57 protein-coding genes and 1 tRNA gene (1 of these 58 cut by a window edge) are annotated in these 55696 nt (G+C 61.2%); 25 read left to right on the top strand and 33 right to left on the bottom strand.

Going from position 1 to position 55696, the window contains the following annotated elements; translation table 11 throughout:
* From acnD to HX803_RS26195, 4 genes are all read right to left on the bottom strand, one after another.
* Nucleotides 1-1414 carry the 5' portion of a Fe/S-dependent 2-methylisocitrate dehydratase AcnD gene (acnD, locus tag HX803_RS26210; RefSeq protein WP_178924700.1) on the bottom strand. It extends 1181 nt beyond the left edge of the window, so 1414 of the gene's 2595 nt are visible here — the first part of the coding sequence; its start codon is at nucleotides 1412-1414; its stop codon lies beyond the left edge, outside the window.
* A gap of 197 nt (nucleotides 1415-1611) precedes the next feature.
* Nucleotides 1612-2739 carry a 2-methylcitrate synthase gene (gene prpC / locus HX803_RS26205; RefSeq protein WP_178924698.1) on the bottom strand — a complete coding sequence of 376 codons (1128 nt, stop codon included), beginning with the start codon at nucleotides 2737-2739 and terminating at the stop codon, nucleotides 1612-1614.
* A 158-nt stretch (nucleotides 2740-2897) separates the two neighbouring features.
* Entirely contained in the window at nucleotides 2898-3791 is an 894-nt protein-coding gene (gene prpB, locus HX803_RS26200) for a methylisocitrate lyase (protein WP_025854214.1), read from the bottom strand.
* Complete coding sequence (locus HX803_RS26195; protein WP_176996354.1) at nucleotides 3788-4498, bottom strand: GntR family transcriptional regulator; 711 nt, start codon at nucleotides 4496-4498, stop codon at nucleotides 3788-3790. The genes prpB and HX803_RS26195 overlap by 4 nt, the downstream gene beginning before the upstream one ends.
* Nucleotides 4499-4768: 270 nt before the next feature.
* Between HX803_RS26195 and HX803_RS26190 the strand changes: the two genes are divergently transcribed.
* The 6 genes from HX803_RS26190 (at nucleotide 4769) to HX803_RS26165 (ending at nucleotide 10300) form a co-directional block, all read left to right on the top strand.
* Entirely contained in the window at nucleotides 4769-5305 is a 537-nt protein-coding gene (locus HX803_RS26190) for an ATP-dependent zinc protease (protein ID WP_178924696.1), read from the top strand.
* Between the two features lie 5 nt (nucleotides 5306-5310).
* Complete coding sequence (locus tag HX803_RS26185) at nucleotides 5311-6843, top strand: inactive transglutaminase family protein (protein WP_178924694.1); 1533 nt, start codon at nucleotides 5311-5313, stop codon at nucleotides 6841-6843.
* On the top strand, nucleotides 6843-7829 hold the full coding sequence (locus HX803_RS26180) for an alpha-L-glutamate ligase-like protein (RefSeq protein WP_178924692.1): 987 nt from the start codon (nucleotides 6843-6845) through the stop codon (nucleotides 7827-7829). The genes HX803_RS26185 and HX803_RS26180 overlap by 1 nt, the downstream gene beginning before the upstream one ends.
* A 239-nt stretch (nucleotides 7830-8068) precedes the next feature.
* Nucleotides 8069-9412 carry an aminodeoxychorismate synthase component I gene (pabB, locus tag HX803_RS26175; RefSeq protein ID WP_178924690.1) on the top strand — a complete coding sequence of 448 codons (1344 nt, stop codon included), beginning with the start codon at nucleotides 8069-8071 and terminating at the stop codon, nucleotides 9410-9412.
* A gap of 229 nt (nucleotides 9413-9641) precedes the next feature.
* The gene (locus HX803_RS26170; protein WP_178924688.1) at nucleotides 9642-9944 is read left to right on the top strand and encodes a type II toxin-antitoxin system HigB family toxin; all 303 of its coding nucleotides are present in this window, start codon (nucleotides 9642-9644) and stop codon (nucleotides 9942-9944) included.
* The gene (locus HX803_RS26165) at nucleotides 9944-10300 is read left to right on the top strand and encodes a type II toxin-antitoxin system HigA family antitoxin (protein ID WP_178924686.1); all 357 of its coding nucleotides are present in this window, start codon (nucleotides 9944-9946) and stop codon (nucleotides 10298-10300) included. The genes HX803_RS26170 and HX803_RS26165 overlap by 1 nt, the downstream gene beginning before the upstream one ends.
* A 127-nt stretch (nucleotides 10301-10427) precedes the next feature.
* Here the strand turns inward: HX803_RS26165 and thrH are convergent, their stop codons facing one another.
* Nucleotides 10428-11045: a bifunctional phosphoserine phosphatase/homoserine phosphotransferase ThrH gene (gene thrH, locus HX803_RS26160; RefSeq protein ID WP_065929901.1), complete on the bottom strand. Its 618-nt coding sequence runs from the start codon at nucleotides 11043-11045 to the stop codon at nucleotides 10428-10430.
* 151 nt (nucleotides 11046-11196) lie between these two features.
* Here thrH and HX803_RS26155 point away from each other — a divergent pair, with 151 nt between their 5' ends.
* The 3 genes from HX803_RS26155 to HX803_RS26145 all read left to right on the top strand — a co-directional run bounded on the left by HX803_RS26155 (nucleotide 11197) and on the right by HX803_RS26145 (nucleotide 14683).
* Nucleotides 11197-11931, top strand: a complete 735-nt coding sequence (locus HX803_RS26155) for a phosphoadenylyl-sulfate reductase (protein ID WP_178924684.1) — start codon at nucleotides 11197-11199, stop codon at nucleotides 11929-11931.
* Between the two features lie 483 nt (nucleotides 11932-12414).
* Nucleotides 12415-13941 carry an NCS1 family nucleobase:cation symporter-1 gene (locus tag HX803_RS26150; protein ID WP_178924682.1) on the top strand — a complete coding sequence of 509 codons (1527 nt, stop codon included), beginning with the start codon at nucleotides 12415-12417 and terminating at the stop codon, nucleotides 13939-13941.
* A 13-nt stretch (nucleotides 13942-13954) separates the two neighbouring features.
* Nucleotides 13955-14683: an aspartate/glutamate racemase family protein gene (locus HX803_RS26145; protein ID WP_178924680.1), complete on the top strand. Its 729-nt coding sequence runs from the start codon at nucleotides 13955-13957 to the stop codon at nucleotides 14681-14683.
* A 105-nt stretch (nucleotides 14684-14788) separates the two neighbouring features.
* Here HX803_RS26145 and HX803_RS26140 read toward each other — a convergent pair whose 3' ends face one another.
* Nucleotides 14789-15712, bottom strand: coding sequence for a LysR family transcriptional regulator (locus HX803_RS26140; protein ID WP_178924678.1), 924 nt, complete (start codon nucleotides 15710-15712; stop codon nucleotides 14789-14791).
* A gap of 126 nt (nucleotides 15713-15838) precedes the next feature.
* Here HX803_RS26140 and HX803_RS26135 point away from each other — a divergent pair, with 126 nt between their 5' ends.
* Entirely contained in the window at nucleotides 15839-16585 is a 747-nt protein-coding gene (locus tag HX803_RS26135) for a 3-oxoacyl-ACP reductase family protein (RefSeq protein WP_178924675.1), read from the top strand.
* 134 nt (nucleotides 16586-16719) lie between these two features.
* On the opposite strand, the gene HX803_RS26130 is transcribed toward HX803_RS26135, so the two are convergent.
* Both HX803_RS26130 and HX803_RS26125 read right to left on the bottom strand, forming a co-directional pair.
* Nucleotides 16720-17406, bottom strand: coding sequence for an HAD-IA family hydrolase (locus HX803_RS26130; RefSeq protein WP_178924674.1), 687 nt, complete (start codon nucleotides 17404-17406; stop codon nucleotides 16720-16722).
* 105 nt (nucleotides 17407-17511) lie between these two features.
* Nucleotides 17512-18360, bottom strand: a complete 849-nt coding sequence (locus tag HX803_RS26125; protein WP_178924672.1) for an oxidoreductase — start codon at nucleotides 18358-18360, stop codon at nucleotides 17512-17514.
* A gap of 98 nt (nucleotides 18361-18458) precedes the next feature.
* Here HX803_RS26125 and HX803_RS26120 point away from each other — a divergent pair, with 98 nt between their 5' ends.
* Nucleotides 18459-19355: a LysR family transcriptional regulator gene (locus HX803_RS26120; protein ID WP_178924669.1), complete on the top strand. Its 897-nt coding sequence runs from the start codon at nucleotides 18459-18461 to the stop codon at nucleotides 19353-19355.
* 31 nt (nucleotides 19356-19386) lie between these two features.
* Nucleotides 19387-19743: a DUF2784 domain-containing protein gene (locus HX803_RS26115; RefSeq protein WP_178924668.1), complete on the top strand. Its 357-nt coding sequence runs from the start codon at nucleotides 19387-19389 to the stop codon at nucleotides 19741-19743.
* Here HX803_RS26115 and HX803_RS26110 read toward each other — a convergent pair.
* Nucleotides 19730-20698, bottom strand: coding sequence for an NAD-dependent epimerase/dehydratase family protein (locus tag HX803_RS26110; RefSeq protein WP_178924665.1), 969 nt, complete (start codon nucleotides 20696-20698; stop codon nucleotides 19730-19732). The genes HX803_RS26115 and HX803_RS26110 overlap by 14 nt on opposite strands.
* Before the next feature lie 97 nt (nucleotides 20699-20795).
* On the opposite strand from HX803_RS26110, the gene HX803_RS26105 reads away from it, so the two are divergent.
* From HX803_RS26105 to HX803_RS26075, 7 genes are all read left to right on the top strand, one after another.
* Nucleotides 20796-21680 carry a LysR family transcriptional regulator gene (locus tag HX803_RS26105; RefSeq protein WP_178924663.1) on the top strand — a complete coding sequence of 295 codons (885 nt, stop codon included), beginning with the start codon at nucleotides 20796-20798 and terminating at the stop codon, nucleotides 21678-21680.
* A gap of 54 nt (nucleotides 21681-21734) precedes the next feature.
* A complete protein-coding gene (locus HX803_RS26100; protein ID WP_178924661.1) occupies nucleotides 21735-22313 on the top strand; it encodes a DUF4337 domain-containing protein in 579 nt (192 codons plus the stop codon).
* A gap of 214 nt (nucleotides 22314-22527) precedes the next feature.
* Nucleotides 22528-23187 (top strand): M24 family metallopeptidase, encoded by a 660-nt coding sequence (locus tag HX803_RS26095; RefSeq protein WP_178924659.1) that lies wholly within the window; start codon nucleotides 22528-22530, stop codon nucleotides 23185-23187.
* Between the two features lie 9 nt (nucleotides 23188-23196).
* On the top strand, nucleotides 23197-23550 hold the full coding sequence (locus HX803_RS26090; RefSeq protein ID WP_178924657.1) for a gamma-glutamylcyclotransferase family protein: 354 nt from the start codon (nucleotides 23197-23199) through the stop codon (nucleotides 23548-23550).
* 101 nt (nucleotides 23551-23651) lie between these two features.
* Nucleotides 23652-23987: a hypothetical protein gene (locus tag HX803_RS26085; protein WP_178924655.1), complete on the top strand. Its 336-nt coding sequence runs from the start codon at nucleotides 23652-23654 to the stop codon at nucleotides 23985-23987.
* Between the two features lie 69 nt (nucleotides 23988-24056).
* Complete coding sequence (locus HX803_RS26080; protein ID WP_178924653.1) at nucleotides 24057-25097, top strand: EamA family transporter; 1041 nt, start codon at nucleotides 24057-24059, stop codon at nucleotides 25095-25097.
* 49 nt (nucleotides 25098-25146) lie between these two features.
* Nucleotides 25147-25524, top strand: a complete 378-nt coding sequence (locus HX803_RS26075; RefSeq protein WP_178924723.1) for a cytochrome c — start codon at nucleotides 25147-25149, stop codon at nucleotides 25522-25524.
* A gap of 109 nt (nucleotides 25525-25633) precedes the next feature.
* Here the strand turns inward: HX803_RS26075 and HX803_RS26070 are convergent.
* Nucleotides 25634-25723, bottom strand: a tRNA-Ser gene (locus HX803_RS26070).
* 321 nt (nucleotides 25724-26044) lie between these two features.
* Here HX803_RS26070 and HX803_RS26065 point away from each other — a divergent pair.
* From HX803_RS26065 to HX803_RS26055, 3 genes are all read left to right on the top strand, one after another.
* Nucleotides 26045-26737: a crotonase/enoyl-CoA hydratase family protein gene (locus HX803_RS26065; protein WP_178924651.1), complete on the top strand. Its 693-nt coding sequence runs from the start codon at nucleotides 26045-26047 to the stop codon at nucleotides 26735-26737.
* Nucleotides 26738-26951: 214 nt separating this feature from the next.
* Nucleotides 26952-27695 (top strand): 1-acyl-sn-glycerol-3-phosphate acyltransferase, encoded by a 744-nt coding sequence (locus HX803_RS26060; protein ID WP_178924649.1) that lies wholly within the window; start codon nucleotides 26952-26954, stop codon nucleotides 27693-27695.
* A 136-nt stretch (nucleotides 27696-27831) separates the two neighbouring features.
* Nucleotides 27832-28803, top strand: coding sequence for a magnesium and cobalt transport protein CorA (locus HX803_RS26055; protein ID WP_176997882.1), 972 nt, complete (start codon nucleotides 27832-27834; stop codon nucleotides 28801-28803).
* 30 nt (nucleotides 28804-28833) lie between these two features.
* Here the strand turns inward: HX803_RS26055 and HX803_RS26050 are convergent, their stop codons facing one another.
* From HX803_RS26050 to HX803_RS26040, 3 genes are all read right to left on the bottom strand, one after another.
* Nucleotides 28834-29559, bottom strand: coding sequence for an amidotransferase (locus HX803_RS26050; protein ID WP_178924647.1), 726 nt, complete (start codon nucleotides 29557-29559; stop codon nucleotides 28834-28836).
* A 191-nt stretch (nucleotides 29560-29750) separates the two neighbouring features.
* Entirely contained in the window at nucleotides 29751-31898 is a 2148-nt protein-coding gene (locus HX803_RS26045) for a 3-hydroxyacyl-CoA dehydrogenase NAD-binding domain-containing protein (protein WP_178924645.1), read from the bottom strand.
* A 16-nt stretch (nucleotides 31899-31914) separates the two neighbouring features.
* Entirely contained in the window at nucleotides 31915-33120 is a 1206-nt protein-coding gene (locus tag HX803_RS26040; RefSeq protein WP_178924643.1) for an acetyl-CoA C-acetyltransferase, read from the bottom strand.
* A 648-nt stretch (nucleotides 33121-33768) separates the two neighbouring features.
* On the opposite strand from HX803_RS26040, the gene HX803_RS26035 reads away from it, so the two are divergent.
* Entirely contained in the window at nucleotides 33769-34575 is an 807-nt protein-coding gene (locus HX803_RS26035; protein ID WP_178924641.1) for a cytochrome c, read from the top strand.
* Nucleotides 34576-34728: 153 nt separating this feature from the next.
* Here the strand turns inward: HX803_RS26035 and HX803_RS26030 are convergent, their stop codons facing one another.
* From HX803_RS26030 to HX803_RS25965, 14 genes are all read right to left on the bottom strand, one after another.
* Complete coding sequence (locus HX803_RS26030; RefSeq protein WP_178924639.1) at nucleotides 34729-35532, bottom strand: transglutaminase family protein; 804 nt, start codon at nucleotides 35530-35532, stop codon at nucleotides 34729-34731.
* Nucleotides 35529-36479 carry an alpha-E domain-containing protein gene (locus HX803_RS26025; RefSeq protein WP_178924637.1) on the bottom strand — a complete coding sequence of 317 codons (951 nt, stop codon included), beginning with the start codon at nucleotides 36477-36479 and terminating at the stop codon, nucleotides 35529-35531. The genes HX803_RS26030 and HX803_RS26025 overlap by 4 nt, the downstream gene beginning before the upstream one ends.
* A 4-nt stretch (nucleotides 36480-36483) precedes the next feature.
* A complete protein-coding gene (locus HX803_RS26020) occupies nucleotides 36484-37893 on the bottom strand; it encodes a circularly permuted type 2 ATP-grasp protein (RefSeq protein ID WP_176997889.1) in 1410 nt (469 codons plus the stop codon).
* A gap of 472 nt (nucleotides 37894-38365) precedes the next feature.
* Nucleotides 38366-38707 carry a ribonuclease E inhibitor RraB gene (locus HX803_RS26015; RefSeq protein WP_003193463.1) on the bottom strand — a complete coding sequence of 114 codons (342 nt, stop codon included), beginning with the start codon at nucleotides 38705-38707 and terminating at the stop codon, nucleotides 38366-38368.
* 214 nt (nucleotides 38708-38921) lie between these two features.
* Nucleotides 38922-39158, bottom strand: a complete 237-nt coding sequence (locus HX803_RS26010; RefSeq protein WP_176997890.1) for a hypothetical protein — start codon at nucleotides 39156-39158, stop codon at nucleotides 38922-38924.
* A 103-nt stretch (nucleotides 39159-39261) separates the two neighbouring features.
* Nucleotides 39262-39867 carry an START domain-containing protein gene (locus HX803_RS26005; RefSeq protein WP_178924635.1) on the bottom strand — a complete coding sequence of 202 codons (606 nt, stop codon included), beginning with the start codon at nucleotides 39865-39867 and terminating at the stop codon, nucleotides 39262-39264.
* Nucleotides 39868-39908: 41 nt separating this feature from the next.
* On the bottom strand, nucleotides 39909-40163 hold the full coding sequence (locus HX803_RS26000) for a YkgJ family cysteine cluster protein (protein WP_176997892.1): 255 nt from the start codon (nucleotides 40161-40163) through the stop codon (nucleotides 39909-39911).
* Nucleotides 40164-40325: 162 nt separating this feature from the next.
* Nucleotides 40326-40817, bottom strand: coding sequence for a translation initiation factor 2 (locus HX803_RS25995; protein WP_178924633.1), 492 nt, complete (start codon nucleotides 40815-40817; stop codon nucleotides 40326-40328).
* A 104-nt stretch (nucleotides 40818-40921) separates the two neighbouring features.
* Nucleotides 40922-42361, bottom strand: a complete 1440-nt coding sequence (locus HX803_RS25990; protein WP_017138335.1) for a PLP-dependent aminotransferase family protein — start codon at nucleotides 42359-42361, stop codon at nucleotides 40922-40924.
* Between the two features lie 278 nt (nucleotides 42362-42639).
* Nucleotides 42640-43455 carry an OmpA family protein gene (locus HX803_RS25985; RefSeq protein WP_178924631.1) on the bottom strand — a complete coding sequence of 272 codons (816 nt, stop codon included), beginning with the start codon at nucleotides 43453-43455 and terminating at the stop codon, nucleotides 42640-42642.
* Entirely contained in the window at nucleotides 43452-43814 is a 363-nt protein-coding gene (locus tag HX803_RS25980; RefSeq protein ID WP_178924629.1) for a DUF4398 domain-containing protein, read from the bottom strand. The genes HX803_RS25985 and HX803_RS25980 overlap by 4 nt, the downstream gene beginning before the upstream one ends.
* Nucleotides 43815-43823: 9 nt before the next feature.
* Complete coding sequence (locus HX803_RS25975) at nucleotides 43824-44639, bottom strand: ABC transporter substrate-binding protein (RefSeq protein WP_178924627.1); 816 nt, start codon at nucleotides 44637-44639, stop codon at nucleotides 43824-43826.
* Nucleotides 44640-44808: 169 nt separating this feature from the next.
* On the bottom strand, nucleotides 44809-45738 hold the full coding sequence (locus tag HX803_RS25970) for an electron transfer flavoprotein subunit alpha/FixB family protein (RefSeq protein ID WP_178924625.1): 930 nt from the start codon (nucleotides 45736-45738) through the stop codon (nucleotides 44809-44811).
* Nucleotides 45739-45740: 2 nt separating this feature from the next.
* Nucleotides 45741-46490 (bottom strand): electron transfer flavoprotein subunit beta/FixA family protein, encoded by a 750-nt coding sequence (locus tag HX803_RS25965; protein ID WP_178924623.1) that lies wholly within the window; start codon nucleotides 46488-46490, stop codon nucleotides 45741-45743.
* A gap of 507 nt (nucleotides 46491-46997) precedes the next feature.
* Here HX803_RS25965 and HX803_RS25960 point away from each other — a divergent pair.
* The gene (locus tag HX803_RS25960; RefSeq protein WP_178924621.1) at nucleotides 46998-48662 is read left to right on the top strand and encodes an electron transfer flavoprotein-ubiquinone oxidoreductase; all 1665 of its coding nucleotides are present in this window, start codon (nucleotides 46998-47000) and stop codon (nucleotides 48660-48662) included.
* 169 nt (nucleotides 48663-48831) lie between these two features.
* On the opposite strand, the gene HX803_RS25955 is transcribed toward HX803_RS25960, so the two are convergent.
* On the bottom strand, nucleotides 48832-49725 hold the full coding sequence (locus tag HX803_RS25955) for an AraC family transcriptional regulator (RefSeq protein WP_176997900.1): 894 nt from the start codon (nucleotides 49723-49725) through the stop codon (nucleotides 48832-48834).
* Nucleotides 49726-49907: 182 nt separating this feature from the next.
* On the opposite strand from HX803_RS25955, the gene HX803_RS25950 reads away from it, so the two are divergent.
* Nucleotides 49908-50960 (top strand): NAD(P)-dependent alcohol dehydrogenase, encoded by a 1053-nt coding sequence (locus HX803_RS25950; RefSeq protein WP_178924619.1) that lies wholly within the window; start codon nucleotides 49908-49910, stop codon nucleotides 50958-50960.
* On the opposite strand, the gene HX803_RS25945 is transcribed toward HX803_RS25950, so the two are convergent.
* The 5 genes from HX803_RS25945 to HX803_RS25925 form a co-directional block, all read right to left on the bottom strand.
* Nucleotides 50961-51764 carry an IclR family transcriptional regulator gene (locus HX803_RS25945; RefSeq protein ID WP_178924617.1) on the bottom strand — a complete coding sequence of 268 codons (804 nt, stop codon included), beginning with the start codon at nucleotides 51762-51764 and terminating at the stop codon, nucleotides 50961-50963.
* A gap of 196 nt (nucleotides 51765-51960) precedes the next feature.
* Entirely contained in the window at nucleotides 51961-52926 is a 966-nt protein-coding gene (araH, locus tag HX803_RS25940) for an L-arabinose ABC transporter permease AraH (protein ID WP_176997903.1), read from the bottom strand.
* 19 nt (nucleotides 52927-52945) lie between these two features.
* A complete protein-coding gene (araG, locus tag HX803_RS25935; RefSeq protein ID WP_178924721.1) occupies nucleotides 52946-54445 on the bottom strand; it encodes an L-arabinose ABC transporter ATP-binding protein AraG in 1500 nt (499 codons plus the stop codon).
* A complete protein-coding gene (locus HX803_RS25930; protein WP_176997904.1) occupies nucleotides 54442-55422 on the bottom strand; it encodes a substrate-binding domain-containing protein in 981 nt (326 codons plus the stop codon). The genes araG and HX803_RS25930 overlap by 4 nt, the downstream gene beginning before the upstream one ends.
* 36 nt (nucleotides 55423-55458) lie before the next feature.
* The coding region (locus HX803_RS25925; RefSeq protein WP_178924615.1) for an SDR family oxidoreductase at nucleotides 55459-55696 on the bottom strand (238 nt) is incomplete at its 5' end.

Here is a 55696-nt window from a genome sequence, read left to right as displayed (position 1 = left end):
AGGCAAACGCCACCACGCCGAAGCCGAGTTTTTCCAGTTCGTGGCCCAGGCCCGCTTCTTCGAGGTACATGGCCACGGTTTTCGAACCCGGGGCCAGGGACGATTTGACCCAAGGCTTGCGGGTCAACCCGAGCTTGTTGGCATTGCGCGCCAACAGGCCTGCGGCGATCACGTTGCGCGGATTGCTGGTGTTGGTGCAGCTGGTGATGGCCGCGATGATCACCGCGCCGTCAGGCATCTGGCCGGGCACTTCGTCCCACTGGCCGCTGATGCCCTTGGAGGCCAGGTCGCTGGTGGCGACGCGGGCGTGCGGGTTGCTCGGGCCTGCCATGTTGCGCACGACGCTGGACAGGTCGAAGGTGAGGCCTCGCTCGTATCGCGCACCTTTGAGGTCATCGGCCCACAGGCCGGTGTGGCGGGCGTATTGCTCCACCAGGGTGACTTGTTCGTCTTCGCGACCGGTGAGTTTCAGGTAGGCGATGGTCTGCTGGTCGATATAGAACATCGCCGCCGTGGCGCCGTATTCCGGAGCCATGTTGGAGATGGTTGCGCGGTCGCCCAAGGTGAGTGCCGAGGCACCTTCACCGAAAAATTCCAGCCAGGCGCCGACCACTTTCTGCTTGCGCAGGAACTCGGTCAGCGCCAGCACCATGTCGGTGGCGGTGATGCCCGGCAGCAGCTTGCCGGTGAGTTCCACGCCAACGCTTTCCGGCAGGCGCATCCATGAAGCGCGGCCGAGCATCACGCTCTCGGCCTCAAGGCCACCGACACCGATGGCGATCACGCCCAGCGCGTCGACGTGCGGGGTATGGCTGTCGGTGCCGACACAGGTGTCCGGGAAGGCCACGCCGTCGCGCACCTGGATCACCGGCGACATTTTCTCCAGGTTGATCTGGTGCATGATGCCGTTGCCCGGCGGGATCACGTCGACGTTCTTGAAGGCCTTTTTGGTCCACTCGATAAAGTGAAAACGGTCTTCGTTGCGGCGGTCTTCGATGGCGCGGTTTTTCTCGAACGCGTCCGGGTCGAAACCACCGGCTTCAACAGCCAGGGAGTGGTCGACGATCAGCTGAGTCGGCACCACCGGGTTGACCTGCGCCGGGTCACCACCTTGTTGGGCGATGGCATCGCGCAGGCCGGCAAGGTCCACCAGGGCGGTCTGGCCGAGGATGTCGTGGCACACCACGCGCGCCGGGAACCATGGGAAGTCGAGGTCGCGCTTGCGCTCGATCAGTTGGCTCAGGGACGCGTTGAGGGTGGCCGGGTCGCAGCGACGCACCAGGTTTTCGGCGAGCACGCGGGAGGTGTAGGGCAAGGTGGCGTAGGCACCGGGGGTGATGGCCTCGACCGCCGCACGGGCGTCGAAGAAATCCAGGCGGCTGCCGGGGAGCGGTTTGCGAAATTCAGTGTTCATCGTCAGGACTCGGTCACGGTGATTGCAAAAGGAGCCGACTGATTTCGAACTGGAATGCGATCAAACTGTGGGAGCGGGCTTGCTCGCGAAAGCGGTGCAGCAGTCGCCAGATGTGTTGAATGACGCACCGCATTCGCGAGCAAGCCCGCTCCCACATTTTGATTCGGTTACCACTTCAAACCTGTCGACCTCCCCACTCAGCGACGTTCGATTGGCACGAACTTGCGCTGTTCTACGCCGGTGTATTCGGCGCTTGGACGGATGATGCGGTTGTTCGCGCGCTGCTCGAACACGTGCGCGGCCCAGCCGGTCAGGCGCGAGCACACGAAGATCGGCGTGAACAGCTTGGTCGGGATGCCCATGAAGTGGTACGCCGAGGCATGGTAGAAGTCGGCGTTGGGGAACAACTTCTTCTGTTCCCACATGGTCTTGTCGATGGCTTCGGAGACCGGGAACAGCACCGTGTCACCCACCTCGTCAGCGAGTTTTTTCGACCAGCCCTTGATCACTTCATTGCGCGGGTCGCTGTCTTTGTAGATCGCGTGGCCAAAGCCCATGATCTTGTCTTTGCGCGCCAGCATGCCGAGGGTGCCTTCGACGGCCTCTTCAGCCGAACCGAAACGCTCGATCATCTCCATCGCCGCTTCGTTGGCACCGCCGTGCAGCGGGCCGCGCAGGGAGCCGATGGCGGCGGTCACGCAGGAATACAGGTCGGACAGGGTCGACGCACACACGCGGGCGGTGAAGGTGGAGGCGTTGAATTCGTGCTCGGCGTAGAGGATCAGCGACACGTTCATTACCTTCACGTGCAGCTCGCTTGGTTTCTTGCCGTGCAGCAGGTGCAGGAAATGGCCGCCAATGCTGGGCTCGTCGGTCACGCAGTCGATGCGCTTGCCGTCGTGGCTGAAGCGGTACCAGTAGCACATGATCGCCGGGAAGGCGGCGAGCAGGCGGTCGGTGACATCGCGCTGCACGCTGAAGTCTTTCTCGGGCTCGATATTGCCCAGGAACGAGCAACCGGTGCGCATCACGTCCATCGGGTGGGCGTCGGCAGGGATGCGTTCCAGCACTTCCTTCAGCGCTTGGGGCAGGTCGCGCAGTTTGCTCAACTTGGCGCTGTAGGCGGCCAATTCGGCCTGGGTCGGCAGTTCGCCGTACAAGAGCAGGTAGGCGACTTCTTCAAATTGCGCATCGGCGGCCAGTTCGCGCACGTCGTAGCCGCGATAGGTCAAACCGGCACCGGCCTGGCCCACGGTGGACAGTGCGGTCTGCCCGGCCACCTGGCCACGCAGGCCAGCGCCACTCAGTACTTTTGCTTCAGCCATGGTTCTTCTCCAATTTTGAATTTATTAGGGAGCATGTGGGAGCGGCTTTGTGTGGGAGCGGGCTTGCTCGCGAAGACGGAGTGTCAGTCACAAATACTTAAACTGAACCACCGCATTCGCGAGCAAGCCCGCTCCCACACAAGCCGGTTCCCACAAAGTCATTTCTTGGCGGCAAACAACGCGTCGAGCTTCTGCTCGAAGGTGTGGTAGTCGATGCGATCGTAAAGCTCCATGCGGGTCTGCATGGTGTCGATCACGTTCTGTTGGGTGCCATCGCGACGGATCGCGGTGTAGACATTCTCGGCCGCCTTGTTCATGGCACGGAACGCCGAGAGCGGGTACAGCACGATGGAAACATCGGCAGATTTCAACTGTTCGGTGGTGTACAGCGGCGTCGCGCCGAACTCGGTGATGTTGGCCAGGATCGGCGCTTTCACACGGGAGGCGAACAGCTTGTACATCTCCAGTTCAGTAATGGCTTCCGGGAAAACCATGTCGGCACCGGCCTCGATGCAGGCGGCGGCACGTTCCAGGGCCGACTCCAGGCCTTCGACCGCCAGGGCGTCGGTGCGGGCCATGATCACAAAGCTGTCATCGGTGCGCGCATCCACGGCGGCCTTGATGCGGTCGACCATTTCTTGCTGGGACACGATTTCTTTATTAGGGCGGTGGCCGCAACGCTTGGCGCCTACCTGGTCTTCGATATGGATGGCGGCCGCGCCGAACTTGATCATCGACTTGACGGTGCGTGCCACGTTGAAGGCCGAGGAACCGAAACCGGTGTCCACGTCCACCAGCAGCGGCAGGTCGCACACATCGGTGATGCGGCGTACATCGGTCAGCACGTCATCCAGGCCGGTGATGCCAAGGTCCGGCACACCGAGGGAACCCGCCGCCACTCCGCCACCCGACAGGTAGATCGCCTTGAACCCTGCGCGCTTGGCCAGCAGCGCGTGGTTGGCGTTGATGGCGCCGACCACTTGCAGCGGGTGCTCGCTGGCGACAGCGTCACGGAAACGCTGGCCGGGTGTGCTTTTATTGTTCGAACTCATGACTCACCTCTTTCAGGGGCGCCGCCGGGGAAATGACGGGCAATGTTGCGTTTGGACGCGCCGATATGACGGCGCATCAGCAGTTCGGCCAGTTCACCGTCGCGATCGGCGATCGCGTCCAGAATGCGGTGGTGCTCGGCAAAGGCTTGACGTGGACGATTGGGGGTGGCGGAGAACTGGATGCGGTACATGCGCACCAACTGGTACAGCTCGCCGCAGAGCATTTGGGTGAGGGTGCGGTTACCCGCGCCCTGGATGATCCTGTAATGGAAGTCGAAATCGCCTTCCTGCTGGTAATAACCGAGGCCGGCCTGGAACGCTTCGTCGCGCTCATGGGTGTGCAATACCTGGCGCAGCTCTTCGATTTCGGCGTCGGTCATGCGCTCGGCCGCCAGGCGACAGGCCATGCCTTCGAGGGATTCGCGAATTTCGTAAAGTTCGATCAGTTCGGCATGGCTGAGTGACACCACCCGTGCGCCCACGTGGGGCACGCGCACCAGCAGGCGCTGGCCTTCAAGGCGGTGGATCGCCTCGCGCAACGGGCCACGGCTGATGCCGTAGGTGCGCGCCAGTTCCGGCTCGGAGATCTTGCTGCCGGGGGCGATCTCGCCTTTGACGATGGCGGCCTGGATACGGCGGAAGACGTTCTCGGACATGGTCTGGGATTCGTCTGTCGTCGCCACCAAGGCTTCCGATTGATCCAGCATATTGTCGACACCTTCAAAAGCAATGCCGCAAAAACTAGCCAATAAGCGGTTACGAGTCAAAGAATAAATCAACATTGTCGACAATCGTCTAATAACCCCTTCTGCACTTTATCGGGGCATGGCCGCCTGCCAGCGCTGGCGCCAAAAAAGCATCATGTTAGAATGCCCGCCGCTTTTGCCTGACATCATTGGATGAAACGGCGCACCCGAGATTGCGCAGCAATGCCAGTCGCCATGAATTGAACATTGCACTGCACTGCCTCAGGATTTATGACACTCAAGCCCTTCCTTCTATCGTTTTGCCTGCTAGCCCTACCGAGCCTTGGCCTTGCCGCCGAGAAGACTGTGTACGGCCTGAACGAATACGCCCAACTGGCGGGCATCGACCTGGAAGTGGCGGCCAAACTCGATACCGGTGCCAAGACCGCCTCCCTGAGCGCCCGCGACATCAAGCGCTTCAAGCGCAACGGCGAATCCTGGGTGCGCTTTTACCTGGCCATCGACACCGCCCATTCCCATCCCATCGAACGCCCCCTGGCCCGCGTCAGCAAGATCAAGCGCCGCGCCGGTGACTACGACCCCGATGAGGACAAGAACTACACCGCCCGCCCGGTGATCGCGCTGGATATCTGCATGGGCACCGCTTTACGCAGCATCGAAGTGAACTTGACTGACCGTAGCGCATTCCAATATCCGCTGCTGATCGGCTCCGAAGCGCTCAAACGCTTTGATGCGCTGGTCGACCCCAGTCTTAAATACGCAGCAGGCAAACCTGCCTGCGCCACCGACGCTCATACCGCCGAGTAAACCGAATGCGCTCTCTGACCCTGCACCTGAAAATCCTCATCACCATCCTGGTGGTGCTGGGTATTTCGGTCACCGCCTATCAGATCTTCGTGCTGGGGATCCCCGTCACCGAGGACGCCACCGACGACTTGTGGAACATCGACGCCAAGGTCGAGTTCGTCGCCAACCCGAAAGACCCGGTGAAGATCCAGATGTTCGTGCCGCCCCTGAGCCGCGACTTCGTCAGCCTCAACGAGAGCTTCATCTCCAACAACTACGGCGTGAGCGTCAACCGCACCGACGGCAACCGCAAGGTCACCTGGTCGGCACGCCGCGCCAAGGGCAACCAGACCCTGTATTACCGCCTGGTGCTGACCAAGCGCTACAGCGGTGAAAAGATCAAGGTCAAGGGCCCGACCTTCCGCGACAGCATCGCCGTGGAAGGCCCCGAGAAGATCGCCGCCGAGGCCCTGCTGGCGCCGATTCGCCAGCACTCGGCCGACGTCGAGACCTTTATCAGCGAAGCCATCAAGCGCACCAACAACCTCAACGACGACAACGTGAAGCTGCTGCTGGCGGGCGACCCGTCCACGCCGCACAAGGCCAAGATCGTCGAATTGCTGCTGTCCATCGCCCACGTACCGGTGGAAAAAGTCCACACCATCCGCCTGGTCGCCGACCAGCCGCAAACCCCGGAACTGTGGTTGCGCAGCTTCAACGGCAACGATTGGCTGTACTTCAACCCGGAAACCGGCGAGCAAGGCCTGCCGGCCGACCGCCTGCTGTGGTGGACCGGCGATGAAAACCTGATCACGGTGGATGGCGGCAAAAAGGCCATGGTGACCTTCAGCCTGAACAACAGCGAGATGAACGCCATCCGCCTGGCCAAGCTGACGGATGAGAACACTGACGCCAACTTCCTCGAATACTCGCTGTACGGCCTGCCGCTGCAGACCCAGCAGACCTTCATGATCATGGTGATGATCCCGATTGGCGTGCTGGTGATCCTGATCCTGCGCAACCTGATCGGCCTGCAGACACTGGGTACGTTTACCCCGGTGCTGATCGCCCTGGCGTTCCGCGAGACGCAACTGGGCTTCGGGATAGTACTGTTCACGATCATCACGGCGCTGGGGCTGTCGCTGCGCTCGTACCTGGAACACTTGAAGCTGCAGATGCTGCCGAGGTTGTCGGTGGTGCTGACCTTCGTGGTGGTGCTGATCGCGGCCATCAGCCTGTTCAGCCACAAGCTGGGCCTGGAGCGCGGGCTGTCGGTGGCGCTGTTCCCGATGGTGATCCTGACCATGACCATCGAACGCCTGTCGATCACCTGGGAAGAACGCGGCGCCAACCACGCACTGAAAGTGGCGATTGGTACGCTGTTCGCGGCGTCGCTGGCGCACATCATCATGAGCGTGCCGGAGCTGATCTACTTCGTGTTCACTTTCCCGGCGATCCTGCTGATCCTGGTGGGCTTCATGCTGGCCATGGGGCGTTATCGCGGCTACCGCCTGACCGAGCTGGTGCGTTTCAAGGCCTTCTTGAAGGCTGACCAGTAATGTTCGGCTTCTGGAAGACCTGGAAGGCCCTGGAAGCGCGGGGGATCATGGGCATCAACCGGCGTAACGCCGACTACGTGCTCAAGTACAACAAGCGCAGCCTGTACCCGATCGTGGATGACAAGATCATCACCAAGGAACGGGCCCTGGCCGCCGGCATCCATGTGCCTGAGATGTACGGGGTGATCAGCACCGAGAAGGAAATCGACAAGCTCGACGACATCATTGGCGGGCGCAGCGACTTTGTGATCAAGCCGGCCCAGGGCGCTGGCGGTGACGGCATCCTGGTGGTGGCCGACCGCTTTGAAGGGCGCTATCGCACGGTGTCGGGCAAGATCATCAGCCACGAAGAGATCGAGCATCAGATCTCCAGCATCCTCACCGGCCTGTATTCCCTGGGCGGCCACCGTGACCGTGCCCTGATCGAATACCGCGTGGTGCCCGACCAGATCTTCAAGAGCATCAGCTATGAAGGCGTGCCGGACATCCGCATCATCGTGTTGATGGGCTACCCGGTGATGGCCATGCTGCGCTTGCCGACGCGCCAGTCGGGCGGCAAGGCCAACCTGCACCAGGGCGCGATTGGCGTGGGCGTAGACCTGGCCACCGGCCTGACCCTGCGCGGTACCTGGCTGAACAACATCATCACCAAACACCCCGACACCACCAATGCGGTGGATGGCGTGCAACTGCCCAACTGGGACGGTTTCATGAAACTCGCGGCCGGCTGCTATGAGCTGTGCGGGTTGGGGTACATCGGCGTGGACATGGTGCTGGACCAGGAAAAAGGCCCGCTGATCCTCGAGCTCAACGCTCGCCCGGGGCTGAATATCCAGATTGCCAACGATTGCGGCCTGACCTTGCGCACCCACGCGGTGGAAGCGCGATTGGAAGAATTGAAGGCTGCGGGCGTGACGGAAACCCCGGAAGACCGGGTGAAGTTTGTGCAGGAGATGTTTGGGCATATTCCAGCGGTAGAAGGCTGACGGCCTCATCGCAGGCAAGCCAGCTCCCACAGGTTGATCGCATTCCAATGGATTGGCCGCATTCCAATGGATTTATCGCATTCCATTGTAGGAGCCGGCTTGCCGGCGATAGCGTCCTGACAGGCAACCCTATACTCAGGATAAGGCCTCAATCTGCTTATCCCCGACATCCCCCCTAGGACCAGAACCGACAGGGGACTACAATCCCCTCCCCCGCGCCATTAGCTGATCCACCCCGCATGTCGACCTGTTCCGTACACCCGCTGCCCTACCGGGCCAACCCCGCCGAGTATTTCACGGCAATTCGTCACGCCCCTGGCGCGGTGCTGCTCGACAGCGGCCGCCCGGCCGCCGAACGCGGGCGTTATGACGTGCTCAGCGCCTGGCCGAACGCAACCTTGACGGTGGCGCCTGACGAAAGCGGCAGTGGCTTTTTGCAACGCTTGCGGGAAAACCTCAGGTTGTTGGGCGAAGCGGCCTTGCCTGCCGGTTATGAATTGCCGTTTGCCGGCGGCTTGATTGGCTACCTCAGCTACGACTTTGGCCGCCACCTGGAACACATGCCGAACCTGGCCGCCGATGACCTGCACCTGCCGGACGCACGCTTCGGGCTGTATGCCTGGGCCCTGATCAGTGATCACCAGGCCCAGACCAGCCAATTGGTGTTTCACCCCACCCTGGCCGACGGCGAACGGCAACGCCTGATTGCACTGTTCAGCACGCCGGCCGCTGAATTGAGCGCCAGCTTCCAGTTGCAGGGCCCCATGGCCCCGGACCTCAGCGCCGAGGCCTACCGCCAGGCCATCGTGCGTATCCAGGACTATATCCAGGCCGGCGACTGCTACCAGGTCAACTTTGCCCAGCGTTTTCGCGCGCCGTGTGCCGGTGACCCCTGGGCGGCCTATTGCGCCCTGCGTGAAGCCTGCCCCACCCCGTTTTCCGGGTTCCAGAGCCTGCCCGATGACGGCGCGGTGCTGAGCCTGTCCCCTGAGCGCTTCGTGCATATCAGCGAGCGTCGCGTCGAAACCCGCCCCATCAAAGGCACCCGCCCGCGCGGCCTGACGCCCGAAGAAGACGCCGCGAATGCCGCCGAACTGCTGGCCAGCCCCAAGGACCGCGCCGAAAACCTGATGATCGTCGACCTGCTACGCAACGACCTCGGCCGCACCTGCCGCACCGGCTCTGTCAGCGTGCCGGAACTGTTCAGCCTGGAAAGCTACCCCAACGTGCACCACTTGGTGAGCAGCGTCGTCGGCACGCTGGCCGACGACAAGGACGCCCTCGACCTGATCGCCGGCAGCTTCCCCGGCGGCTCCATCACCGGCGCGCCGAAGATCCGCGCCATGCAGATCATCGACGAACTGGAACCCACCCGACGCGGCCTGTACTGCGGCTCACTGGTGTACCTGGACGTGCGCGGCGAAATGGACAGCTCCATCGCCATCCGCAGCTTGCTGGTCAAGGATGGCCAGGTGTGCTGCTGGGGCGGCGGCGGGATCGTGGCGGACTCGGAGTGGGAGGCGGAGTATCAGGAGTCGCTGACGAAGGTGCGGGTGTTGTTACAAACACTGGAAAACCTATAGCCCGCCGGCCCCTCCGGGCTCTGCTGCATTTGACCAAGCAGCAAGAAAGATCCAGATTCAGAACGCGTGTGGACGATGGGAAAACTGGAAGATAGCGTCCAGATCCGACCGTCCACCCGCCGTTTGTGAGGGATCACATGAAGCGTCTGCTTACTCGTCAGAAATTGTTTCCGAGATTGCATACCAACCAGACCGCATCTATTATCTCCCAAATTGGGAGATTTAAGCGATGCGCATAATCGCTCTCTCCACCTTACGAATTTTCTGGGAAAGCCACTCAACTTATTCCGACGCCAAACCACCACTGATTGAGCTGTACCGCCACATGGAAAAAGCGACTTACCCGACGCCGCAAGTGCTCAAGGCAGAGCTTAGAACGGCAAGCATCCTTAAAAGTGGCAGGGTTGTCTTCAACGTGGGCGGCAACAAATATCGAGTGATCATGGCAATCGATTATCAGCGACAACTGGGGTTCATACGTGTCGTAGGCACTCATGCGCAGTACGATCAGATCAACGCGGAGACCGTGTGATGAACATCAAACCCATACATTCACAGGGCGATCTGACCGCTGCGCTCGCGCGCGTGGAGCAGCTATGGGGAGCAGCCATTGGCTCGCCCGAAGGTGATGAGCTGGAAATCCTCGCCATACTCATCGAGAAATACGAGGCCGAGCATTATCCAATGCCCCCTTCCGATCCGGTGGAGGCCATCAAGTTTCGGATGGAACAGATGGGCATGACCGCGCGCGATCTGGAGCCCTTTATCGGCACCAGCGGGCGGGTGTCAGAAGTGTTGAACCACAAGCGCAAGTTGAGCCTGGCGATGATCAAGCGGTTGCATGAAGGCCTGCGTATTCCTTATGAGAGTTTGCTGGCGGGGAGTTAGCAGGTAGGTTTGTAGTGACTGGGCTGGCCTCTTCGCGGGCAAGCCCGCTCCCACATTTTGATGTGTGAACCCTTTCAAGTGTGGGAGCTGGCTTGCCTGCGATGAGGCCACCAGCCCCACCAAAAAATTACAGGCTCAACTGCCGGTTCGAGGCCTTGATGAATTCTTTCTTCAAGTCCTCAAACGTGTGCACCGCCGGGAACTGCGGGAATTCGCGGATCACGTTCTCAGGCGCGTGGAACAGGATCCCGCGGTCGGCCTCGCCGAGCATGGTGGTGTCGTTGTAGGAGTCACCGGCCGCGATCACACGGTAGTAGAGGGTCTTGAACGCCAATACCGACTGACGTTTGGGATCTTTCTGGCGCAGTTGGTAGCTCACCACCCTGTCGTTTTCATCCGTGATCAAGCGATGGCACAGCAAGGTTGGGAAGCCCAGCTGGCGCATCAGCGGCTGGGAGAACTCGTAGAAGGTGTCGGACAGGATCACCACCTGGAAGCGCTCGCGCAGCCAGTTGACGAACTCGATGGCGCCGTCCAGCGGCTTGAGGGTGGCGATCACTTCCTGGATATCGGCGAGCTTCAGGCCGTGCTCGTCGAGGATGCGCAGGCGCTGCTTCATCAGCACGTCGTAGTCGGGAATGTCACGGGTGGTGGCCCGCAGGGATTCAATACCGGTTTTTTCGGCGAAGGCGATCCAGATTTCCGGAACCAGCACCCCTTCCAGGTCGAGACAGGCAATTTCCACAAGACACTCCCATTGGATGTTGTTAGTTGAGCGAGCAAAAGGACTGCCGAACTCTAGCGATTCAAGCTCGCCGCCGCAACGCAGGGCGGATTTTGATACCATCGCTCCCCTATAGAGCGCTCAGCGCCACTGACCTGTAGGAACCGTCCTGATGAACCAAGCCTTCGACGTCGCTGAACTCGCCGCGACCTATGCCAACAAATCTGCCCAGGACATTCTCAAACTGGCGTTCAGCCAGTTCGGCGATGACCTGTGGATTTCCTTCAGCGGTGCCGAGGACGTGGTGCTGGTCGACATGGCCTGGAAGCTGAACAAGAACGTCAAAGTGTTCAGCCTCGACACCGGCCGCCTGCACCCGGAAACCTACCGGTTCATCGAGCAGGTGCGCGACTTCTACAAGATCGACATCGAGTTGATCTCGCCGGACCAGAGCAAGCTGGAGCCCTTCGTCAAAGAGAAAGGCCTGTTCAGCTTCTACAAGGACGGCCATGGCGAATGCTGCGGCGTGCGCAAGATCGAGCCACTGCGCCGCAAGCTCTCGGGCGTCAGCGCCTGGGCCACCGGCCAGCGCCGCGACCAGAGCCCCGGTACCCGCAGCCAGGTCGCGGCGCTGGAAATCGACACGGCCTTCTCGACTCCGGAGCGCACCCTGTACAAGTTCAACCCGCTGGCGCAGATGACCAGCGAGGAGATCTGGGGTTACATCCGCATGCTGGAGCTGCCCTACAACAGCCTGCACGAGCGAGGGTTCATCAGCATCGGCTGCGAGCCGTGCACCCGCCCGGTACTGCCCAACCAGCACGAGCGCGAAGGCCGCTGGTGGTGGGAAGAAGACACGCAGAAAGAGTGTGGGTTGCATGCGGGGAATATCATCAGCAAGGCTTGAAGCTGATGCGGTAAACAATGTGGCGTCGGCTTTTGTGGGAGCGGGTTTGCTCGCGAATGCGGTGTATCAGTGAAGAATGTTTCAACTGATGCACCGCATTCGCGAGCAAGCCCGCTCCCGCATTTGTTTTGCAGTGGTTATTAGAGGTGTACACACAAATGTAACCATCGGTGCCATTTATGTGTGCAATTTTTATTCGACCGCACCATTACGTAACACCTCCCACCTTCTATTCTTTCTCATCTCGAATCGCCCTCTTCCCGTTGAAAAATAAATACCTGTTCAATCGGTCAATTTATATTTCTTCTAATTCAGCAAGTTATTAAAAACACCTACAAAAACGAAATTAGCCGATGTTTTCATAGATCGAAAACTGGCACGCATGTGGCTTAAGGTGAAATGCGCTTTGTATACAATAAATACAAAACATACATACACTTTGCCATCCGCGGCTTGTCTGCAGATGCGCTGGAGCTTGCCGGAATGCGTACAAGCCTATCGAACCTCGCACTGGATCTGCCCTCCTCCGCCCTGAACCCCGAGGCCATCAGCCCCGGCCCGCTGGTGCTCAGCCCGCGCCTGCACAACAAGGACCTGGCGCCCACCAAAGTGGAAGGCCGGCGTTGGGGGCGCTACAGCATTTTCGCGTTGTGGACCAATGACGTGCACAACATTGCCAACTACTCCTTCGCCATCGGCTTATATGCGCTAGGCCTGGGCGGCTGGCAAATTCTGTTGTCCTTGGGCATCGGCGCGGCATTGGTGTACTTCTTCATGAACTTGTCGGGGTATATGGGGCAAAAGACCGGCGTGCCGTTTCCGGTGATCAGCCGGATCAGTTTTGGTATTCACGGCGCGCAAATTCCGGCGTTGATTCGTGCGGTGATCGCGATTGCCTGGTTCGGTATCCAAACCTACCTGGCTTCGGTGGTTTTCCGCGTGCTGCTGTCGGCGATTCACCCCGGGTTTGCCGACTATGACCACAACTCGATCCTGGGCCTGTCGACCTTGGGTTGGGCGTGTTTCGTGACGATCTGGTTCGTGCAGCTGGCGATTCTGGCCTACGGCATGGAAATGGTGCGCCGTTATGAAGCTTTCGCCGGGCCGGTGATTCTGGTGACGGTGGCTTCACTGGCCGGTTGGATGTACTTCCAGGTGGGTGGGAACATTGCCTGGTCGGTTCGCGAACCGCTGAGCGGCGGCGAGATGTGGCGCAACATCTTCGCCGGTGGCGCGCTGTGGCTGACCATCTACGGCACGCTGATCCTAAATTTCTGCGATTTCGCCCGCTCCTCGCCGTGTCGCAAGACCATCCAGGTCGGCAACTTCTGGGGCCTGCCGGTGAATATCCTGGTGTTTGCCGCCATCACCGTGCTGCTGTGCGGTGGGCAATTCCAGCTCAATGGCCGGGTGATCGAAAGCCCGACCGAAATCATCGCGGCTATCCCCAATACCTTCTTCCTCGTGCTGGGCTGCCTGGCCTTTTTGATCGTCACCGTGGCGGTGAACATCATGGCCAACTTCGTCGCCCCCGCCTTTGTGCTGAGCAACCTGGCGCCCAAGTACCTGAACTTCCGCCGCGCTGGGTTGATCAGCGCGACCCTGGCAGTGCTGATCCTGCCGTGGAACCTCTACAACAGCCCGCTGGTGATCGTGTATTTCCTCTCCGGCCTGGGCGCACTGCTGGGGCCGTTGTACGGGGTGATCATGGTCGATTACTGGCTGATCCGTAAAAGCCGGGTAAACGTGCTGCAGCTGTATAGCGAAGACCCCCATGGCGCCTATTACTACAGCCGTGGGGTCAACCTGCGTGCGGTGGCGGCCTTCATTCCAGCGGCGGTGATCGCCATCCTGCTGGCGCTGTTGCCGGGCTTTGCCAGCGTCGCACCGTTCTCCTGGATGTTTGGCGCCGGTATTGCAGGGCTGTTGTACCTGCTGATCGCCAAGCGCCAGCCGTACTACGCCGATGTCAGCGGCGAGAGCATTGCAGTCGATAACGTCAGTCACTAATCAAGGATTTTCCATGCGTATCCTCGTGGTCAACGTCAACACCACCGAATCCATCACCGACACCATCGCCCAGCAAGCGCGGGCCGTGGCTGCGCCGGGAACCGAGATCGTCGGGCTTACCCCCTACTTCGGCGCGGAATCGGTGGAGGGCAATTTTGAAAGTTACCTGGCAGCCATCGCGGTGATGGACCGGGTGATGGCCTACGACCAGCCGTTTGATGCGGTGATCCAGGCCGGGTATGGCGAGCACGGCCGCGAAGGCTTGCAGGAGCTGCTGAACGTGCCGGTGGTGGACATCACGGAAGCCGCCGCCAGCACCGCGATGTTCCTGGGACACGCCTACTCGGTGGTCACCACCCTGGACCGTACCGTGCCGCTGATCGAAGACCGCCTGAAACTGGCCGGGCTTTACCAGCGCTGCGCCTCGGTACGGGCCAGCGGCATGGCGGTGCTGGAGCTGGAAGAAGACCCGCTGGCCGCCATGCAAGCCATCGTGCGCCAGGCGGAGCTGGCCATCAGCGAAGACAAGGCTGAGGTGATCTGCCTGGGTTGCGGCGGCATGGCCGGGCTGGATGAACAGATCCGCCAGCGCACCGGCGTGCCGGTGGTGGACGGGGTGACGGCGGCGGTGACCATTGCCGAATCGTTGGTGCGGCTGGGGTTGTCGACGTCGAAGGTCCGCACCTATGCGACACCGAGGCCGAAGAAAGTCATTGGCTGGCCGGGTCAGTTCGGGCGGTAGACCGAGTCGCCTGCATCGCGGGCAAGCCCGGCTCCCACAGGGAATCGCATTTCCCTGTGGGAGCTGGCTTGCCTGCGATGGCCGCACCGCGGTCTACGGCCATGCTCAAACCGCGCTGAATCGCTGGCCCAACCGCCGCTCGGCAAATTGCTCGATGATGAAGTCCACAAACGCCCGGGTCTTGCCGGGCAGCAGTTTATGTTCGGCGTAGTAAATGGAAATATTGCCATCGTCGACATACCAACCGGGCAGCACCCGCACCACCGCGCCGCTGTCGAGAAACGGCACCGCCATCGGCATGCTCACCAGCGCAATGCCTAAACCCTGGGCGCTGGCGCAGCAGGCGGCTTCGGAGTCGCTCATGGTCATGCCGGGCTTGAGCGCCAGCGGGCGCTGTTCGCGGTCGCGGCCGGTCAGTTGCCAGGTGCGGATGCGCCCGGTCTGCGGTGAACGGATCAGGATGCCCGCGCAGCGCGCCAGGTCTTCCGGCACCTTGACCGACGGGCGTTGCGCCAGGTAGCTCGGCGCCGCCACCAACACCCGATGCGCCGGGGTGAGCTTGCGCGCCACCACGCCCTGGGGCAACTCAAAGCCCCCGCCAATGGCGGCATCGAAGCCCTGGCCGATCAGGTCGACCTGGCGGTTATCGAAATGCCAGTCCGGGCTGATGTCCGGAAACCGCCTCATGAACTCCCCCAGCAGCGGCACCACGTAACGGTTGCCGAACACCGTGCCCATGCTGACCTTGAGCGTCCCCACCGGCCGGCCTTCGGCGCTGGCCAGGTTAGCCACGGCATTCTGGATGGTGGTGAGGCTGCCGCTGACTTCTTCGAGAAACAGTTTGCCAGCTTCGGTCAGGGTCAGGCGCCGTGTACTACGCTGGAACAGCCGCACACCCAGGCGCGCCTCAAGCTTGGCGACACTCTTGCCCACCGCTGCCGGGGTGAGGCTCAGGTGCCGGGCAGCTTCGGCGAAGCTGCCACCTTCGGCACTGCGCACAAAGCATTCGATACTGCCAAAGCTCTCCATAACGCCCCACTCTAAACTTTTGGTTTACACAGACTATAGCAATCGCGGTCTACCGGTGTACCGGGGTGAGGTTGATACTCGGCGCCATCAACAAGGCATTCCGCCTTGAACAGCTAGGAGATCGACATGACCACACACAACCTCAGCGGCAAAGTCGCCTTGATTCAAGGCGGTTCCCGCGGCATCGGCGCCGCCATCGTCAAACGTCTCGCCGCCCAAGGTGCAGCGGTTGCCTTTACCTACGTGAGCTCGGCTGCCAAGGCCGAAGAGTTGCAGAACAGCGTGATCAGCGAAGGCGGCAAAGCCCTGGCGATTCGTGCCGACAGCGCCGACGCCGAGGCGATCCGCAACGCGGTCAACAAAACCGTCGAAGCCTTTGGCCGCCTGGACATCCTGGTGAACAACGCGGGTGTGCTGGCCATCGCGCCACTGCAAGACTTCAAACTGGAAGACTTCGACCAGACCCTGGCAATCAACGTGCGCAGCGTGTTCATCGCCACCCAGGAAGCGGCCAAGCACATGGGGGATGGAGGCCGGGTGATCAACATCGGCAGCACCAACGCCGAGCGCATGCCCTTTGGCGGTGGTGGCCCGTACGCGATGAGCAAGGCGGCACTGGTGGGGTTGACCAAGGGCCTGGCGCGGGACCTGGGGCCACGGGGCATTACCATCAACAACGTGCAACCTGGGCCGGTGGACACGGACATGAACCCGGCTGACAGTGATTTTGCCGAGAGTCTGATTGGGTTGATGGCGGTGGGTCGGTATGGGCATGTTGAAGAAATTGCCAGCTTCGTTGCCTACCTGGCAGGCCCGGAGGCCGGCTACATCACCGGTGCCAGCCTGACCATTGATGGCGGCTTCAGCGCCTAAGACTTCAGGAACACTGCACAACACAATGTGGGAGCGGGCTTGCCCGCGAATACGGTGGGTCAGTTGACATTTTTATCGACTGACACCCCGTATTCGCGAGCAAGCCCGCTCCCACATTTTTTGACTGCGTTCAATCAATCCCGTGGTGGCAATCCGTAGGCCGCCAGGTCGAAGTCCGCAAGTTTGCGGATGATCTGGTCAGCGTGGTGGTACTTGCTGTCGGCCATGGCTTCGTCCGGCACGGCGATGGCGGTCATGTGGGCGGCCTTGGCGGCGGTGACGCCGAACGGCGAGTCTTCGAACACCAGGCAATCCTCGGGTGCAACGCCCAGACGGCGGGCGGCGGTAAGGAAGATGTCCGGCGCGGGTTTGGCCGCGCCGACTTCCGGGTCATCGGCGGTGACGATGGTGTCGAACAGGCCAAACCACTCGCGGTGCAAGGTGGTCTTGTGGCCGAACGAATGGCGCGACGAACTGGTGCCCACGGCAATCGGAATGTTGTGCGCTTTCAAATGCCGCACCAGCGCTTCTGCGCCGGGCATGCCCAGGGCCTTGGGGAAACGCTCGCTCATCAGCGGTTCGCGGATGGTCAGGAACTCAGCCGGGGTGATCGGCAGGTCCAAGGCCTTGACCACGTAGTCGGCCAGGTCCTGGGCGCCACGCCCGATGATGTGCTGCTTGATCCCCCAGTCATAGGTACGGCCGTAGCGTTCGGCGATGATCTGCGTGACTTCGGTGTAGATGCCTTCTGTATCCAGCAACAAACCGTCCATATCGAAAATCACGGCCTTGATCGGGCCGGCGGTACGCGGTGCGTTCATCACAACAGATCCTTGGGGGGAAGGACTAAAAGGATTCAGCACAATAACGGCCCGGCTCTCTTGCAAGCAACCGTTGTGACCATCGATGTGCTGTTTCCCAAGGCCTTACTCGGGGAAATCCGCCCCCTCAGTCACCTCAGCCCACGCGTCGAAGTCAGCGCTCAATGCCTCGACCTTGGTGCGTGCGAACCCCAGCGCGGCCTTGCCCAACAGCAAGCGCAAGGGGGGCTGCTCAGCCTCCACCGCCTGGACAATGGCAAGGGCCGCGCGCACCGGGTCACCCGGTTGTTTGCCGCTGTAGCTGCGCACCCGGCCGGCGCGTGCCGCCGCCGTCTCGCGGTAGTCGTCGATGGCATGCGGGGCCTCATTGGCCGAGCGCCCGGCCCAGTCGGTGCGGAATGGGCCCGGTTCCACCAGCAGCACCTTGATCCCCAGCGGGGCGACTTCTCCTGCCAATGCTTCAGACAATCCTTCCACCGCGAACTTGGTGGCATTGTAGAAACTCAGGGACGGGAACGCCGCAATCCCGCCCACCGAAGAGATGTTCACCACGGTGCCCGAGCGCCGAGCGCGCATGCCGGGCAACACCGCACGGGTCATGGCGCTGAGGCCCCAGAAGTTGATGTCGAACATGCGGCGTACTTCAGCCAGGTCACTTTCTTCCAGCGCGCCGAAGTAGCCAATACCGGCGTTGTTGACCAGCACATCGATGCGTCCGAAGTGCGCTTGTGCCGCTTGCACCGCCGCTTCGACCTGGGCCTGGTCGGTCACGTCCAGTGCCACTACCAACGCGTTGTGCTCGTGACCGGCGACGATGTCCTGCACCTGTTGCGGGTTGCGTGCGGTGACCACCGTCGGGTAGCCGAGGCTGAGGGTGTGCAGGGCCAATTGGCGCCCGAAACCGGTGGAACAACCGGTGATAAACCAGACAGATTTTGCGGTGGAATGGGTCATGAAGGGGCTTTCCTCGTGGGGTGTGAAAAAAGTATGCGCGTGGGTGTTATTGTGAAAAAGATGCATAATCCAAAAGCCCCTTTCGGAAAAACCACACAATGGACACGCCGGATTTCCAGCAATTGCGACTGTTCCTGCAGGTCGCGCGCGCCAAGAGTTTCACCCAGGCGGCCGATGCCGTGAGCCTGTCGGTTTCCACCGTGAGCCAGCGGGTCGGTGCCCTGGAAAAACAGCTGGGCGTGCGCTTGCTCAACCGCACCACCCGCAGCGTCAGCCTCACCGAAGCCGGTGCACAGCTGGTTGAACGCATCACCCCGCTGCTCGAAGAACTGCACACCAGCTTGCACAGCGTCGCCGCCGCCACCGTCGAGGCCAGCGGCACCTTGCGCCTGAACGTGCCCTCCACCGCCAGCCGCATGGTGTTGCAGCCGTTGCTGCAAGGGTTCTTGCGCAAACACCCGGGGATCAACCTGGAAGTGGCGGTGGATAACGCCTTGGTGGACATCGTCGCCCAGGGGTTTGATGCGGGTATCCGCTACGACCACGTGCTGGCCGAGGACATGGTGGTGATCCCCGTGGCCCGGCAGCTACGCTTTGTGATCGTCGCCACCCCGGGCTATTTGCAGGGCCGCAGCGTACCGACCCATCCCCATGATTTGCTGGAGCATGAATGCGTCAACTACCGCAGCGCCCAAACCGGCCTGCTGCACCGCTGGGACTTTGAAAAGAACGGCAAGCCGCTGCGGGTGACAGTGAAGGGCCGGCTGGCCACCAACGACATCGAGCTGATGATCCGCGGCGCACTGGATGGCTTCGGCTTTGCCTACGTGGCACGCTCCAGCGTCGAGCCCTACTTGCAATCCGGTGAGCTGGTGGAAGTCCTGGGTGACTGGATCACCCACAGCGCGCTGTACCTGTATTACTTCAATCGCAGCAACACGCCGAAAAAGCTGCGCGTGTTCATCGACTACCTGCAACAAGCACTCAACGCCTGATGCCCGGCCAACCTCAACAGCGAACCCCGACATGCTCTATCGATTAGCCGCCGACGGCCTGGTGCTGTTCCACCTGTGCTTCATCCTGTTCGTGTTGTTTGGCGGCCTGCTGGCCCTCAAATGGCGGCGCGTGATGTGGCTGCACCTACCGGCCGCTGCGTGGGGGGTGGCCGTGGAAGTGTTCCACCTGCCCTGCCCACTCACCCGCTGGGAAAACCTGTTTCGCCACCTGGCCGGCCAGGACGGTTATGGCGGCGGCTTTATCGAGCACTACATCCTGGCGATGATCTACCCGGCCGGTCTGACCCCGAACATTCAGCTGGTGCTCGGGGCCGTGGTGTTGCTGATCAACGTCGCGGTGTATGTGCGCCTGATCAGACGGCCCTAGGCAAGCAGCCCAGGCCGCTCAACGTGGCCTCGACCGCCTGCTCCAGCGGGGTGTGCGACTCTTTGCCGAGCACCTCGATCAGGCGCGTGTTGTCCATGTGCAGCGGGGTGCGCCACAGGTAACGCATCTCCTGCAGTTCGCGGAAAGTCACCACAAAGGGCGCTGCCAGCTTCAGCAGCCACCAGGGGAACTTGCCCACGCGAGGTTGCTGGCCTGTCCTGCGCAACACCACGCGCTGGATGGTCCGCGTCATCTGCGTGCCGTCGGTGTCGGTATGCCCGGCCATCTGAAAACGCGCGAAGGCTGCCAGGCTGGCACGGCGTGCCAGCAACTCGACTACCGTGCGCGCCACGTCCGGCAGGTACGCCCATTGATGGAGCAGGCCCGGGGCGCCCGGGTAGCTGATGGTGTGCACCGGCTTGCCGGGCTTGACCAGGCCCTGGGAAAACCAGCTGTTCGCGGCGCGACCACCAAAAAAGTCCCCGGCGCGCAGGATCAAGACGCGAGCGCCGTGACCGGTAGCCTCCTCCAGGCGTTGCTCCAATTGCACACGGATCGCGCCCTTGCGCGTTTGCGGGTGCTGGGGCGAGTCTTCGTGCAACACAGGAAACGCATCCGGCCCGTAGTTGTAGACCGTGCCGGGCAGCACGATAGTTGCGCCTTCGGCGATGGCGGCGGCGATGGTGTTGTCGATCATCGGCAGCACCAACTGCGCCCAGTTGCGATAACCCGGCGGGTTCACCGCGTGAACAATCACGTCGCACCCTCGGGCGGCCGCCAGTACCTCGTCACGGTTCAGCGCATCGCCCTGGTGCCAGGTGAATGTCGCATCCTGGCGGCGTGCCTTGTCCACGTCCCGGGCCAATGCACACACTTCCCAGCCTGCCGCGTTCAACTGTCGCGCCACTTCGCCGCCAATCCCGCCTGTTGCGCCCAATACCAGCACTTTATTCATTACCGCCTCCCACCTCTGTGTGTTGTTGGCGCCAGTGTGTGCGTGACCCTGTTATAGATAAATTGCCGAAGATCGCTCAGTCGCTATACATTTATGCATGGCACTGAATATTGGATGGGAGCTTTACCGGTCTTTCCTCGGCGTGCTCCAGGAAGGATCGTTGTCGGGGGCCGCACGGCTGCTCGGCATCACGCAGCCCACGGTAGGCCGGCACATTGCTGCGCTGGAGTCGGCGCTGGGCGTGGTGCTGTTCACCCGCTCGCCCACCGGCTTGTTGCCGACGGCGATGGCACACACCCTGCGCGGCCACGCCGAGACCATGGCCCGCACCGCCGCCGCCCTGGAACGGGCGGCCTCGGCCCAGGGCGACGACGTACGCGGCGTGGTGCGGGTGTCGGCCAGTGAAGTGGTCGGCGTTGAGGTATTGCCGCCGATCCTCAGCCAATTGCGTCAACAACACCCGCACCTCAAGGTCGAGTTGACCCTGACCAATCGCCTCAGCGACCTGTTGCAACTGGAAGCCGACATCGCCGTGCGCATGGTCCGACCGAGCCAGGAACAATTGCTGGCAAGGCGCGTGGGCCTGATCGAAGTGGGCCTGCATGCCCGCGATGACTACCTGGAACAACACGGCACGCCCCAGCAGATGCAGGACCTGGCCCATCACTCGGTGATTGGCTTCGACCAGGAGAACGCCTTTATCCGCAGCCTGGCGATCAAAGGCTTCGAACGCAGCGCCTTTGCCTTGAGCAGTGACAGCGACCTGGCGCAACTGGCGCTGATCCGCGCCGGTGCCGGTATCGGCGGCTGCCAGGTGCTGTTGGCCAAGCGCGACCCGCGCCTGCGCCGGGTGCTGACGCAGGGGTTCTCGATCAAGCTGGACACCTGGGTGACCATGCACGAAGACCTGCGCAACAGCCCGCGCTGCCGGGTGATGTTCGATGCGCTGGTGGAGGGTTTGCAGCGTTACGTACAGGATTGAGACAGCTTCACTGGTAAAGAATCAGTCTCCCTCAATCCGTTCGTAGACGCCCCCATGTCCGAAGCCTTCGAAGTCCCCAGCCCCCACGAAAAACACATCGAACACACCACCGAACATGCCCACGGCCGAGGGGACAATTTCGCCAGCCGCATTGCGGTGATGACCGCGCTGATGGCCACCCTCGGCGCCATGCTCAGCTACCAGGCCGGCTCCACCGAAAGCGAAGCGGCGATGGACAAGAACAACGCCGCGATCATCAAGACCGAAGCCGCCAACCAGTGGAATTACTACCAGGCCAAATCCAGCCGGCAGAACCTGGCAGAACTCGCCACCCACATCCCGGGCGTAGATGCAGCGCACTACAAGGATGAGATCGAGCGTTACAAGGGCCAGAAGGAAGACGTGCGTAAACAGGCTGAAAAATTGGAGGCCACGTCCAGGGAATGGGACCAGAAGTCCGAAGAGGCCCTGCACCAGCATCACCGCTGGGCCCAGGCGATGACCGCGATCCAGATCGCGATTTCGCTGGCGGCGATTACGTTGCTGACCAGACGAGAGTGGTTGAAGCGGATGTCCTACACCGCCGCCGGCGTGGCCGTCGTCCTGGGCAGCCTGGCCTGGCTGCACATCTAAACCAACCCACGTTCTCCTGCCCGTCCAACCTGTAGGAGCCGGCTTGCCGGCGATAGCGGCGGCACAGCAGACAGGGAGGTTGCCTGACCTACCCTAATCGTCGGCAAGCCGGCTCCTACAGGTGTGTTTCAGCGTTCAGGAGTTGGGCTCTTTCTTACATCGCTATATAGTAAAAGGAATAACGAAAAGCCCAGCCCAACGCGAGGAACCATCGGTGACTGCACACCCCAAAGAAGCCGTGGGCGCCGCCTACAGTATCGACTCCATGCGCTTCGCCCAGGCCATGACCTGGAAAGCCATCGACCACCTCGCCCAACGCATCCGCCCGGGCATGCTTGAGTCCGAAGCCCGCGAACTGGGCAAGCACGTGCTCGCCGAGCTCGACATGCAGCGCATCTGGCACCCGCTGCTGGTGCGCTTCGGCGCCAATACCCTCAAGGCTTTCAACCAGCGCTCCGAAAGCGACCCGGTGCTGGGCGACAACGATATCTTCTTCATCGACATGGGCGCCGTATGGCAAGGCCACGAAGGCGATGCCGGCGCCACTTTCACCACCGGCACCGACCCGGAAATGATCGCCTGCGCCAGCGCCGCCAAGACCCTGTTCGACCGCGTGCAATCGCGCTGGAAAAACCAGCAGGTGGTTGGCCTGGAACTCTACCGTTACGCCGAAGAGCAAGCCCAGGCCATGGGTTGGCAACTGAACCTGGACATCAAGGGCCATCGCGTCAGCGATTTTCCCCATGCGATCCACCGTGGCGGCGACCTCGGTGATTTCGAGCACTACCCCAATGCCGGCCTGTGGATCCTGGAAATCCAGATCGCCCACCCGAGCAAGCCTTACGGCGCTTTTTACGAAGACCTCCTCGCTTAAGGAATAGAAATGGAACACTCCACCGCCTACCCCGAACTGCTGTTTTCCTACGGTACCTTGCAAGACAAGGCCGTCCAGCTCGCCAACTTCGGGCGCGAACTGGCCGGGCAGCAGGACGCGATGCTGGGCTACTCACAAAGCTGGGTAGAAATCACCGACCCTGCCGTGTTGGCCACCAGCGGCAAGACCCATCACCCCATCGTGGCACCCACCAACGAGCAAGGCGCCAGTGTCGAAGGCACGGTGTTTCAGATCACTGCCGAGGAATTGTCGGCAGCGGATGCCTATGAAGTGTCGGACTACAAGCGCGTGGCCGTGCCCTTGGCGTCGGGGCTGACGGCCTGGGTGTACGTGAAGGCGTGAAGATGAAACTTTCGGGGCAATGATTCCAATCTGCCACTGTGGCGATTAAAGTGGCGCGCTTTCGAGAATTGGATCTCGATTTTTTGCCCATGGAGTTACCCGTGAAGTACATCCGTAAAGTCGCTGCAGCCGCCGTTCTCTCTTTTACCCTCGCTGGCTGCACCGGCACCGCCATCAAGTCCCCGCAGTACGACAGCAACCAATACACCGTTCTGGGCCACAGTGAAGCAAGCGCCACCGGCATCATGCTGTTCGGCATCATCCCGATCGGCCAGAACAGCCGTTTCGTGCGCGCTCAAGACGCCGCCATCAAGGCCAAGGGCGGCGACGCGCTGATCAACACCCAAGTGCAGGAAAACTGGTTCTGGGCCTGGGTACTCAGCGGTTACACCACCAAGATCTCCGGTGATGTGATCAAACTGAAAACCGCGCAATAAATAGGCCGTCGCCTGGGTTTTAACCCCGGCCAGCGACGTATCATGGGCTAAGACTTTCGAGGATGGCCCATGAACCTCAGCATCGTTTACGCCCTCGCAGCCGCCGCCCTGTTCGGCGCCAGCACCCCACTGGCCAAAAGCCTTGGCCTGGGCCTCTCTCCCATACTGTTGGCCGGCCTGCTCTATCTCGGCAGCGGCATCGGGCTCACCGGCATACGACTCCTACGGGATCGCGGCTGGAAACCCACCGGGCTGACGCCCTCCGAATGGCCCTGGCTACTCGGCGCCATCGCCTTCGGCGGCATCCTCGGGCCCGTCGCGCTGATGGTCGGCCTCACTCGCACCGCAGGCACCACCGCCTCGCTGATGCTCAACCTCGAATCGGTACTCACCGCCGTCATCGCCTGGCTGGTCTTCAAGGAAAACGCCGACCGCCGCATCGTGCTCGGCATGCTCGCCATCGTATTGGGGGGCGTGGTGCTGTCCTGGTCCGACGGCGGCGGCAACAGCCGTGACTGGACCGGCCCGTTTGCCGTGGCCCTGGCCTGCCTGTGCTGGGGCATCGATAACAACCTGACGCGCAAGGTCTCGGCGTCTGACGCGCTGTTTATTGCCGGCGCCAAAGGCTTGATCGCAGGGTTGGTGAACACCGGCCTGGCGCTCTACCTCGGCGCGCAAACACCCGCGACGGCGCAACTGCTGCCCCTTCTGCTGGTGGGTTTCCTGGGGTACGGCATCAGCCTGGTCATGTTCGTACTGGCCCTGCGCGGGCTCGGCAGCGCGCGCACCGGCGCCTACTTCTCCACCGCCCCTTTTCTCGGCGCTGCGGTTGCCTTATTTGTGCTGGGCGAGTCGGTTTCCGTGGCGTTCTGGATTGCATCGGCGCTGATGGCCGTGGGGGTGTGGCTGCACCTGACCGAGCGACATGCCCATGAACACCAACACGACGCCACGGAACATGGCCATCGGCATGTGCACGACGAACATCATCAGCACGAACACACGTTCGAGTGGGACCCGGCGCAGCCCCATAGCCATGTGCACGTGCACAGCCCGTTGCGGCACAGTCATGCACACTTTCCGGATGTGCATCATCGGCATCGGCATTGAGGCGCTTTTTCTCGATTCAACTTCGGCTTATTCACACGACCCTATAACAATGAAAATACTGTTCGCCGCTTCGCTGGGGCTTATGTCACTGGCCCAACTGTCACTGTCCTTTGCAGACAACCTGAATGGCAAGACGATCTACCTGCAGCGCTGCGCCATGTGCCACGGCGCCGATATCAAGGGCACAGGGCCACTGGCCAACAAGAGCAACCCGCCGACGCCAAACCTGACGACGCCTGCGTTCAAAAAGCGGCTGAATGACTACCCGGGGGTTATTGTTTCGTCGGTGATACTTCGTCCCAACGGGGACTTGATTCCGAGGACGTTGCGGGAGAATGGGGTGAAGGTGGCGCCGTTCGCGTGGACGGTTAGGGATTTTCGGGATTTGAATGAGTATATGGTGGGGGTGATTTCCAGGAGTCGGTGACTGCTGGAGAAGGGGAATGGCGTTGATATGGGGGGAGTTTTTCTGGACGCCAGAAACCACAAACCCCCGATCTTCTCTAGGAAAATCGGGGGTTTGTGTTTGTAGAATGTGGCGGTGAAGGAGAGATTCGAACTCTCGATACAATTTCTTGTATACACACTTTCCAGGCGTGCTCCTTAAGCCACTCGGACACTTCACCGTATCTCGTCAAACCAGTTCAGTCTGTCGAGGCGCGCTAATGTAGTCGAAAGCCTTTCTGATGGCAAAGGTTTTTTTCAGAATTTTCATGCGGTTAGCAGGTTATGCCAGCGTACGCCCGGCAAGGGGCGGTGATTCTGCCATTCTCAGGCTTGTGCGGCACGCGTCTGGGGCGGCTGTTGGGCCCTGCCCTAGGCTGTCTGGCAGTAGGCAGGCGGGAAAAGTCTGACTGGGTAGTCAGTCACGGCGCTTTACCCGGGCAGGCGTGGTGGGTAACGTCTGCGCCTATGTCTCTATAACAAGTCCTACAAGGAACCGCGTCATGAGTGAGTTGATTGCTTACCACCTCGAAGACGGTATCGCGACCCTGACCTTGAGCAACGGCAAGGTGAATGCCATCTCTCCGGCGGTGGTCAGTGCGTTTAATGAAGCGCTGGACCAGGCGGAGAAAGACCGCGCGGTGGTGGTGATCACCGGCACGCCGGGCATTCTGTCCGGTGGGTATGATTTGAAAGTGATGACCGCCGGCCCTAAAGAGGCCATCGGCCTGGTGACCTCCGGCTCGACGCTGGCACGTCGCTTGTTGTCGCACCCGTTCCCGGTGATCGTGGCGTGCCCTGGGCATGCGGTGGCAAAGGGTGCGTTCCTGCTGTTGTCGGCGGATTATCGGATCGGTGTGGAAGGCCCGTTCAGCATTGGTCTGAATGAAGTGGCGATCGGCATGACCATGCACTACGCCGGGATCGAGCTGGCGCGGGATCGCCTGAGCAAGGCGGCGTTCCAGCGCTCGGTGATCAATGCCGAGATGTTTGACCCGCAAGGCGCCGTGGGCGCCGGCTTCCTCGACAAGGTGGTCGCACCCGAGGAGCTGCACGCCGCCGCCCTGGAAGCGGCGCGCCAGTTGAAGAAGATCAACATGAACGCCCACAAGCACACCAAGCTGAAGGTGCGCAAAGCGCTGTTGGACGCACTGGATGACGCGATCATTCAGGACCAGGGCCACATCCTGAGCTAAGCCCCTACTGCTATCACAGCAAAAGCCCGACCCTGCGTCGGGCTTTTTCTTACAAATAAACCTGATCCTTCCTTAGCCGCTCTAGCCGGGCCATATCGGCATATGTTGAAACATGTGCTCAAACATCGCCTATCTCCTACGTCTGTAGGGGCAATTGCCGAATACAGTGCACATCCGTACACTGCGCCACCTTTTGTCCCGATGGGCCGTGTCGATGCTTTTTCTGTTACGTATGTTGTTGATGGGCCTGCACTTTATGCTGGCCGGCGTGTTGGGCGTGCTGCTGGGCGTGTGCCGGCCGTTCAACCCGGATAACAGCCGCCTGTGTGCACGCCTGTACGCGTTGCCGGCCATGTGGATCCTGGGGCTGAACGTGAAGGCCGATGTGGATTCGCTGCGCAACAAGCCGGGCACGTGTGTCGTCATCGCCAACCATCAGTCCAACTACGACCTGTTTGTGTTCGGCACCGTGGTGCCTCACCGCACGGTGTGCATTGCCAAGAAAAGCCTTAAGTGGGTGCCGCTGTTCGGCCAATTGTTCTGGCTGGCGGGCAATGTGTTGATCGACCGCGGCAACGCGCACAAGGCGCGCCGCGCGATGCTCACCACCACTCACACCTTGCAGCATGAAGACACCTCGATCTGGGTGTTTGCCGAAGGCACGCGCAACCTGGGCAAGGGCCTGCTGCCGTTCAAGAAAGGTGCGTTTCATATGGCGATTGCGGCCGGTGTGCCCATCGTGCAGGTGTGCGTCAGCAACTATGTGAACCATATGCGGCTCAATCGCTGGAACAGTGGTGATGTGCTCATACGTTCTTTGCCGCCGATTCCTACTACCGGGATGACGTCGGATGACATTCCCGCTCTGCTGCAGGCGTGTCAGGCGCAGATGGCGGAATGCATTGCGCAGATGGATGCGAGTGTTGCGCGGGGGAGTTGTGAAGCGCGGGTTGCTTGAGATTGGAGGGCGGTCAGTGGGCCGGCGCGAGCAAGCTCGCTCACTACGGAAACCGGCAACACGAGCCGTAACAATTGAACTCGCTTCGGGCTAAGCTGCCAGACACCTGTCCTCCTAATAAGAAGCGATCTGCACCATGGGTAGAGTTGTTGCGGCCGCCGTCTACAGCGCCGGTAAGAAAGTCACTGATATCACCCTGGACGAAGGCGCGGCCTGGGCCGCCAAACCCGACCACTTTGTGTGGATCGGCCTGGAAGAACCCAACGCCCAGGAGCTGGCCAACCTGCAACGCCAGTTCAACCTGCATGAACTGGCCATCGAAGACGCCCTGGAAAAACACAGCCGGCCGAAGCTGGAAACCTTCGGCGATGCGCTGTTCATCGTCACTTACTCACCGGTGCGCGAGAACGGCAAGCTGGTGTTTATCGAAACCCATATCTTTGCCGGCAACGGCTACATCATCACCGCGCGTAACGGCCATTCGGCGTCCTACGGCTATGTGCGCCAGCGGTGTGAGGCGCGGCCGCTGCTGCTGGAACATGGGGAAGATTTCGTGCTGTATGCCCTGCTGGATTTCGTCACCGAAAACTACCAGCCGGTGAGCGAGGCGATCCACGCCGAGATCGACGAGCTGGAGCGCAACGTGCTGTGCAATTCGCTCAACGAAAACGATATCCAGAACCTCCACGGTCTGCGCCGCGACGTGTTGCGGCTCAAGCGTTATGTGGCGCCGATGGTGGAGATCAGCCAGGAGCTGCAGAAGCTGAGCTTCCCGTTCATCGACAAGAACATGCGCCCGTACTTCCGTGACGTGCAGATCCACGTGACACGCCAGATGGAAGACCTCACCACCCTGCGTGACATCGCCAGCCAGACCATCGAGATCGGTGTGCTGCTGGAGGCTTCGCGCCAGAGCGTGGTGCAGCGCAAGTTCGCCGCGTGGGCGGCGATCCTGGCGTTCCCCACGGCAGTGGCGGGGATTTATGGGATGAATTTCCAGAACATGCCCGAGCTGCAATGGCACTACGGCTATTTTGCGGTGCTCGGGTTTATTGCGGTGGGCTGCACGGGCTTGTGGGCCAGTTTCAAGCGGTCGGGGTGGTTGTAAAACGTTGCCGACGCACGACCGCCATCGCGTTTAAGCCGTGGCTTCGGGTTTGTGGGCCACGAAGCGCATCATCCACTCCGCCACGGTTGCGCCGTGGTGGTCACGTTCCAGGCTGGCGACGCCGTGGGTGTAGACCTTCTCACCCAAGGTTGTCTGAAGAATTTCCAGCAGTTCGCGGGAATAGTCGTGGATGAATTCCGGGTGGCCCTGGAAGCACAGCACCTGGTCTTCGATGTGGTAGGCGGCGTACGGGCAGAAATCGCTGGAAGCGATCACCGTGGCGTTGTCTGGCAGCGTAGTGACCTGGTCCTGGTGGCTGATCAGCAGGGTCAGTTCTTCTACCACCGGGCTCATCCACGGGGCCTTGGCGTTCAGTTTGTAATCATGGATGCCCATGCCCCAGCCTTTGCTGGCGCGCTCGGTCTTGCCGCCCAGCAGCAGTGCCAACAGTTGATGGCCGAAGCAGATACCCAGCAGCTTGTCGCCACGCGCATAGCGTTCGAGCAGGTAGGTCTTGAGAGTCTGGATCCACGGGTCGGTACCGAAAGAGTCGGCCTTGCTGCCGGTCACCAGGTAGGCATCGAACACTTCATCGTCCGACGGGTATTCGCCCTGCACCACGTTGTAGACGACAAAGTCAGCGGCAATCGGTTGCTTGGTAAACAGGCGCTTGAACATCTGCCCGTACCCTTGGTACTGATCGATCAAACCTGGACGCAGGATATCGGTTTCCAGGATACAGACGCGTAGCGACATAAAAAATACCTGACACGGTGATGGGAATAATGCACACCCCAGAGCCTGCCTTGAAACACCCCTTCAAGGCAAGTCCCACCGGACGCTCTCTACAGTGTGGGAGCGGGCTTGCTCGCGAAGGCGGTGGTTCAGTCACTGCCTGCTTTAACTGGCCCACCGCTTTCGCGAGCAAGCCCGCTCCCACATTTTGATCACCGAAAGGCTTCCCCCTGGGCGGCTTTTTCAAGTAGCAAGGCCGGAGGGTTGAACCGCTCTCCGTATTGCTCAGCCAGGTAACGCGCACGGGCGATGAAGTCGTTCAACCCAAACTGGTTGATAAACTGCAACGCGCCGCCACTCCACGCGGCAAAGCCGATGCCGAAGATCGAGCCGACGTTGGCATCGGCCGTGGACATCAACACGCCCTCCTCCACACAGCGCACGGTTTCGATGGCCTGGATAAACAGCAAGCGGTCGCGCACATCCTGCGGCGAGATCTGGTTGTCGGCGCGTTCAAAGCGGCTTTTCAGCTCCGGCCACAGGTGCTTCTGCCCGCCATTGGGGTACTCATAAAACCCGCCACCCGCCGCCTTGCCCAAGCGCTTGTATTCATTGACCAACAGGTCGATCACCGCCGTGGCCGGGTGTGCCGGCATTGCCTTGCCTTCCGCCTGCAGATCCTTGGCAGTTTGCTGCCTGATGTGGCTCATCAGGCTGAGGGACACCTCATCCGAGACGGCCAGCGGCCCCACCGGCATGCCGGCCTTGCGCGCCTCGGTCTCGATCATCGGCGCGGCCACGCCCTCGCCGAGCATGGCAATGCCTTCGTTGGTGAAGGTGCCGAACACCCTTGAGGTGAAGAAACCCCGGCTGTCATTGACCACGATCGGGGTTTTCTTGATTTGCAGGACGAAATCAAAACCCCGGGCCAGGGTTTCGTCGCTGGTCTGGGCGCCCTTGATAATTTCCACCAGCGGCATCTTGTCGACCGGGCTGAAGAAATGCAGGCCGATGAACTTGGCTTGATCCGGCACGGCCTTGGCCAAGCCGCTGATCGGCAGCGTGGAGGTATTGGAGGCGATCACCGCATCAGCGCCGACCACGCTGTGTGCAGCGGCCGAGACTTTTGCCTTGAGTTCACGGTCTTCAAACACCGCTTCGATGATCAGGTCGCAACCGGCCAGGTCGGCGTCGGCGGCAGTGGGAAGAATGCGTGACAGGATGATTTCTCGCTGCTCAGCGGTCATTTGCCCACGGCTGACCTTCTTGTCGAGCAACGCTGCCGAGTGCGCCTTGCCCTTCTCGGCTGCGGCCAGGTTGATGTCCTTGAGCACCACGTCGACGCCGGCACTGGCGCTGACATAGGCAATGCCCGCCCCCATCATCCCGGCACCGAGCACACCGACCTTGCGCGTCACAGAGGGCGCAACCCCCTGGGGCCGCGAGCGGCCGGCGTTGATGTCGTTGAGCTGGAACCAGAAGGTACCGATCATGTTCTTCGCCACTTGCCCGGTGACCAGCTCGGTGAAGTAGCGGGTTTCGATCAAGTGCGCCGTGTCGAAATCCACCTGGGCGCCCTCTACGGCGGCACAGAGGATTTTCTCCGGTGCGGGGAAGCAGCCCTGGGTCTTGCTGCGCAAGATCGACGGCGCGATGGCCAGCATCTGCGCGACTTTCGGGTTGGACGGCGTGCCGCCCGGCAATTGATAGGCCTTGCTGTCCCACGGCTGTTTAGCGTCCGGATTGGCGAGAATCCAGGCCCGGGACTTGGCCAACAGCTCATCACGATCTGCTGCCAATTCATTGATCAAGCCAGCTTGCAACGCCTGTTGCGGTCGCACTTTCTTGCCTTCCAGCAGGTAGGGCAAGGCCTTTTCCAACCCCAGCAGGCGCACCATGCGCACCACCCCACCGCCGCCCGGCAACAGGCCCAGGGTCACTTCCGGCAACCCCAGCTGTGTGGATGTGGCATCCAGCGCAACCCGGTAATGGCAGGCCAGGCAGATTTCCCAGCCGCCCCCCAGTGCGGCGCCATTGATCGCGGCCACCACCGGTTTGCCGAGGGTTTCCAGGCGACGCAACTGCGCCTTCAGCTCCAGCACGCCGTCATAGAAGTCCTTGGCGTGAGCCTTGTCGACCTTGATCAGCTCATTGAGGTCACCGCCGGCAAAAAACGTCTTCTTGGCCGAGGTGATGATCACCCCGGCAATACTGTCCTTTTCTGCTTCCAGGCGCGTAAGCGTGGCCGCCATGGCTTCGCGGTAAACGCCGTTCATGGTGTTGGCGCTCTGGCCGGGCATGTCGAGGGTCAGCACCACGATCTGGTCCTGGCCTTTTTCGTAACGAATGGCTTGGGTCATGACAGGTTCCTTGGGCTCAGAGCCGTTCGATGATGGTGGCGATGCCCATGCCACCGCCGACACACAGGGTGGCCAGGCCGTAGCGCTGCTGGCGGGCTTCCAGCTCGTCGAGCAAGGTGCCGAGGATCGCGCAGCCGGTGGCGCCCAACGGGTGGCCCATGGCAATAGAGCCGCCGTTGACGTTGACTCGCGTAGCGTCAATGCCCATGTCCTTGATGAACTTGAGCACCACCGAGGCGAAGGCTTCGTTGACTTCAAACAGGTCGATGTCCTCGACCCGCAGGCCGGCCTTGGCCAACGCTTTGCGGGTGGCCGGCGCCGGGCCAGTGAGCATGATGGTCGGGTCGGTGCTGGTGACGGCCGTGGCAACAATGCGCGCTCGCGGTTGCAGGCCCAGTTCGCGGCCTTTCGCTTCGGAGCCGATCAGCATCAGCGCGGCGCCATCGACAATGCCGGAGCTGTTGCCCGGCGTGTGCACATGCTGGATGCGTTCCACATGGCTGTAGACCCGCAGTGCCGTGGCGTCGAAGCCCATCTGCCCCATCATTTCAAAGCTGGGCTTGAGTTTGCCCAGGCCTTCGAGGGTGGAGTCGCCGCGGATGAACTCGTCATGGTCCAGCAGCACGATGCCGTTCTGGTCCTGCACCGCAATCAGCGACTTGTTGAAGGAACCGTCTGCGCGCGCCCTGGCAGCTTTCTGCTGGGACTGTAGGGCAAAGGTATCCACGTCCTGGCGCGTGAAGCCTTCCAGGGTGGCGATCAGGTCGGCGCCGATGCCCTGGGGCGTGAAGTGGCTGTGCATATTGGTGTGCGGGTCGAGCACCCAGGCGCCGCCGTCGCTGCCCATGGGCACGCGGGACATGGACTCGACGCCGCCCACCACCACCAGGTCTTCAAAGCCGGAGCGCACCTTCATGGCGCCCAGGTTGACCGCTTCCAGCCCAGAGGCGCAGAAGCGGTTGATTTGCACCCCGGCGACGCTGATGTCCCAGTCCGCCACCAGCGCGGCGGTCTTGGCGATGTCGGCGCCCTGGTCGCCCACCGGGGTGACGCAGCCCAGCACAATGTCATCCACCTGGCGCGTGTCGAGGTCGCTGCGTTGCGCCAGCGCGGTGAGCAGGCCGGCCACCAGGTTCACCGGTTTGACGCTGTGCAGGGCACCGTCCGCCTTGCCTTTGCCACGGGGCGTGCGTATCGCATCAAAGATCAAAGCTTGGGTCATGACGTCCTCTAACCGCTGTGCATGTGTGCCCCTACCTTAGGCCCGATTGACACGGTTTCAATGACGGATGCGCTCATTGCTTTTGACCCCCACGCTCGGACGAACGGTAGGCTACGGCGGCAATTGCTTGATTAATCGTTTTAGCTGTCTAGCCAAGGGTCTGGCGCCAAGATGGCGATAGGCCTCATTCCGTTTTTAGCGCAATTGCTGATTAGCTGATATGAAATGGATCTAAGCCACGCAGAACGAGGGCTCTAAGGTTGAATCTGTAAGGAGCTGCTGCCGGGTTTTGCTGGAGCAGCTGTAAGAAAAGTGCAACGTCACATCGCGATACTGAAATAAACCGGCACGCATTTGACGCTCAGGAATAACAACAAAAGGCAGTCAGCCATGTTCAAGCACACGAAAGTTCGTCAGGCGGGACTTATTCTGTTCGCCACCACACTGATTCTGATTTTGCCCAACCTGACCAAGGTTATTGGGTGACACACCGATCCCCACATTCCGTGCACACCGTGCACCAGGACTGCAGCTTTTGGCAGCACCTGCCGGGACATTGCGCATAGCGGTCCCGTTGCAGGGGCTGTCTTTTTGCGTGCGAATTTCCGGTATCGTGAGCCCCACCGCCACTTCACACCGGGCTCTCTCTTGAAAACCATCCTTGCCGCTTTCGCCTTGCTGCTGGCCTTGCCGGTTTCAGCTGCGCAATTGACCATCGAGCTGGACCACACCACCAAGACCTGGCAAACCGCCGACCTGCTCAAGCTGCCCGAAGCGCAGACGGTGCAGATCGCGGATGACGTTTCCTACAAGCGCAACATGACCTATCGCGCTGTGCCGCTGGCGGTGTTGCTGCCGGGTCTCGAGCCCCAGAACCATCTGCAAGCCGTTGCCCTGGATGGGTTCGCCGCCGAACTCGCTGCCGCGCCGCTGCTGCAAAAAAGCGGCGCCCGCGCCTGGCTGGCGGTAGAAGACCCGGCCCACCCGTGGCCTCCGCTGGCCGACGGCAAACCCAGCGCCGGGCCGTTTTACCTGGTGTGGACCGACCCGCAGGCCGGCCGTATCAGCCCCGAGCAATGGCCGTTCCAGATCTCCGGGATCAAGCAGTTGAAGACGGTTGCCGAGCGCTTCCCCGCCCTGTTGCCGGCCCCCAAGCTGGCGGCCAATGACCCGATCAATCAGGGCTTTGCGCTGTTCCAGAAAAACTGCCTGGCTTGCCACCGCCTCAATGGCGCAGGCGATGCGCAAGTGGGGCCGGACCTGAACATTCCCTACAACCCCACCGAGTATTTCAGCGGCGACTTCCTCAAGCGGTATATCCGCGACCCGCAGAGCCTGCGGCATTGGCCGCAGGCAAAGATGCCGGCGTTCGCGGCCAGTGTGCTGCCAGACAATGAGTTGGATTTGTTGGTGGGGTATTTGAAGCACATGGCCGGTCGCAAACAGCAACCCTGAGCCCAAACACATATCAATTGTGGGCGCTGGCTTGTGTGGGAACTGGCTTGCCTGCGATGGCATCACCTCGGTGCATCTGTTGTACCGAGGCGTCAGCATCGCGGGCAAGCCCGGCTCCCACACAAGCCAGCTTCCACATTAGATCTACGTCGCCTATTGCTGCTGGACTGAAATGACGGGCGTCGGTGCCACAAACACTTTGGCATGCATCTGTTCATGCCCGCCGCCACGGCGCATGCCGCGTACCGGGCAGGCGTCGAGGTAGTCCAGGCCCACGGCCAGCTTCAAATGCCGTTCCGGGCGGGCCAGTTGGTTGGTCACGTCAAAACTGTACCAGGCGTCATCCAGCCAGGCTTCGGCCCAGGCGTGACTGGCCAGGTGCGCGCTGTCTTCGCTGTACAGATACCCCGACACATACCGCGCCGGAATCCCCAGGCTGCGCGCGCAGGCCAGGAATGCATGGGCGTGGTCCTGGCACACCCCTGCCCCGCCAGCAAAGGCCTGGGCGGCGCTGGTGTCGACTTCAGTGGCGCCCGGCGTGTAGACCATCGCCTGGTTGAGCCCGTGCATCAGGTCGATCAGCGCCGTGCGGTCGCGACGCTGATGGCAGTGCTGCTCGGCAAACCGGCGCAACGCGTCATCGGGTTCGGTCAGGCGTGTGCTGCGCAGGAACGGGAAGGCTGATTGGCTCTCGTGTTCAGCCTCGCGCAACTCGTCGATGTCGACCTGGCCCCGGGCGCCGATGATGATGGCTTCGTGGGGCTCATCCAGGGTCAGCACATGCAGGATATTGCCGAACGGGTCCACCTGCGCGCGCACCGGGCGGGGCAGGTCAAGTTGCCAACTGAGCACGTGCTGGCGCTCGCTGTCGTGGGGCGTGAGGCGCAGGTACTGGATGCTTGCACGCACCTGGTCCTCGTAGTGGTAGGTGGTTTCGTGACTGATGGAGAGTCTCATGCGGCCTCCAGGTAGGAACTGTAGATGGCGTCGCCCAACTGGCGCACCAAAGGAATAAAGTCGGTCAGCCAGGCGTGCAGGCCTTCCTCGAGGATTTCGTCGATGGGTGTGAAGCGCAGGCGCGCGTCCATCTCGGCCGCCAGGCGTTGGGCCGGCCGACCGTTGAGGCCGGGCAGGCTGGCGAGGATCTGGTCGATCTCCTCACTGCAGGCACGCAGCGAACGCGGCACATCGGCGCGCAACAGCAACAACTCAGCGACTTGTCGAGCGCCAGGGGCATCACGGTAGATCTCGGTGTACGCCTCGAACGACGACAACGCCCGCAACAATGCACTCCACTGGTAGTAGGCGTGGGCCGTGCCGTCAGTGACGGCGGCGGCCTGATCGCCAGCCATTTCGTAGCGCGCATCCAGTAGACGCAAGGTGTTGTCGGCTCGTTCAATAAAGGTGCCCAGGCGAATGAAACGGAAGGCATCGTTACGCATGATGGTGCCGTAGGTGGCACCGCGAAACAGGTGGGAGCGCTCCTTGACCCACTCGCAGAAGCGGCTCATGCCGTAGCGGCTGAGGCCCTGCTGGGCGATGTCGCGAATATCCAGCCAGGTGGCGTTGATGTTTTCCCACATGTCGGCGGTGATTCGCCCACGCACCGCATGGGCACTGGCCCGCGCAGCACCGAGGCAGCTGTAGATGCTGGCGGGGTTGGCCGCATCCAGCGCAAAAAAGTGCAGCAGGTGTTCGGCATGCAGTTCGCCATGGCGTTCTCGGTAATCATCCAGCGTGCCGGTGATCAGCAAAGGCATGGCCAGTTCGTGCAGGCCGTCGCCATGCCCGTCCTGCGGCATCAACGACAGCGAATAGCTGACATCGAGCATGCGCGCGAGGTTTTCCGCACGCTCCAGGTAGCGCGACATCCAGTACAGGTCGGAGGCAGTTCTACTCAACATGGCATCAGTCCTCCACCACCCAGGTGTCTTTGGTGCCGCCGCCCTGGGAAGAGTTGACCACCAGCGAGCCTTCGCGCAGGGCCACGCGGGTCAGGCCGCCCGGCACCACGCGGGTTTCCTTGCCGGACAATACGAACGGGCGCAGGTCGATGTGGCGTGGCGCGATGCCGTTCTCGACAAAGGTCGGGCACGTGGACAAGCACAAGGTGGGCTGGGCGATATAGGCGTGGGGCTTGGCCTTGATGCGTGCACGGAAGGCTTCGATCTCCGCCGCCGTGGACGCTGGACCCACCAGCATGCCGTAGCCACCGGAGCCCTGGGTTTCCTTCACCACCAGGTTCGGCAGGTTGGCCAGCACGTGGGACAGTTCGTCAGGCTTGCGGCATTGGAAGGTAGGAACGTTCTTCAGGATGGGCTCTTCGTCCAGGTAAAACCGGATCATCTCGGTGACGAAGGGGTACACCGACTTGTCATCCGCCACCCCGGTGCCAATGGCATTGGCCAGCACCACGTTGCCCGAGCGATACGCGGCGAGCAGGCCGGGCACGCCCAGCATCGACTCCGGGTTGAAGGCCAGCGGGTCGAGGAACGCGTCGTCAAGGCGACGGTAAATCACGTCCACGGCCTTGGGGCCGTCGGTGGTGCGCATGAACACGCGGTCATCGCGCACGAACAGGTCGGCGCCTTCCACCAGCTCCACGCCCATTTCCCGGGCGAGGAAGGCATGCTCGAAGAACGCGCTGTTGAAGCGGCCCGGGGTCAGCACCACCACGCTGGGGTTATCCAGGGGGCTTGAGCTTTTCAGGGTGTCGAGCAGCAGGTTGGGGTAATGGTCGATGGGCGCGATGCGCTGGGCAGCGAACAGCTCGGGGAACAGGCGCATCATCATCTTGCGGTCTTCGAGCATGTAGCTGACGCCGCTGGGGGTGCGCAGGTTGTCTTCCAGCACGTAGTAGGTGCCGTCGCCATCACGTACGAGATCGACCCCGGAAATGTGGGAATACAGATCGCGGTGAAGGTCCAGGCCCTGCATGGCCAACTGGTATTGCTCGTTGGCCAGCACCTGTTCGGCGGGGATGATCCCGGCCTTGATGATGCGTTGTTCGTGGTACAGGTCGGCAAGAAACATGTTCAGCGCCTTGACCCGTTGGATGCAGCCCCGCTCGACAACCCGCCATTCACTGGCCGGAATACTGCGTGGGATGGTGTCGAAGGGAATCAGGCGCTCGGTGCCCTGCTCGTCCCCATAGAGCGTGAAGGTGATTCCGGCGCGGTGAAACAGCAAATCGGCTTCGCGCCGGCGCTGGGCCAGCAGTTCAGCCGGGGTTTCGGCCAACCATCGGGCGAACTCGCGGTAATGGGGGCGAACCTGCCCTGCCCCATCGTACATTTCGTCGTAATAAGTGCGGATCATGCCGTACTCCTTGTCACCCGGACGCAAGAACCATCGCAAGGCCCGTGCCAGCGGCATAAACACTTGAAAATCAGTGAGTTGAATTCATACGAGGCCCGTGTCGCACCGTCCTGGTGCGCAGAATGCCCGACGCCAGGCCGCACGCTTCATCGCAATGCGGGCTTTGGCTATCAACAGCATAGCCAGAGTTGATTTCACTGCCCGGCCAACCCTGCGGATAATCACCACCATCTGCTGAACAGGACTCGTCCTACAGCTTCAACCCATGCGCAATCGGTAACGTGGTGTTTCGTGTACCCACCGGCTCCTCCGGTCTTCCCTTTAGGCCACCCTTCTTAGGGTGGCTTTTTTTTCGCCTCGAAAAATCGCCATCGCCGGCAAGCCGAGCTCCTACAGGGGTGGTGGTGACAGCACTGCACAAACAAAAACGGCCGACCCGAAGGTCAGCCGATATGCTGTGTTTCTCATACTGCTACATGGGTAACCCACGCACCTCCTGCTTGACGCCCCAGCCTTCGATGATCCCGCCCAGCGGCTCGACCACCGCCTCAAAGTCTTGCTCGAAGTCTCCTATGCCGTCGTAGGTCGCGAACATGATTTTGCTCAGTTCCAGGTACCAGGCGCCGTCGTCGCGCGCACTGACCTGGGCATTCAGGGATTCCCCGCGAAACCGACCCGCCGCCCTGCGCGCCCGTTCCTCATCCGGAAAAATGGCGTAGAACTCGATGGGGTGGAAACGTGAGAAGTCGAAGCCGCCTTCTTTCATGCGGCGCAGAACGTTGGTGCTGATGTCTTCTTGATAGGCTGTGCTCATGAAAAGTGCTCCTCAAATTGATGGATAGACTTTCCGTGCTTCCCGAAGCCCGCGCCCTACTGGCGCGGGTGCTACGGCAAATAACAACACCGAGGGAAAACAAGCATGTAGCTGACAAGACCAGACCTTAGCGAATCATTCGCTGATCTCGATTGCAGAGTAGCGCGAAGCTATCACCTCCACCAGAGGCGCTTTAATGGCAGTCAGGGAATGTTCAGGCGGCAGGCGAGATGTCGAGGATCTGGATACTGTTCTGGTCTTTGAGGATCTTGACCGTCGGCTCGGGCTTGCGGCCCTCCAGGTCATTGAGGTCAAGCTCGGCCGCAACGGGCACCAGCTTGTTGCGAATCATGTGCGCAGCGTCTTCGAGGCTGGGCTTTTGTTCGCAGGTGAACTGCTCCACAGCCTTTACGCCGTGGTCATCAACGAAGGTAATTTGCCACGTTTGCATCGGTGCCTCCTCGATAAAGCCCGCGTGTGGGCTCACATCTATCTGGACCTTGGGGGTTCGCCAAACGTTCCACCCAAGGCCGGAGGCACCGGACCGGTAGCGCTTACTTCTCGGCGCGTTCCTTGAGGGCTTTCAAGGTGTTGAACGGCGCGTCCACCACGAACTTGTTGGCCAACCACGACGGCACGCTGCCGCCTGGCTCGGTGTGCACCTGATAGGTGACTTCGGTCTGGTTGTCGCCTTTGGGTACCAGCTTCCAGTAGCCGTCCACCTGGGCCACACGCACGTAGCCTTTGACTTCTGGCTGGTAGGTCGGCACTTCCAGCAGCTTGCGAGTCACGGTGCCATCAGCCGCTTTGCTGGTGGTGATTTCCAGGATGGAATCGCGGTCGGTCACCGGGAACGGTGCCTTGAACTGGGTGTAGGTCCAGCTCTTGTCACCTTCGGTCTTCAGCAGTTTCTGCGATTTGCACTCGTGGATCCAGGTGCAAGCGCCGACGGCGTCTTCCTGCAGGGCAACGATTTTTGCCACGGGTGCCTTGATCACGGTCACACCGCGATAGGCCTTGTACTTGGAGCCGGCAATTTCGCTCAGGGACACCTTGATACCGTCTTCGTCCTTGGCGACTTGCCAATCCTCAGCCTGGGCAGTGGCAGCAAACAACACCGTAACACCGCACAACACAGCCATTCGTTTCAGCGAACCCATTGTTGTATTCCTTATTGTTGAAGTTCCGATAGTAAAGCCCATCAAGCCGCCGTCATCTGCTCCCACCAGCCGATCAACCGGATGGCATCGGCCTGGTCGGTGCCACACACCTCAGGATCTGCCTTGAAATCACTGCATACCGCAGGGCGCTCCGGCTGGCCGAACAACAGGCATAGCTGTTCGACCGACAAGTGCAGGCAACGCTCCCCCGCAGGTTTGCCCTGGGGCATTCCCGGCAGCGGTGAACTGATGGAGGGGGCGATGCAGCAAGCGCCACAGCCTTCACGGCATTTCATGACCAGCAGGTCCTCGACGACTCAATGTGGATGGCCGGGCTAGAGTACGCCCTTAAACAGCCGTTTTAAAATGGTCTAACAGGGGTTTTTCGCACAAAACAAACGTGACTGACCAGTCTGCGACAGATGGTCGAGGGTCGGGGTCACCTTCAGGGGAACAGTTTACTGCTTGAATTCGAAATCCAGCGCGGCGCCTTCCACCTCACGCCGTTCTTCGTTACGCAGTTGCAGCTTCATTTCGTTGCTGAGCAGACGGCCGTTGATCTGGAACGCGCTGTTGTCGGACGGCTTCTCGCCGAACATGGGCGGCAACAACGGCACACTCTTGGGCTTGGGCATGGTGCCAATCGGCTGCAAGTGCCTGACCATGTCCGAAGGCAGCGAAAGGTCCAACTGTGCGGGTGGCAGTTGGGTCTGGGCCACTTCATGGGCCGATTTGGACTTGCTGGCGATCGGCGCACGCTTTTTGACCGTCGCCGCCTTCTTCTTGACTGCCGGGGCTTTTTTCGCCGGGGCCGGTTTTTTCGCGGGGGTCTTCTGCTGGCTAGTGGCGGCGGGCTTGCTGTCCGTCACGGGGGTTGCCGCCAGCACCGTGCCGACGTTGCACAGGCTTAGCAGGCCAATCACCACAGCAGCGCGGAAAATAGAAGTCATATCGCCAACAGCATTAACGGCAGAGGGCCATATGCTCGCTTGTTGTGCGCGGCATGACAAGCGTGCTGATCAGCCAGCGAGCGGTACTGTCCCCAATGCACGCCTCAAAAACCCGCTGCAGTTTCCTGGCACAACTGGCTGGCAAGCATGCCCAGTGTCATCAGCGCGCGCTCTGCCTCACGGTTCCACGGGGTGCCGCAGTTGAGGCGGATACAGTGGTTGAACTGTTCCGTATTACTGAATATCACCCCCGGCGCAATGCTGATGCCCTGCTGCAGGGCGCGCACGTGCAATTCCTGGGTATTGACCCGCCCCGGCAAACTGACCCACAAGATAAAGCCCCCCGTCGGACGGGTCATTTGCGTGCCTTCCGGGAAATACTGCTGCACCGCCAGCTGAAACGCGCTGAGGTTCTTGCGGTATTCCTGGCGGATGTAGCGCAGGTGCCGGTCATAGCCACCGTTTTCCAGGTACGCCGCAACGCCCATCTGGGTCACGCTGCACGCCGAATGGGTACTGAACATCTGCAAACGCTGGATTTCCTGCTGGTATTTGCCGGCGATCATCCAGCCGATGCGCACACCGGGTGACAAGGTCTTGGAAAAGCTTGAACAGTAGATCACCCGATCCAGGCGGTCGTAGGCTTTGAGCGCCTTGGTGCGGCCCAGCTCGAACATCAGCTCGCCGTAGATATCGTCCTCGACGATCTGGATATCAAAGTCCGACGCCAGGCGCAGCAGTTGCTTCTGGCGCTCCTCGGGCATGGTCGCGCCCAGCGGGTTGCTCAAGCGCGTGGTCAGCACCAGGGCCTTGATCGACCATTGGTTGGCAGCCAATTGCAGGGCTTCCAGACTCATGCCGGTGGCCGGGTCGCTGGGGATCTCGATGACTTTAAGGCCCAACAGGTCGGCCAGTTGCAGCAAACCGTAATAGGTCGGTGACTCGGCGGCGATCAGGTCGCCAGGGCGTGTGAGCACACGCAGCGACATCTGCAACGCATCGACACAGCCGTGGGTGATCACCACTTCGGAAGGGTCCACCACCACGCCGGCGTCGCGCATGCGAATCGCGACCTGGCGGCGCAGCGGCTCGAAGCCAGGACTGAACATGTAGCTGAATGCCCGTGGGCTCTGGAAGCGCGTGACCTTGGCCAACTGCTGATGCAATGCCCGCACGGGCAGGTAGTCGACACTCGGCACAGCCGCGCCCAGCGGGAACACCCCTTCGCGGCGCGACTCGACCAATACCTGCTGGATGATGCTGCTGCGGGTGACCAACCCCGGGCGCTCGACCCGTGCGATGTCCGGCGTAGGGGCCGTCAGCGCGGGGGTCTGGTGCACGTAGTAGCCCGATTGCGGCCGCGCCCGGATCAGCCCCTGGTCTTCCAGGTTGGCGTAGGCCTGCAATACCGTCGCATGGCTCACATTGAGCTGGGAGCTCATCTTGCGCACCGAAGGCACGCGCTCCCCCGGTTGATAGACACCGCGCCGGATATCCTCAGCCAGTTGCTGGGCGATACGTTGGTAAAGCAACAGATTGGTCATGACGCAGCACTCGATTTCACGGGTATTTTATTTTTGTGTGAAACATACCGGCACAGTTTAGAAGTGTACGGGGACAGTTGCCACAATAGTCGAGCGCGGGCGGGAGTGACAGTAAAAACTGTAAGGGTGGTTGAACAGAATCGCAGGCATAAAAAAACCGATCAATGATCGGTTCACAGAGAGCTGTAGGAGCTGGCTTGCCAGCGATGGCATCACCGCTGTTTACCTGACACACCGAAGTGCCTGAATCGCCGGCAAGCCGGCTCCTACAAGAGACTTTAGCGGGCGGCGCCGAGTTGGCCTTTTTCGTCGGAGAAGACGATCTCGACCCGACGGTTCTGCGCCCTGCCCCGCTCGGAAGCGTTGGCCTCCACCGGGTACTGGTCGCCGTACCCCTGGACTTCGATACGCTGCTCATCGATGCCCAGGTCCATCAACACATCGGCCACCGATTGCGCACGGTCGCGGGACAGTTTCAGGTTTTCCTGCTCGCCACCGGTGTTGTCGGTGTAGCCCTCGATGCGCACTGTGCGCTTGGGGTTCAGTTGCAGGAACTGCACGATTTTCAGCACGGTGCGGTTGGCGGAGTTTTCCAGCTCGGCTTCACCGGTGTCGAACAGCACATCCCCCAGGGTCATCACCAGGCCGCGGTCGGTCTGGGTAGTGGTCAGGCTGGCGATTTGCTGCTCCAGCCACTTGCCCTGCTGCTGCACACTGGCCAGCTTGTTTTCACGCAGGGCCAATTGCAGGCGCTGGCGCTCCAGTTCGAGCTTGACGCCGCGCTCGGCGTTGAGCGCCTGCTCAGTGTGTTCACGGGCGATGGCACTGTAGCGCTGGCTCAGGTAGGCGTAGTGCACCACGTCGGCGCCGCTGCCCCAGTAGCTGGACAAACGGTCGGCGCGGGCGAGGGACTCGCCGGCCCGGATGATGTCCTTGGGCGCAAAGCGCAGCACATTGGCGTCTTCCTTGACCTTCTGGAAGTCATTGCTGGCCAGTTGCAACGCCTGTTCGCTGTTGGGCTGGTTGGCACAACCGCCCAATACCGCGCTGCCCAGCAGCAACACACAGCTCAAACCACGGATCAACGGGCTCATTGGGCTTCTCCCAACTGCAATTGCTTGCGCAGGCGGGTGATGCGCGTGTTGAGCACATTCAGTTGTTCCTGGCTCTTGCGGGTCAGCACCTGGGCTTCGGCCAGGCGTGCGTCCAGCTCGGCCTGTTCGGCACGCATGCGCGCGTGTTTGTAGGACTGATCGGCCATGTCAGCCTTGGCCCGGGCGAATTTGTCTTCAGCCAGTTTCAGTTCAGGCGATTCATCAGTACTGGCGCCCACCGCACTGGCTTGTTCCAAGGCCTGCTGGGTGAGGCGAATTTGTTCATTCGGTGCCGGATCGGTTGCACATCCCGCCAGAGCGACAACGGCGAGGGCCGCGAAAAGAGGTCGAAGAGTCACTGAAAATCCTTACTTTGCTGGGGTGCCGACGGGTTGCTGCAATTGCGCTTTCCAACGCTCCAGATTGCGCTGCAACGCCGCTTGCGCCACACCGGAAGCGGGCAATTCTGTCATCTTTTTCGCCAACTGTCCGCGCAGCCACGGATCATTGCAGGCCGAGTTGTGGGAAATCGCCAGGTACAGGCCCGGCTGGTCGATGGGCACTTCGCGGGCGACCAAGTCATTGCTCATGCCCAGGGTCTGGGCCATCGCCATGCCGGAATAACGCCCAGCGAGCACGTAGTCCACCTCACCGAGCAGCAGCTTCTGAAACGCCGGGGTCAGGTTGGGCAGGCGCTGCAAGCTGAGTTGTCGGCTGGCAAACATCTCGAACTCGGCACTCAAGCGCGCCCGCTCCGACACTGCGCCCTTGTGGCCATGCAGGTCAGCGGCCGAGGCATACACCAGCGGCGAATCCTTGCGGGTCCACACCAGGTAATCGATCTGCACCAGCGCCGGGTGGATGTAGTCGAGGGTTTCCAGCTCGCCCAGGTTCAGCGGCGCATCGGCCAGGATGTCCATGCGCCCGCTGCGCACTTCATCCAGTGCCAGGGAGCGCTTGCCGCCGTAGAGCAGGTCGATTTTCAGGCCGAGGTCGTTGCCCACCTGTTGCAACACGTCGGCGGTGGCGCCGATCAGGTGCGTCGGATCTTGCGGGTCACGCCACAGCAGCGGTGGCGCGTCCGGGCTGCCGGTGATCACCAGGCGCTCGCATTTGCCGGCGGCCAGCGCCAGGCCCGGCAACAACGCAAGCCCCAACAATACACTCCAACGACGCAATTCCATGACCCCTCCTCCCAATGACAAACGCATCCCTTGTAGGAGCCGGCTTGCCGGCGATGGCGTCCGTACGATCAATACAGATTTGACAGCCCCATCGCCGGCAAGCCGGCTCCTACAGGGCAAAAAAAAGCCCGGTCATAAGACCGGGCTCTTTATAAGTGAAGCGGCTGGATTAGACCAGCTTCTCCAACTCAGGTACGGCTTCGAACAAGTCCGCCACCAGGCCGTAATCGGCCACCTGGAAGATCGGTGCTTCTTCGTCCTTGTTGATCGCAACGATCACTTTGGAGTCTTTCATACCGGCCAAGTGCTGGATCGCGCCGGAGATACCGACGGCGATGTACAGCTGTGGCGCAACGATCTTGCCGGTCTGGCCGACCTGCATGTCGTTGGGTACGAAACCTGCGTCGACGGCCGCGCGGGAAGCGCCGACCGCGGCGCCCAGCTTGTCGGCCAGGGCGTACAGGTGTTTGAAGTTGTCACCGTTCTGCATGCCACGGCCGCCGGAAACGACGATCTTGGCAGCGGTCAGCTCAGGACGGTCCGACTTGGCCAGTTCTTCGCCAACAAAGCTGGAAGTGCCAGCGTCGTGGGCAGCGGCGACGGCTTCAACGGCAGCCGAACCCCCTTCTGCAGCAACCGGGTCGAAACCGGTGGCACGCACGGTGATCACTTTGATGGCAGCGGTCGATTGCACGGTGGCAATGGCGTTACCGGCGTAGATCGGGCGCTTGAAGGTATCAGCGCTTTCAACCGAGATGATCTCGGAGATCTGGTCAACGTCCAGCTGCGCGGCAACGCGTGGCAGGATGTTTTTGCCGTTGGAGGTAGCGGCAGCCAGGATGTGGCTGTAGCCAGCGCCCAGCTCTGCAACCAGCGGGGCCACGTTTTCCGGCAGCTGATGCGCGTAGGCCGCATTGTCAGCGTTCAGGACTTTGCTCACGCCTGCGATTTTCGCGGCGGCTTCAGCCACGGCGCCAGCGCCCTGGCCTGCTACCAGCACGTGAATGTCGCCACCGATTTTAGCGGCAGCGGCCACGGTGTTCAGGGTGGCCGGAGCCAGCGCCTTGTTATCGTGTTCTGCGATTACCAAGATAGTCATGGTTAGATTACCTTCGCTTCGTTTTTCAGTTTCTCGACCAGTTCTGCAACCGACTTGACCTTGATGCCCGCGCTGCGAGCAGCCGGTGCTTCAACCTTGACGGTCTTGTTGGTGGAGGCGGTGGAAACGCCCAAAGCGTCTGGAGTAACCGACTCAAGCGGCTTCTTCTTGGCTTTCATGATGTTTGGCAGGGACGCGTAGCGCGGCTCGTTCAAACGCAGGTCGGTGGTGACGATGGCCGGCAGTTTCAACGAAACGGTTTGTGCGCCGCCGTCGATTTCACGGGTCACTGCGACGCTGTCGCCGTTCACTTCAACTTTGGAAGCGAAGGTGCCTTGGCCGTAACCGGTCAGGGCAGCCAGCATCTGGCCAGTCTGGTTGTTGTCGCTGTCGATGGCCTGTTTGCCGAGGATCACCAGTTGAGGCTGTTCCTTGTCGACAACGGCTTTGAGCAGCTTGGCAACGGCCAGGGAGGTCAGGTCTTCAGCGGACTCGACCAGGATAGCGCGGTCAGCGCCCAGTGCCAGGGCGGTGCGCAGCTGCTCTTGAGCAGTGGTAGGGCCGATGGAAACCACGACGATTTCAGTCGCCACGCCTTTCTCTTTCAGGCGTACAGCTTCTTCCACAGCGATTTCGCAGAAAGGGTTCATCGACATCTTGACGTTAGCAAGGTCGACGCCGGAATTGTCCGCCTTGACGCGAACTTTCACGTTGTAATCGACAACGCGTTTGACAGCTACAAGAACCTTCATGGATTCCTCGTTACTCTCCGGTGAAAAGAAAGTCGCCTAGGCGAACCTGGCGGTTGATGCTCATCGGCACACAAGGGCACCTCCAAAAACGTCGGCGGATGACCTTGCTCACGGGAAGTGATGACCGTTCGTCAGTAGTGACTGAGAGGTCATTCTTTATCGCAGCGTGTAAACTGCGCGCCATTGCTTGGACGCGCGCCACCTTTCTTGCTTTTGGACGTGCTCTTGAAACCTGCAGTCTGCCTACGGTTAGCGCAAAACCGACCGTATATTGACCGGAACACCTATTCTGGTCAATACGGCAAAATAGCCAGTCATAAGCCGCGCCACTTGGATTTACCTAGCCTGCGGGCAATTCAAACAAACGTTTGTATTGGACGCTGACAGTGGTGTAGATATAATGCGCCACCTAGAGAGAAAGGTGGGTCTTGCCGTTGCTGCAAGACGACACCGAACCTCCACCCATTAGAAAAAAAAGCCTGTTGAGCCTTGAGTAGGAGATAGCCTGTGGAACGCGAATACATGGAATTCGACGTGGTCATCGTCGGCGCTGGCCCGGCAGGCCTGTCTGCCGCCTGCCGACTGAAGCAGAAGGCCGCCGAAGCCGGTAAGGAAATCAGCGTCTGCGTGGTCGAGAAAGGCTCCGAAGTCGGCGCACACATCCTGTCCGGTGCCGTGTTCGAGCCACGCGCCCTGAACGAACTGTTCCCGGACTGGAAAGAACTCGGCGCCCCGCTGAACACCCCCGTGGTGCGCGATGACATCTATGTACTGCGCAGCGCCGAAGCCTCCACCAAGGTCCCTGACTTCTTTGTGCCCAAGACCATGCACAACGAAGGCAACTACATCATCTCCCTGGGCAACCTGTGCCGCTGGCTGGCCCAACAGGCCGAGAACCTCGGCGTGGAAGTCTACCCAGGCTTCGCCGCCCAGGAAGCACTGTTCGACGAAAACGGCGTGGTACGCGGGATCATCACCGGTGACCTCGGCGTCGACCGTGAAGGCAACCCGAAAGAAGGCGTCTACACCCCGGGCATGGAACTGCGTGGCAAGTACACGCTGTTCGCCGAAGGTTGCCGTGGCCACATCGGCAAGCAACTGATCCAGCGCTTCAACCTGGACAGCGACGCCGACGCCCAGCACTACGGCATCGGCCTCAAGGAAATCTGGGAAATCGACCCGGCCAAGCACCAGCCAGGCCTGGTGGTGCACACCGCCGGTTGGCCGCTGGACATCATGAGCGCCGAGAACACCGGTGGCTCGTTCCTCTATCACCTGGAAAACAACCAGGTGGTCGTCGGCCTGATCGTCGACCTGTCCTACAGCAACACCTTCCTCTCGCCGTTCGATGAGTTCCAGCGCCTCAAGCATCACCCGGTGCTGGCCCAGTACCTCGAAGGCGGCAAGCGCATCAGCTACGGCGCCCGTGCCATCTGCAAAGGCGGCCTGAACTCGTTGCCGAAGATGGTCTTCAAGGGCGGCGCGCTGATCGGTTGCGACCTCGGCACCCTGAACTTCGCCAAGATCAAGGGCAGCCACACCGCGATGAAGTCCGGCATGCTCGCCGCCGACGCCGTGGCCGACCGCCTGTTTGCCGAATCCGAAGGCGGTGATGAACTGACCGCTTACGTCGACAGCTTCAAGAACAGCTGGCTCTACGAAGAACTGTTCGCCAGCCGTAACTTCGGCCCGGCGATGCACAAGTTCGGCCCGATCCTCGGCGCCGGTTTCAACTGGTTCGACCAGAACATCCTGGGCGGCAAGATGCCGTTCACCCTGCACGACACCAAGCCGGACTACGCCTGCCTCAAGCTGGCCAAGGACAGCAAGAAGATCGACTACCCCAAACCCGACGGCAAGTTGAGTTTCGACAAGCTGAGCTCGGTGTTCCTCTCCAGCACCAACCATGAAGAAGAGCAGCCGTGCCACTTGAAGCTCAAGGACCCGAGCATCCCGCTCGGCACCAACCTGCCGCTCTACGACGAACCAGCGCAGCGCTACTGCCCGGCCGGCGTGTATGAGGTGATCACCAAGGAAGACGGCGAGAAGCGCTTCCAGATCAACGCCCAGAACTGCGTGCACTGCAAGACCTGTGACATCAAGGATCCTTCGCAGAACATCACGTGGGTTACGCCGGAAGGCGCGGGCGGGCCGACTTACCCGAATATGTAAGCCAAAAGTAGGCTCCCAAATGGGAGCCTTTTTTATAGCTGACACGACGCGGTCAATTGTGGGAGCTGGCTTGCCTGCGATAGCGGGGGGTCAGCTACACATAAGACACTGACAGACCGCTATCGCAGGCAAGCCAGCTCCCACATTGACCGAGTTGAATCAATAAGATTTAGGCAGCGCGCTCTTCCCCCGGGCTGCGCTCGAAGTAGCGCTTGTACTCGCGGCTGAACTGCGACGTGCTCTGATACCCCACGCGGTGCGCCGCCTGCGCCACGCCCATGCCCTCCACCAGCAGCAATTGCTGGGCCTTGAGCAGCCGCAAACGCTTGAGGTACTGCACCGGCGACAACATCGTGCAGCGCTTGAAATGCTCGTGAAAGGTCGACGCACTCATGTGCGCATAACCGGCCAGGGTTTCGATGTTCAGCGGCTCGTCATAGTGAGCGTGCAAGTGGCTCAACGACGTGGCAATCCGCGAAAACTGCCCCTGCTGTTCCACCAAGGCGCGCAGCACATCCGCCTGTGGCCCGCGCAGTGCGGTGAACAATAATTCGCGTACCCGCGCCGGGCCCATGATCCGGCTTTCCAGCGGATCGTGCAGGCACTGCAGCAGTCGCTCGACACAACCGCGCATCGCATCATCGAGCACCACCGAGCTCATCGACTCCAGGGTTTGTGCGGTCGGCGGCGGCCCGGCCTGGATTCCCATGGCCATCACCAACTCGCCCAGCACCACGCGGTCGATGCCCACCGTCACGCCGAACAGCGGCGCATCCGGCGCCATGGCAAAGGTCTCGCACTCGAACGGCACCGGCATCGCCTGGATCAGGTAATGCCCGGCGCCGTACTCCAGCGTACGCGGGCCCAGGTACGCAACTTTGCTGCCCTGGGCCACGAACATCAGGCTCGGCTCATAGATCTGCGGCCCGCGCGCCACGTCGCAACTGGCGCGCAGTACCTGCACGCCGGGCAGGTTCGTCGGGGAGAAACCGTCGCAGGGCGTAAGCCCCTCGATCAAGGCAACCAGGGTGGCGTTGGCATCGAGATGGCGGGTCAACAACATGGCAAAAAACTTCGCGAAAAAGGGATGAGAACATCATCGCAGGTCTGAAGGCCCATGGATCCAAACACCCGGCACTCCCGGACGAATAGGCATGAGGTTCGGAGCAATCGCCATGGCCGCCCACGGACCCGGCGCGGAGAATGCGCCGCCTCACCTGTGATTGCTTTTGCGAGGTTGCCTCCATGTACACCGCTATCGGTTATGCCGCCCAGTCGCCCACCACGCCCCTGGCCCCCATGTCGTTCGAGCGCCGCAGCCCGCGCGCCGATGACGTAGCCATCGAGATCCTCTACTGCGGCGTGTGCCACTCCGACATCCACCAGGCACGCAACGAATGGGGTATCGCCGTGTACCCGCTGATGCCCGGCCACGAAATTGTCGGCAAAGTCACCGCCGTCGGCGCCAGCGTCACCGCGCACAAAGTCGGTGACCTGGTCGGCGTCGGCTGCATGGTCGACTCGTGCCGTCACTGCGACGCCTGCCACGCGGACCTTGAGCAATACTGCCTCGAAGGCCCGACCATGACCTACGCCACCCCGGACCGCGTAGACGGCAGCAACACCATGGGCGGCTACTCCGACAGCATCGTGGTCAGCGAGCACTTTGTGGTGAAGATCCCGGCCAAACTCGACCTGGCCAGCGCCGCGCCGATCCTCTGCGCCGGCATCACCACCTACTCGCCGCTCAAGCACTACGGCGTGAAGGCCGGCGACAAAGTCGGCGTGTTGGGCATGGGTGGTTTGGGCCACATGGGCATCAAGTTCGCCAAGGCGATGGGCGCCGAAGTCACCCTATTCACCCGCTCGGCCAGCAAGGCGGAAGAAGGTCGTCGCCAGGGTGCCGACCACGTGATCGTGTCCACCGACGACGCACAGATGCAGGCCGCCGCCGGGCAGTTCGACTTCCTGCTGGACACCATCCCGGTGCAGCACGATCTGAACCCCTACCTCGACACCCTGCGCTTTGACGGCGTGCATATCCTGGTCGGCCTGATCGAACCGGTCGACCCACCGGTCAACGCCGCCAAGCTGGTATTGGGCCGTAAAGTGCTGGCCGGCTCGCTGATCGGCGGCATTGCCGAAACCCAGGAAGTCCTGGATTTCTGCGCCGAGCACAACATCACCTGCGACATCGAAATGCTCGACATCCGCCAGATCAACGAGGCTTACGCCCGCATGATCGCCGGCGACGTGAAGTACCGCTTTGTCATCGACATGGCGACCTTGAAGGCCTGATCAGGCCTTCGCGCCCAACTCCGCTGACAGCCGCGCTGCGACCTGTTTGATCACAGGGATCAGCTCGGCCATTTTCTCCAGCGGCATGTAGGGCACGGTACTGGCGATGCTGATGCCGGCGACGATTCGCCGGCTGGCATCGCGCACCGGTGCCGCCACGCAACGGATCGACGGTTCGTTGTCTTCCAGATCGAACGCAAAGCCCCCCACCACGTACTCGTGCATGCGCTGCTCAAACTGCGCCCAGGACTGTTCCGGGTGTTGCGGCCACGGCTGGTGTTTGCCGACAACCGGCTGGCTCACTTCGTACAGGCGCTGCCATTCCTGCACCGTGTCATCCAACAACAACGCCTTGCCAATACCGGTACGCGCCAACGGCATGCGATGGCCGACCCGCGAGCGCATTTCCGGGCCGTTGCGCCCCGGGTTCTTGTGCAGGTACAGCACGTCGTCGTATTCACGGATGGCCAGGTGGATGGTGTCGCCGGTCAATGCCGACAGCTCATCCAGATAAGGAATGGCCAAGGTCACCAGCGGCAACTCTTCACGCGCCTGGAAACCCAGTTCGATGAGCTTGGGGCCCAGCAGGTAACCGACTTGCGGCACCACGCGCAGGTAACGCTCTTCCACCAGGCAACTGGCCAGGCGATGGGTGGTGCTGCGCGTGGTGCCGATGCGCCTGGCGATCTCTTTCAGATCCCGAGCACCGGCCGCCACCGCCTGTACCACGCCCAGGCCACGCAACAGGGTCTGGGTGCCGGTGGGGGCGGCGTCTTTGACGGGGGACTGAGGGTTTTCCTGCATATCGGGCCTATGTGGGAAGTACGAAAACGGCGCCATTATGGCAAAAGCTGAACGTCAATACAGTGGAGATCCAAATGTGGGAGCGGGCTTGCTCGCGAATGCGGTGTGTCAGAAATAGATGGGCTGGCTGACACAAAGCATTCGCGAGCAAGCCCGCTCCCACATTGGATTTTCAGGGTTGTTTAGATCGGGGTTCTCAGCGCTGCTTCATGCGGTCAATGATCACCGCCAGCAACAGGATCGAACCCCGGATCACGTACTGGTAGAAAGTGTCGATGTTCTTCAGGTTCATCGCATTCTCGATGATCGCCAGAATCAGTACCCCGGCAATCACATGGCGGATCATGCCGATGCCCCCGCTCAGCGACACCCCGCCCAGCACGCAAGCCGAAATCACCGTCAACTCAAACCCCTGGCCAATCATCGGCTGGCCCGAGGTCATGCGTGAGGCAAGGATCACCCCGGCCAACGCGCCGATCAAACCGTGCACGGCAAAGATGATGATCTTGGTGCGATCAACGTTCACCCCCGCCAGCAATGCCGCTTCCTGGTTGCCGCCGATGGCCATGGTGTTGCGCCCGTAGGTGGTGTAGTTGAGCAGCCAGCCAAAGAACACAAAGCACAGCACGGTGATGATGATCGGCACCGGCACGCCCATCAACTGGCCGTTGCCGAACACGAAGAAGCCTTCGTCCATCACGCCGACGGCCTTGCCGTTGGAGAAGATATAGGCCAGGCCGCGCACGATCTGCATGGTCGCCAGCGTGGCGATCAATGCATTGATGCGCAGCTTGGCGATCACGATGCCGTTGATCAGCCCCACCACCAGGCCCATGGCCAACGCCGCCGATACGCCGAGCACCACGCTGTCGGTGTCGCGGATCACGATCCCCGCCACCACCCCGGCACAGGCGATCACCGAGCCCACCGACAAGTCGAAATGCCCCGACGCCAGGCAGAACAGCATGGTGCACGCCGCAATGCCCACGGTGGAAATTGCCAGGCCCAGGCCGCGCATGTTCAGCGGCGAAAGGAAGTTGTCGATGAACAGCGCGCTGAGCACAAAGATGGTCAACGCCGCCAGCAGCATCACCCAGTCGTCGAGGAACTTGCGCTGGTTGAAACCCGGCCAGAAGCCCTTTGCAGTTTTTACCTGTGACATACCTACACCCTCGAATTCTTCAAGCCCGCGAACGCGGGAGAGCCAGTTGCAACAGGCGTGCTTCGTCCGCCTGTTCGCGGGTCAATTCACCGGTCAACGCCCCTTCGCTCATCACCAGAATACGGTCGGAGATGCCCATCACTTCCATCAGGTCGCTGGACACCACGATCACCGCAATGCCGCTGGCCGCCAGGTTATGGATGATCTGGTAGATCTCCGACTTGGCACCGATGTCGATACCGCGAGTCGGTTCGTCGAGCAGCAGCACCTTCATCGGCATCGACAGCCAGCGACCGAGAATGGCCTTCTGCTGGTTGCCCCCTGAGAGGTACATGATTTTCTGCTGCGGGTTCGGCGTCTTGACCTTCATCGCCTTGATCTGCTGCTCGGCGTTGCCCTTCTCCCAGCCTTCGCGCAGCAACCAGCCAAACGCCGAATGGGCGCCGCGCGCACTGATATTGATGTTCTCCGCCACGCTGGACAGCGGAATAATGCCTTCCTTCTTGCGGTCCTCCGGGCACAGCAACACGCCGGCGGCAATCGCATCGCGGGGTGAGTGCAACTGCAGCGTTTGCCCACATAGCTCCAGGCTGCCAGCACTGCTGCGGGTCAAGCCACTGAGCAGCCGAAACAGCTCCGTGCGCCCTGCCCCGACCAATCCGAACAGGCCAAGAATCTCGCCCTTGTGTACCTTCAGGCTCACCGGTTCACGCAGGCCCGGCCCCAGCAAACCCTCGACCTTGAGCGCCACCTCACCCGTCTCGCGGGGCCGGTAGTCGTAGATATCCTGGATATCGCGGCCAACCATACAGGTCACCAACTGGTCATGGCTCAGCGTGCTCATGTCATCAAACGTGCGCACGTATCGCCCATCCTTGAACACGGTGACCGCATTGCAGATGCGGAACACTTCCTCCATGCGGTGCGACACGTAGAGCACCACTTTGCCCTCATCCCGCAGGCGCGTGATGATCGCCATCAAGCGGTCGATCTCCCGCGCCGACAGGCTGCTGGTGGGTTCATCGAAGGCAATCACATGGGCGCCACGGGACAGCGCCTTGGCGATTTCCACCAACTGGCGCTGGCCCAGGGACAACCGCCCGAGCTTTTCCTCCGGGTCGATTTCATCGGCCAGCCCCTTGAGACAGGCCAACGCTTGCTTGCGCAACTGGCTGCGATTGACCACGCCGAAGCGCGTCGGCAAATGCCCCAGGAACAGGTTTTCGGCGACGGTCATCTCCGGCACCAGGTGCAGCTCCTGATGGATCACCGCCACGCCGCTGGCAATACTGTCGGCAGCGTTCTTGAAGGCCATGGTCTGTTCGCCGATCTGCACCGTGCCACTGCTGGGCAGGTAGGCGCCGCCGAGGATCTTCAGCAAGGTCGACTTGCCCGCGCCGTTCTCGCCCATCAGCGCGTGCACCTCATGAGGTCGCGCTTCAAAGCTGATCTGCGCCAGGGCTTTCACACCGGGAAATTCCTTGCCGATGCTATTGAAGCGCAAGGCCGCGCCGGTCATTTCCACAGACCGATCTTGCTCAACTCTTCCTTGAAGTTGGCACGGGTGATCAGGGTCACGTTATCCAAGGCGGTGAACTTGGCAGGCTCGGTGCCCTTGGTCACCCACTCGAACATCGCGCTGGCGGTCTTGTAGCCCGACGCGTCAGGGCTCAGCAGCATCGAGCCGTAGAAACCGGTGTCGGATTTCTTCAGTTCCTCGATGGCGTCGGTGCCGTTGATACCCACGCCGATCACGTTGGCCGCCTTGAAGCCCGCGCTTTCGGTGGCACGCACGCCACCCAACACCGTGCTGTCGTTCATGCCGCCGATGATCAGGTTTTTCGCAGTGCCCGGCAGTTTCACCAAGGCCGAATTGGTCGAGTCCATGCTGCCCGGCACGTCGAGGGTTTTCTGTGCGCTGAACAGGATATGGTCGGCCGGCAAGCCTGCGGCCTTGAGGCCTTCTACCGAACCGTCGGTGCGTTTCTTGCCGGTTTCCAGTTCGTCAAAGGTGTTAATGACGGCATAGGTTTCCTTCCAGTCCCAGTTGCGATGCTTGGCTTCGGCGGCCATGGCTTCGCCTTGTTTCTGGCCGATCTTGTAGGCGTCCAGGCCGACGTAAGGCACGTCTTCCATGGGCTTGCCCTTGGCGTCGACAAAACGGTCGTCCACCGCCAGCACTTTCAGGTTATTGAGCTTGGCCTTGGCCATGATCGCCGGGCCGAGGGAGACGTCCGGCGGGCAGATCACAAAGCCCTTGGCGCCGTTGGCGGCCAAGGTATCGATGGCCGACAGGGTTTTCTCGCCGTCCGGCACGGCGATCTTGATCACGGTGAAGCCCTGGTCCTTGCCGGCTTTCTCGGCGAACGCCCACTCGGTCTGGAACCATGGCTCCTCGGCCTGCTTGACCAGAAAGCCGATCTTCACTTCTTCGGCCGATGCGAAACCGCTGAACGCCACTGCCAGCGCCACGGCGCCTAGTGTTTTCTTGAACATGAACCACCTCTTGTTGTTATTGAAGAGCTGCGAGTTCTAGTCGTGGTACATCACTGACCGCCCGCCATCGATCATCAGGCAGGTGGCATTGATAAAGGGCGCCTCGTCGGTGGCGAGGAACAGCGCGGTCATCGCCACCTCGATCGGCTGGCCGATGCGCTTGGGCGGGTGCAGGTCGAACGCACGCTGGCGCTCGGCATGGGGGTCGGGAAAACCGTTCCAGTAGTCGACGTTGAGCTGGGTCTCGATGTAGCCCGGGGCGATGGCGTTGACG

The organism is Pseudomonas sp. P7548, assembly GCF_013386585.1.
GTDB lineage: Bacteria > Pseudomonadota > Gammaproteobacteria > Pseudomonadales > Pseudomonadaceae > Aquipseudomonas.
The sequence above is the reverse complement of the archived record's forward strand: the minus strand, read 5'-3'. Positions and strand labels throughout refer to the sequence as shown.

Excerpts from the sequence above, each read along its gene's own strand:
- HX803_RS26145 (WP_178924680.1), top strand. The coding sequence starts at position 13,955 with ATGCGTATCCTCGTGGTCAACGTCAACACCACCGAATCCATCACCGAC.
- HX803_RS25975 (WP_178924627.1), bottom strand. The coding sequence starts at position 44,639 with ATGGAATTGCGTCGTTGGAGTGTATTGTTGGGGCTTGCGTTGTTGCCG.
- HX803_RS26050 (WP_178924647.1), bottom strand. The coding sequence starts at position 29,559 with ATGTCGCTACGCGTCTGTATCCTGGAAACCGATATCCTGCGTCCAGGT.
- HX803_RS25965 (WP_178924623.1), bottom strand. The coding sequence starts at position 46,490 with ATGAAGGTTCTTGTAGCTGTCAAACGCGTTGTCGATTACAACGTGAAA.
- HX803_RS25930 (WP_176997904.1), bottom strand. The coding sequence starts at position 55,422 with ATGTTCAAGAAAACACTAGGCGCCGTGGCGCTGGCAGTGGCGTTCAGC.
- HX803_RS26170 (WP_178924688.1), top strand. The coding sequence starts at position 9,642 with ATGCGCATAATCGCTCTCTCCACCTTACGAATTTTCTGGGAAAGCCAC.
- HX803_RS25985 (WP_178924631.1), bottom strand. The coding sequence starts at position 43,455 with ATGAGCCCGTTGATCCGTGGTTTGAGCTGTGTGTTGCTGCTGGGCAGC.
- HX803_RS26040 (WP_178924643.1), bottom strand. The coding sequence starts at position 33,120 with ATGACCCAAGCTTTGATCTTTGATGCGATACGCACGCCCCGTGGCAAA.
- HX803_RS26015 (WP_003193463.1), bottom strand. The coding sequence starts at position 38,707 with ATGAGCACAGCCTATCAAGAAGACATCAGCACCAACGTTCTGCGCCGC.
- prpC (WP_178924698.1), bottom strand. The coding sequence starts at position 2,739 with ATGGCTGAAGCAAAAGTACTGAGTGGCGCTGGCCTGCGTGGCCAGGTG.
- HX803_RS26155 (WP_178924684.1), top strand. The coding sequence starts at position 11,197 with ATGAACCAAGCCTTCGACGTCGCTGAACTCGCCGCGACCTATGCCAAC.
- HX803_RS26190 (WP_178924696.1), top strand. The coding sequence starts at position 4,769 with ATGACACTCAAGCCCTTCCTTCTATCGTTTTGCCTGCTAGCCCTACCG.
- HX803_RS26075 (WP_178924723.1), top strand. The coding sequence starts at position 25,147 with ATGAAAATACTGTTCGCCGCTTCGCTGGGGCTTATGTCACTGGCCCAA.
- HX803_RS26130 (WP_178924674.1), bottom strand. The coding sequence starts at position 17,406 with ATGAACGCACCGCGTACCGCCGGCCCGATCAAGGCCGTGATTTTCGAT.
- HX803_RS26065 (WP_178924651.1), top strand. The coding sequence starts at position 26,045 with ATGAGTGAGTTGATTGCTTACCACCTCGAAGACGGTATCGCGACCCTG.
- HX803_RS26120 (WP_178924669.1), top strand. The coding sequence starts at position 18,459 with ATGGACACGCCGGATTTCCAGCAATTGCGACTGTTCCTGCAGGTCGCG.
- araH (WP_176997903.1), bottom strand. The coding sequence starts at position 52,926 with ATGTCACAGGTAAAAACTGCAAAGGGCTTCTGGCCGGGTTTCAACCAG.
- HX803_RS26140 (WP_178924678.1), bottom strand. The coding sequence starts at position 15,712 with ATGGAGAGCTTTGGCAGTATCGAATGCTTTGTGCGCAGTGCCGAAGGT.
- HX803_RS26090 (WP_178924657.1), top strand. The coding sequence starts at position 23,197 with ATGGAACACTCCACCGCCTACCCCGAACTGCTGTTTTCCTACGGTACC.
- HX803_RS26195 (WP_176996354.1), bottom strand. The coding sequence starts at position 4,498 with ATGCTGGATCAATCGGAAGCCTTGGTGGCGACGACAGACGAATCCCAG.
- HX803_RS26150 (WP_178924682.1), top strand. The coding sequence starts at position 12,415 with ATGCGTACAAGCCTATCGAACCTCGCACTGGATCTGCCCTCCTCCGCC.
- HX803_RS26100 (WP_178924661.1), top strand. The coding sequence starts at position 21,735 with ATGTCCGAAGCCTTCGAAGTCCCCAGCCCCCACGAAAAACACATCGAA.
- HX803_RS26105 (WP_178924663.1), top strand. The coding sequence starts at position 20,796 with ATGGCACTGAATATTGGATGGGAGCTTTACCGGTCTTTCCTCGGCGTG.
- HX803_RS25950 (WP_178924619.1), top strand. The coding sequence starts at position 49,908 with ATGTACACCGCTATCGGTTATGCCGCCCAGTCGCCCACCACGCCCCTG.
- HX803_RS26115 (WP_178924668.1), top strand. The coding sequence starts at position 19,387 with ATGCTCTATCGATTAGCCGCCGACGGCCTGGTGCTGTTCCACCTGTGC.
- HX803_RS26080 (WP_178924653.1), top strand. The coding sequence starts at position 24,057 with ATGAACCTCAGCATCGTTTACGCCCTCGCAGCCGCCGCCCTGTTCGGC.
- HX803_RS25945 (WP_178924617.1), bottom strand. The coding sequence starts at position 51,764 with ATGCAGGAAAACCCTCAGTCCCCCGTCAAAGACGCCGCCCCCACCGGC.
- HX803_RS26025 (WP_178924637.1), bottom strand. The coding sequence starts at position 36,479 with ATGTTGAGTAGAACTGCCTCCGACCTGTACTGGATGTCGCGCTACCTG.
- pabB (WP_178924690.1), top strand. The coding sequence starts at position 8,069 with ATGTCGACCTGTTCCGTACACCCGCTGCCCTACCGGGCCAACCCCGCC.
- HX803_RS26060 (WP_178924649.1), top strand. The coding sequence starts at position 26,952 with ATGCTTTTTCTGTTACGTATGTTGTTGATGGGCCTGCACTTTATGCTG.
- HX803_RS26185 (WP_178924694.1), top strand. The coding sequence starts at position 5,311 with ATGCGCTCTCTGACCCTGCACCTGAAAATCCTCATCACCATCCTGGTG.
- HX803_RS26055 (WP_176997882.1), top strand. The coding sequence starts at position 27,832 with ATGGGTAGAGTTGTTGCGGCCGCCGTCTACAGCGCCGGTAAGAAAGTC.
- prpB (WP_025854214.1), bottom strand. The coding sequence starts at position 3,791 with ATGAGTTCGAACAATAAAAGCACACCCGGCCAGCGTTTCCGTGACGCT.
- araG (WP_178924721.1), bottom strand. The coding sequence starts at position 54,445 with ATGACCGGCGCGGCCTTGCGCTTCAATAGCATCGGCAAGGAATTTCCC.
- HX803_RS26165 (WP_178924686.1), top strand. The coding sequence starts at position 9,944 with ATGAACATCAAACCCATACATTCACAGGGCGATCTGACCGCTGCGCTC.
- HX803_RS26110 (WP_178924665.1), bottom strand. The coding sequence starts at position 20,698 with ATGAATAAAGTGCTGGTATTGGGCGCAACAGGCGGGATTGGCGGCGAA.
- HX803_RS25955 (WP_176997900.1), bottom strand. The coding sequence starts at position 49,725 with ATGTTGTTGACCCGCCATCTCGATGCCAACGCCACCCTGGTTGCCTTG.
- HX803_RS26030 (WP_178924639.1), bottom strand. The coding sequence starts at position 35,532 with ATGAGACTCTCCATCAGTCACGAAACCACCTACCACTACGAGGACCAG.
- HX803_RS26000 (WP_176997892.1), bottom strand. The coding sequence starts at position 40,163 with ATGAAATGCCGTGAAGGCTGTGGCGCTTGCTGCATCGCCCCCTCCATC.
- HX803_RS26005 (WP_178924635.1), bottom strand. The coding sequence starts at position 39,867 with ATGGGTTCGCTGAAACGAATGGCTGTGTTGTGCGGTGTTACGGTGTTG.
- HX803_RS26010 (WP_176997890.1), bottom strand. The coding sequence starts at position 39,158 with ATGCAAACGTGGCAAATTACCTTCGTTGATGACCACGGCGTAAAGGCT.
- HX803_RS26180 (WP_178924692.1), top strand. The coding sequence starts at position 6,843 with ATGTTCGGCTTCTGGAAGACCTGGAAGGCCCTGGAAGCGCGGGGGATC.
- HX803_RS26125 (WP_178924672.1), bottom strand. The coding sequence starts at position 18,360 with ATGACCCATTCCACCGCAAAATCTGTCTGGTTTATCACCGGTTGTTCC.
- HX803_RS26020 (WP_176997889.1), bottom strand. The coding sequence starts at position 37,893 with ATGATCCGCACTTATTACGACGAAATGTACGATGGGGCAGGGCAGGTT.
- HX803_RS26135 (WP_178924675.1), top strand. The coding sequence starts at position 15,839 with ATGACCACACACAACCTCAGCGGCAAAGTCGCCTTGATTCAAGGCGGT.
- HX803_RS26045 (WP_178924645.1), bottom strand. The coding sequence starts at position 31,898 with ATGACCCAAGCCATTCGTTACGAAAAAGGCCAGGACCAGATCGTGGTG.
- HX803_RS25995 (WP_178924633.1), bottom strand. The coding sequence starts at position 40,817 with ATGACTTCTATTTTCCGCGCTGCTGTGGTGATTGGCCTGCTAAGCCTG.
- HX803_RS25970 (WP_178924625.1), bottom strand. The coding sequence starts at position 45,738 with ATGACTATCTTGGTAATCGCAGAACACGATAACAAGGCGCTGGCTCCG.
- HX803_RS25990 (WP_017138335.1), bottom strand. The coding sequence starts at position 42,361 with ATGACCAATCTGTTGCTTTACCAACGTATCGCCCAGCAACTGGCTGAG.